This is a genomic window from Desulfovibrio sp. MES5 (assembly GCF_002237645.1).
Taxonomy (GTDB): domain Bacteria; phylum Desulfobacterota; class Desulfovibrionia; order Desulfovibrionales; family Desulfovibrionaceae; genus Desulfovibrio.
On the sequence record NZ_MJUZ01000018.1, the window covers coordinates 1 to 57,671 of the forward strand.

Below are 57,671 nucleotides of genomic sequence, written 5' to 3' on the forward strand. Positions count from 1 at the left end.
GGGGGAGGGACCCTTTTGCAAAAGGGTCCCTCCCCCACAAAGTATTTCAAAGCGTAAGTGGCATTCCGCGTGCAGAGAACGCAGGGCTCAGGCGTGCAGGCTCTGGCTGCCCCCGTGCACATTGATATGGTGCAGCATGACGCCAAGAACGCCTTCAATGTCCAGAAGCGACGTATCCACAATAAGGGCGTCCGCAGCAGGGCGCAGCGGGGCCACGGCCCGGTTGCGGTCGAGAGCGTCACGTTGGCGGATCTGTTCTGTGAGGCTTGTCAGCTCTGCGGTTTCCCCCCTTTCTTCAAGGTCGCGCAGACGCCGCATGGCGCGCACTTCCGGGGCCGCATCCAGAAAGAATTTGAAGCGCGCGTCAGGGAACACCACTGTGCCCATGTCGCGGCCCTCGGCCACCAGAGGCGACATCTCGCCAATGGCTCTTTGGGTCTGGCGCAGGATGTCGCGCACCACCGGCACCGTGGCGATGCGGGCCGCCAGCATGCCCACTTGCTCGGTGCGGACTTCGCCGCGCACGGCCACGCCATTGCAGAACAGGGTAGACTGCTGCCCCATGCCGCTGAGGGTAAAGGTCCATTGCCCGCAGCGGCTGCGCAGTTCGTCTTCAGGGAGTTTTTCCGCGCCGGGCCCCAGCTTGAGGGCCATACAGCGAAACATGGCGCCGGTATCCAGATAGGCCAGCCCCAGGCTTTCGGCCATGCGGCGGGCCAGGGTGGTTTTGCCGACCCCGGCGGGGCCGTCCAGCGTTACGACAGGCAGACGGGCGCTCATTTGTGTTCCTTAAGCGCGGCATCAGTCCCGGCATGGCGGCTTTCCAGAAGGATTTCGTCCATGGCCAGCAGAAAGGCCCTGTTTTCCTGCTCATTACCGACGCTGACGCGCAGATGGTCAGGCAGGTTATAGCTCTTGAGCGGGCGGATAATAATGCCCCGGCGGAGCAGGGCCTCAAAGCAGTCCTCGGCCCCCAGCGTGTTTTCCGGCAGCCTGAAAAGAACAAAATTCGCCGCGCTGGGCCAGACGTAGCAGCCCAGGGCCGTGAGGCCAACCGTAAGGGCATTGCGCCCCTGCCGCACGGTCTGCATGGTAAGCGCGTAGAAGGTGGTGTCTTTCAATGCTGCCAGGGCGGCTTCTTCCGCCAGAATATTGACGGAGAAGGGCAAACGGGCCCGCCAGCAGTAATCGGCTATGGCTTGAGGCAGAATGCCGTACCCCACGCGCAGGCCCGCAAGGCCGAAGCTCTTGGAAAATGTGCGCATAAAGGCCGTGTTTTCGGGCAGGCGGCCGCTGGCCAGCAGGGAAGATTCCGGCTCGTTTTCCGCAAAGTCCATATAGGCTTCGTCCACCACAAGCAGGCAGGCGGGCGCAATTTCGGCCAGTTTGGCGGCCAGCTGCGCCACGTCTTCGCGCGGCGGGCAGTAGCCGGAAGGATTGTCGGGCGTGGTGACGAACACAAGGCGGGTATTGGCGTCCACCCGTGAAAGCAGGGCATCAAAGTTGAAAGAAAAATCGTCATTGAGCGGCTGGCGGCGCACTTCAACGCCGCAGACGCGCCCCTGAATGGGGTAGATGCTGAAACAGGGTTCAAAACAGACCAGATTGTGCACGCCGGGTTCTGCCAGAATGCGGATGAGCAGGTCTATGATTTCATCGGAGCCGTTGCCGACCACTATGCGGCGGGCATCAACGCCGTGGAGCTGCGCCAGCGCCGCCGCAAGCCGGGGATTGCCCCCCTGGGGATAACGAAAGCCCATGGCCGCGTAGCGCTTTACGGCTTCACACGCCATGGGCGACATGCCCAGCGGGTTTTCGTTGCTGGCCATCTTGATGACCTTGGCAAGATTGTACTTCTGCTGAATTTCGGCAATGGACAGACCAGGAACATAGGCCTTCAGGGCAAGAATTTCCTGCCGCGCGCTGATCTCAAACATGTCTTCTCCACAGCCGGGCATGGGGGCGCTCTCGGCAACAAGAGGATTGTTGACGGGCCGCGCCTCTATTATGGAGACGCGGCCCTGATGTGACGTCATGCCGGGGGTATATTCAGCTTATCCAGCTGGAGCCCCAGCAATTTCAGGCGTTTTTGCCAGTGGCCGCAATGGCGGCGTGGCGTACGCTTTGCATCTGTATGCCCTCGAGGGCGCCTGGCACTAGCTGGGACGTACGGTCAGCACGGGCATGTCGGCGTTTTTGACCACCTTTTCGGCAACGGAGCCAAAGAGGATTCTGTCAATGCCCTTGCGGCCATGGGTACCCATAACAATAATGTCCACCTCTTCTTCCTTGGCGTGGGCCAGGATCTCTTCGGCCGCGTAGCCGATGAGCACCTTGCCCGTGGCCGTTACGCCAGCAAAGTTTTCAGCCACAAAAGATTCCATGGACTTTTCAGCGCCGGAGACGATTTCGCCCACAAAATTTTCTATGGTGTTGGGGGGCACATGAAAGCCCACATACTGGCTCAGCGAAGGAGCGGTGTATACAACCACAACGCTTGCGTTCAATCCCTTTGCAAGCAGCACGGCGTATTCAGCCACATCCTTGCTGTGTTCGGAGAGGTCTACCGCGCAAAGAATCTTTTTGATTTCCTTCATGGCAAGCTCCTGTTCCCCGTGGGATGATAAGGTTATAAAAGGCGTAGCCTGCATACGTTCAATGTGTTCGCCATGCGGGCGGGTTCAAGACTGTTTTTCGTAATCTTTGTTAAATTTTAGTTTTTTTTGCAGCAATAGACAAGGTCTTTTGGAGAGCATATGCTTGGCCCTGGGGAAAATTTTTCCCTTCCATAAATTCGGTATGTTATAAAATCAGCTAGTTGAGCCATCCTGCGAATTGGCAGACTTCTTGCACAAATGGCGCAAATGCGGAACGCCAACCCTGGAGGCGACATGAAGATCAAGAATGAGCAACTGGAAGCCCTGCTTCGTCAGCAGGAGCAATCCTCCGGCACAATCCGCAAGTCTGGCGGTCAGGGGGCGGGCTTTGAAGCCGCTCTGGCCGAACAGTTGGGGCTTGTGGACGAGGGGGCGTCTTCCACCGCCGGGGGCACGCTCCCGGTGGGCGGCATGCAGACGGCCCAGGCGTCGCAGGCGTCCATGATAAGCCAGATGCTGCTGGGCGCAACAGAGCAGGCCGACGAAGCCAATCCTACTGAAGACGTGCTGCAGGAAGCCTTTAACCAGGCTTCCGGTACGCTGGACATGTGGGATTCTTACGTCAGCACTCTTGGCGATGCCGGCAAAAACGGCTCCCTGCGTCAGGCCTATGCGCTCTTGCAGGGCATCGACGGACAGGTTGCCTCGCTGAAGGAAAATACCGCGGGTCTGCGCGGGCAGAACCCCGGCCTGGATACCCTGGTGAACAATCTTGAGGTGCTCGCCACCACAGAAAAGTTCAAATTCAACCGCGGGGACTATAACGTCTGATTTTTTCCTCAGCAGCAGATTGCAAAAAAAAGCCGTGAACATCAGGGGTTCACGGCTTTTTTGTGTTCGTGGGAGTGTCGTTGAAGGGATTGTGCGTGTCGGGGAAGCGTGTCAGGGATGGACTTGTGATCCCCCGGGGCGCTGTAGGGCTGGTGCGCCCCGGAGGATCTGTTCAGGGAACTTATATATCAAGAGAGTGGCATTCTCGAAGTCTACGGGCTTACCGTCATGAACGTGCGCAGGCAAATTGCGAGTGTTCTGTTGCTGGGCGGTCGCCTGAGGCAGCCGCCCGTGAGTGGCGTTAGCCAAAAAACTTAGTTGGTCTTGGCGTCGGGGGCGTTGCCAGTGGACTGGTCCATCATGCCCATGCCGTAGCCGCCGTGCATGCCGGGGCCGCCGTGCATGCCGTAGCCGCCGTGGTTACCGGGACCGCCATGGCCGCCGCGCGGGCCCATCATGCCCCTGCCGCCCATGCCGGGGCAGTCGCCCGTGCCGCCCATCATGCCGCGGCCCATACCGCCGTGACCGCCCATGTAGGGAACGCCCTTGTCCTGCATCTGCTTGCGCATGGAGCTGTCAAGCTGGTACAGCTTGTTGTCCACGTCCTTCACATCCTTCTGCAGGGCCACGATGCGCGGATCGTCAGCCTTCACTCCCTGATAGAGCAGGGCGTTGATTTCAGCCTGCTTGCCGTACTTCTGCTGGAAGAGCGGCTGCATCTTGGGGCCGAATTCCTTGTGGATGTCCTGCAGGGCGTTCATCTGCTCAGTGGTCATGTTCATATGGGGGCCCATATGGGGGCCCATCTGGCCAGCCGCAGGAGCAGCGGCGACTTCGGCCGGGGCGCTGCTGGCGATGCCAGCGGTGCCAAGCAGGGCTACAAGAGCGAGCGCCGCAGTGGTAGAAGCAAGTCTGGATGTTTTCATGGTAGTATCCTTTATGATGTTCGGTTGAGGCCGAAGTTTTTTTGTCTCTGTGCGGGCTTTTTGGCCCCACAGGGCGTCATTACCGTGTGTGCGAGAGGGAAATTCTGGGGGCCGTATATGCCATTTCTGCCTTGCCAGCCCGGCCCCCTATGGCCGCCGCAGCCGGACAGTGACGCCGCTGTTGTAAGAGTCTGCCAAGAACATTGTGGAGATGTCTCATGCGGTGTCCTTGGGTTTTCAGGGCGTCTGTGGCCGGGGCTTACCGGCCCATGTGGTTGCCGCCATGGGGACCGTGGGGGCCGTAGCCGCCGTTGCCGCTGCCGCCGTTGCCGCACCAGGGAGAGGCTGTTCCGGTGCTTGTGGCATTTTGGGCCTGCGCGGGCAGGGCGGTGATGGCCATGGCGAACACAAGGGCCAGGGATGCAAAAATAAACGAGGGTTTGATGGTTGAAGTTTTCATGATGGTCTCCTTGACGTTATATATATCGTGCTCTTGATTATTTCCCTTAAAGGAGCATCAGATCACGTTTTTGAGCTTTTCGTATTCTTCCGGCGTTATTTCTCCGGAAGCAAGGCGTCGTTTCAAAATGTTCAGCGTGTCGCGGCGGTCAAAATTGCAAGGTTTGCGTCCAATAAGGCGGAAGATAAAGTAGACCGCCAGAACCAGTGCCGTAATCGCCAGAAGCATTCCTATCCAACCGCCACCCCAGCCGAAATAATTCAAATAGCTACAAGCATGCATTATGTGTCCTCCCGGTGAGACCGGGCGCGCCCTGCATTGGGGCGGGGTTGCGCTGTCACCTGTTTGCGCGTTTTCACGCGCTCTTGCCCCCTATAAGGCAAAGGCCGTGCCAAACATGTGCAGTTTTTTATAACAGTAAAAAATAATTGAATGTATTGTTTTACGCCCGTTTTTTGGCTGCACCATGGTCAGATGGATGTTGTCCATTTTTTACCCACATTGGCTCGGCTGTGTCCAATTTTTACCAGCGCCCTTGACCAGATGGGTAAAAAATACATAATAGGGACATTCAGCCACACAAGGACAGGCCATGAAGAGCAGATTTTCAAGATTATTTTCCGTCAGAGGAGTGCGTGCCCTGCATTTGGGGCTTTCTCCCTGGATGATCGTGGGCATGGCCATCATTCTTGGTCTGACCATTTCGGCCCTAGCCGTGCGCAGCAACCAGCGCGGCAAAACATATATGATACAGAACCTTCTGGACCGGGCCGAGGCCCTCATATGGGCCCTGGAGGCGGGCGCGCGCACGGGTTTGTGCACCCCCCTGGGCAATTCTGACGGCCTGCAATCCCTGCTGGCGGAAACGGCCAAGCAGCCCGGCATTGTTTTTATGGCTGTGGCCAACAATGCGGGAGAAATGCTGGCCTACAGCGTGCCGGTGCGCACCCGCGACAAAAGCCGGGGCAATGAAGACAGATATTCAGCGACGCCGGGATCAGGCGGCGACAGCAGGTCAACCGCGCAGGCGCAACAGGGCGAAAAGGCTTTGGCCCTTATCATGCCCACGGCGGTGCAGGTGACGGAAAAGCCCGCATGGCGTCTGCGCCAGTGGGGCGACAGAAAAGTCTTTGAAGTGTACCGCGCCTTTGTGCCGCTGGAAGATGACCGCCCAATGCCTTTGCCCATGCGTGGGCACGGGCAGCACGGCATGGGGCGCAGCAGGGGCATGATGGGCACGGATATGCCCCATGGCCCCATGTCGCCAAGAAGGATGGAGCCGCTGCCTCAGGCCGCAGTGCCAGGCATGCCGGGCACTGCGGGCGGACCGCAGCCGGACATGAGGTCACAGCCGCCCAATGCCGGAATGTGGGGCGATGGCAGCACCTGGCCAGCGGCCCAGCTGCATCCCGGTCAGCCTCGGCAGCCGCAGGGCGTGGTTGTGGTGGGGCTTGATCTCAAACCTTTTGAGGCGGCCCTGGCGGCGGACTTGCGCTATAACGCCATGTCGGCGGCTCTGGTGGCGGCTTTGGGCCTTGCGGGCTTTGTTTCACTGTTCTGGGCGCAGAATTACCGTCACTCACGCAAGATGCTGCGCGATTCGCGGGCCATGGCTTCGGAGGTGGTGGCCAATCTGCCTCTGGGCCTTCTGACCAGTGACCCTTCGGGCCGGGTGGCCATGGTCAACGACACCGCCCTGCGCATGTTTGACCTTGACCGGGCCACGGCCGTGTACGCTCCCCTGACGGGGCTGCCGGGTCTGGACTGGAAGGCTCTGGTGTCGGAACTGGCCGGGGGCCGCAAGGTGCTTGAGCGTGAATGCGTCCTGACCACAGGGCGCACGGGCGCGGTCATCAGCCTCAGCGCTGCCTCCATGCGCAATCAGGACGGCGTTTTTCTGGGCAATGTGTTTATTCTGCGCGACATTACCGAGGTCAAGCGCCTGCAGGCGGACGCGCAGCGCAACGACCGCCTGTCGGCCCTTGGGCATCTGGCTGCCGGTGTGGCGCATGAGGTGCGCAATCCTCTGAGCACCATCAAGGGCGTGGCCCTCTATATCGCCAAACGCATGCTGCCCGGAGGCCGTGAAGAGGAAGCCGCGCAGCGCATGATCGATGAAGTGGACAGGCTGGACAGGGTCGTCTCCGAACTGCTGGAATTCGCCCGGCCCGGAGCCATCAGCACCACGGACGCCGACCTTGCTGAAATCGTCAATCGGGCCCTGCGTCTGACCGAAGCCGATGTGCGCGCCAGAAACATCCAGGTCACCCTTGACGTGGCTTCTGACCTGCCGCCGGTGCGGGTCAATGCCGAACGCCTCACCCAGGCGCTGCTCAACCTCTTTCTCAATGCCGTACAGGCCATGGGCGAGGGCGGGCAGTTGCACGTGGGCGCGCGCCTGTCGCCTGACGGAGAGACCTTCAGCCTTACTGTCCGCGACAATGGCCCCGGCATTCCCAGAGACATTCAGGCAGCCATCTTTACGCCCTATTTTACCACCAAGCCTTCGGGCACGGGCCTTGGGCTGGCCATTGTCTACCAGATTGTCGAAGGCCACGGCGGCAGCGTGAGCGTCAATTCCGAGCCGGGGCACGGCACGGAATTCATCCTTGTGCTGCCTGTTCGCGGCAGGGATGAAGCCTTTTCGGCGGGACAGCGGCAGAAATAATTTCAGGGTGTCGGGCCGAAAAGGTCCGGCGTCCCTTGAGCAGTTACATTTTGAAATTGCTCTGGCGACCGCAGGAGATGAAGCGCGCCGTAACGGACGCGCCATAAGTTATGGCAATGCGGATTCTCACAGTTACCCTGCGCCAGCTATCAACCAGGATGATCAAGGAATATTGTTATGAGTGCGACTTCAGCTGTCAGACTGATGGTGGTGGACGACGACCGCAACCACCGCGAAATGTTACGGGCCCTGCTGGAAGAATGGGGCTACGATCCCGTCACTGTGGACAATGGGGAAGAGGCCGTGGCCATGTGTCAGGAAAACCCCTTTGATCTCATTCTTATGGACGTGAGGATGGGGGGCATGAGCGGCATTGAGGCCACCCGCGCCATCAAGAGTTACAATCCCGCCATCCCCGTGCTGATCATGACGGCGTACTCCGATGTGGCCAATGCGGTGGAAGCCCTCAAGGCCGGTGCTTACGACTACCTTACCAAGCCTTTGGCCTTTGACGCCCTCAAGCTGGCGCTGGAGCGCGCGCTGGACCACGCCAACCTGCGCGACGAGGTGCGCGCCTTGCGCCACGAACTGGCCGCCAATGTCGATTCCCGCAATGTCATTGGCCAGAGTCCGGCCATGCGGCAGGTGCTTGGACTGGTTTCAGCCATTGCCGCCTCCGAGGCCACGGTGCTCATCACCGGTGAATCCGGCACGGGCAAGGAGGTCATCGCCAAGCTGATCCACGCCAACAGCAACAGGGCCAAGGGGCCTTACGTGGCCGTCAATTGTGCGGCTCTTACGGAAACCCTGCTGGAATCCGAACTGTTCGGCCATGAAAAAGGGGCCTTTACCGGAGCGGAAAAACGCCGCGAGGGGCGCTTTCTGGCGGCGAACAAGGGCACCATTTTTCTGGATGAAATTGGCGAGATTCCTTTATCCATGCAGGTCAAGCTGTTGCGCGTCATTCAGGAGCGCGAACTGCAACGTGTGGGCGGCGATCAGACCATCAAGGTGGATGTGCGCATTCTGGCCGCCACCAATAAAGACCTGGCTCTTGAAGTGGAGGAGGGGCGCTTTCGGCAGGACCTTTACTACAGGCTCAACGTGGTTTCATTGCAGTTGCCGCCCCTGCGCGACCGGCATGAGGACATCCCCCTGCTGGCCATGCACTTCATGAAGATTTTTGCCGACCGCAACGGCAAGATGGTCAAGGGCTTCACCCCTGCGGCTATGGACAGGCTCGTCAAGCACGCATGGCCCGGCAACGTGCGCGAACTGGAAAACGCGGTGGAACGCGCCGTTGTGCTGCTGGTGGGGGAATACATCAGCGAGCGCGAACTGCCGCCCACCATTGCCGAAGCTGAAGAGGACAGCCCGCGTTCGTCCCGGCTGGATTTTGCCAACATGACTCTGGAAGAAATCGAGCGCCTGGCCGTGCAGGACACCCTTGAGCAGGTCGGCGGCAATAAAAGCGAAGCCGCGCGGCGTCTGGGCATCAACCGCAAGACGCTGCTGTCCAAACTGGGCGACGGCAAGTAGGCAAGGTCAGCAGGGAATACCGTTGAGGGGAAGTATCCTCAAGGGGTGAAGCGCGGTCACGGCGCGCGCCTGCGTGCGCAACTATTTGTATTTAACTGCTTATTTTTGATTGCGGGGCGCGTGAACAGGGGCAAGTGCCGTTTCAGCCTGCAACCGCAGACACGCCAGAACTGAAACTACTACGGTTCGATGGACGGAATTTACGCATAATAAAGCAGAGCAGCTTTGAGAATATACATTTTCAACGCGCAAACCACGGCTGCACGGCGGGCGTCAGCGTGCAGCCGCCAGATGCATCTCAAAGTTACCATGCTCCACGAATAAAGGTTTTAGGGGGTGGGGGCGTGGGGGAGGAGACCCTTTTGCAAAAGGGTCCCTCCCCCACAAAACATGGAACCCTGACGCTATTTCTCTTTATGCGGCGGCAGGGTGTTACCTGCGCAAAGCCAGCAGGCCGTCCAGTATGGTCCAGGGACTGGGGGGGCAGCCGGGCACAAAAAGGTCCACTGGCAGCATGTCGGTAATGCCGTTATTGCACTGCGGCCCATTGCGAAAAAGCCCGCCGGATATGGCGCAGGCCCCCACCGCCGCCACAAGGCGCGGTTCGGGTATGGCGTCATAGGTATCAATGACGGCCAGACGCATGTTTTCAGAAACAGGCCCTGTTACCAGAATACCATCTGCATGGCGTGGGGAGGCCACAAAGTCAATGCCAAAGCGCGGCAGGTCAAAGACCAGGGTGCCAAGCACATTGCAGTCCGCCTCGCAGGCGTTGCAGCCTGCGGCGCTGACCTGGCGCAGCTTGAGCGAACGCCGGAAGAGGGAAAATTTGCCGGGGATGGAGGGTGTGGCCGCCTGCGGGGCCGGTTGGCCGGGAACCACCAGCAGATCTTCACGCTTGAAAACCGCCATGCGGTGCTCGCCGGTGAAGGCTATGGCCTGCCGGGGGCAGGCATCGCGGCAGGCTCCGCAGAAGGTGCAGCGCCCCATATCCAGGGTGGGCGTGCCGTCGGGCGCGCCTTCGGTGGGCAGCAGGGCTCCTGTGGGGCAGGCCGCGTAACAGGCCGTGCAGCCGTCGCAGTTCACGGGCGTGAGGCTGGGCCTGCCCATAAACCTGGGAGAAAGCACGGGCTGCTGGCGGGGATAGTCCAGCGTGCGGTATTTCTGACGGATGCGTTCCTTGATTATGTGCAGCATGTCATAGCCTTACAGGTCGTGTCCGCAATAAGAGAGGTTGAAGCTCTTGTTGCAGAGGGGAAAGTCTGAAATCTGGTTGCCGCGCAGGGCCACGGCCAGCCCGGTCCAGTTGTGGAAGGAGGGGTCTATTACCTTGTACACAAAGATGTGGCCCCGCGAATCGGTGAGCGCCACATGGCAGACTTCGCCGCGCCAGCCTTCCACCTGGGCCACGGCGAGGGTATGCGGCGGCAGGGCCGCAAAGTCGGTGGCCGGGGTGTCGGGCTTGCGCCCGGCTCGTGCAGGGGCCGTATGGCCTGCGGACGCGGCGCAGGCGGCGGGCGTTTCGACTTCCTGATTGGGCTGACCGGGCAGGGCCGCCAGACGGGTGAGGTCAAGCTCAAGCAGCCGCAGGCTGTCGTCCAGCTCGCGGCTGCGCACACGGGTGCGCGCCATGACGTCCCCCGTGATTTCCAGTCGGGGGGCGCAGTTTTCGCAGGAAAGGTCGCTGAGGGGCATGTGAAAGCGCGCGTCCACGTCAAGACCGCAGGCGCGGGCGGCAACCCCCACCAGCCCCAGTTCGCGGGCCACGGCAGGCTCCACCGAGCCGGTCTCCGCAAGGCGGTCGCGCACGGTCACGGCATCCAGCATGACGTCCACAGAGCCGCGCGCGTCTTGCCAGGCCGACCGCACACGGTTGAGCAGATCCGCGCATTCTTGCGGGTTGAGGTCATAGGCCACGCCGCCGGGCCGCAGCAGGCCGCGCCCAAAGCGGTTGCCGCACAGGCTGGCGGTCATGTTCAGAAAATCTCCGCGGATGCGGCCGTTCCAGGAGGCTGTGGGCAGAAAGCCCGTGTCCCCGGCAATGGCCCCAAGGTCGCCCGTATGGTTGGCCAGACGCTCCAGCTCAAGGCCGATACGGCGCACAAGCTGGGCGCGCTCGTCCGGCTGAAGTCCTTTCATGCGCTCAAGCATAACGCAGTACGCCGTGGCGTGGGCCACCGTGGAGTCTCCGGCTGCGCATTCCAGCAGGGGAAGACGGCGGGCGGCAGGGCCGTGAACAAGCATGCTCTCCAGCCCCCGGTGCTGGTAGCCCAGGGCAATTTCCAGATGCAGCACATTTTCGCCATAGCACTGAAAACGAAAATGCCCCGGCTCGATGATTCCCGCATGAACAGGGCCAACGGCCACCTCGTGCACGTCCACGCCCTCAACCCGGTAAAAGGGGTAGGGCTGGGCGGGAGGCGTCGGGGCCGCCTGCTCAGGCATGGTCGCCACAGCCGCCGCTCCGGGCGATGTGACGGACTCCGCGTCAGAAACATTAGCGGCCCCATCATGCATGCCTGAAGCGTCCGCCGCGTTGCGCGTCCGGGCCTCGAAGCTGTCGGGAGTGCGCCGCACGCTTTTGAGCCAGGGGTGTCCCACGGGCTCCACGCCCCACTGTTCGTAAATTTCGCGCTCGAAGTAGTGCAGCTGGGGCAGGTCGGGCGTCATTGACACAAAGGCCGTCACCGGCGGCGTGCGGCGGGCCATGAGGCGGCGTGTGCCGTCATGGGCCAGCACGCAGCACAGGCTTACGGGTATGGGCTGCCCGGGCACGGCTTCTGTTACGTCTTCGTCGGGAATGCCGAAAAAGGCCAGCACGCGCCAGCCGCCAGCTATGGCGTGGCGCAGATGGTCACGCAGTTCGGCCACGGAGAAGCTCGCCAGACTTTTCAGATCAACCGCCTCGCGGTAGTCGAACGACATGATATCCTCCCGGACCAGATTACCTTTGAAATGCTTCACATTCCAGCCTTGTCATTTTGCCGGAAAATGTGATTTGCGGTAGCCGTTAACGGGGCTTTGCCGCTTACGGGTAGCGACGGCCATTTCGCGCAGCGGCAGAGCATGCCCCTTTTTCAAGGCGATATGCGCTAGCCGCCGATGAGGGCAGCGCCCTGACGTAAGAAATTCCAAAGCCAGTCGGGTATCCACAAGCCAAGGGTGAGCACGGCCAGCCCCAGAACCAGGGGCGGCAGCACGCTCAGCAGCGGTTCCCGCGGGGTCTGGGGCATGTCTATGGGGCGGTTGCCCTGCACCATGCGCAGAACCGCGACGGAAAGACCGACAAAAATCACGGCAAGAGCCAGCAGATAGGCTGCGGCCAGCAAGGGCGAGTTTGCCGCCAGCATGCCCTTGAAAATGATGAATTCACTGATGAAGATGCCGAACGGCGGCGACCCGGCCACGGCCAGAAAACCGGCCATCCACAATGTCCCGGTTACGGGCATGGTCCAGCGCATGCCCCGGATGTCATAGCTGGAAAAGGTGTGGTAGCGGGCCAGAATATTGCCGGAAAGCAGAAAGAGCATGCACTTGGTCAGCGAATGGCAGACGGCGTGCAGCATGGCTCCGGATACGGCCAGGCCGCCCACGCCTATGCCCAGGGCCAGAATGCCCATATGTTCCACGCTGGAATACGCCAGCATGCGCTTGTAGTGCCCCTGTCCCACAATGAAGATGGCCGCCGTGACAAGCGAGATCAGGCCGAAAAAGCTGAGCAGCCCGCCGCTGAAGCCGCCAAGACCGGCGGCCAGCATGATCTGGTGCCCGCGCAGAATGCCAAGCAGGGCGCAGTTGAGCAGCGCGCCGGAGAGCAGGGCAGACACCAGCGAAGGAGCCTGGCTGTGAGCGTCGGGCAGCCAGTTGTGCAGGGGGGCCAGGCCCATCTTGGTGCCATAACCCACCAGCAGAAAGATATAGGCCGCCTTGAGCCACGTTTCTTCACCGGCACGGGCGTGACTGACAAACCAGCCAAGCTGGTCCATGCCTTCCACCATGGCTGCCATGCCTTCGGGCGTATAGAACGCCACGGAAAGCAGAATGTTGCCCACCATGGCCAGGGCAATGCCCACGGAGCAGATGATAAGGTACTTCCACGTGGCTTCAAGGGAACGCTGATGCCTGTGAAAATAGATAAGCGGCGCGCTGGAAAGGGTGGTGCCTTCGATGCCCACCCACAGGGCTCCCAGATGGGGCGTGGTGGTTACAAGCGTCATGGATGAAAGAAAAAAGCACAGGCAGGCGGCAAGGCGGCGCTGGGGCGCATTGGTAAAGCCGGGGCCGCCGTGGATGTCCGTGTGAACTTCCAGCCGGTCTTCTTCACGCAGGTAGTAGACCGCATATATGGAGGCCGCCAGAAAGAGCAGGCTGGCCAGCATGAGAAAAAGCGCGCCAAGGGGGTCGGGGGCCAGCAGGCCGTTCAAGGCTCTGGGTTCGGCTCCCGTGCCGACGGCATACGTCGTCCAGGCGGCCAGAGCCGTGTGGCAGAGGGCGGTCAGGGGCAGAAGAACCCGGCACATGGCCTTGGTGCCAAGCAGGATGATACAGCCCGCCCCGAGCGGGAGAAAAAGCAAGGCTTCCAGCATGGCGGTCAATCCCTGAGGCTGCGAAAGCGGCCAACGTCAATGGACTCAAAAGTGTTGCCAATATGGTTGATGGCAATGCCCATAACGAAAACAGCCACAAAGACGTCCAGCAGCAGGGCAAGCTCAAACCATGTGGTGCCTGCGGTCATGAGCGGCATGCCCAGCAGAAAGATGCCGTTTTCCGCCACCAGATACCCGATGACCTGGGCCAGGGCCGTGGTGCGCCCCACCACCAGGATGAGGCCGCAAAAAAGCGTGGTCAGGGCCGTGGGCAGCACCAGCGGCGGAAAAAGAGCCGGTAAAGTGAGCAGCCGCGCTTCAAGCCACAAGGAGAGCACAAGCCCCCCCATGCCGGCCAGTACGCCGACGGCCACATGCAGGCGAGGTCTCATGCGTTGGTGGGAGTGCAGGCGGTTACGGGTGCGCCAGAGCAGACCGGGCAGAAGCGCCCCCTTGATGAGCAGCACGGCGGCGGCCAGCAGGGCGTGTTCCATAGTCAGCAGCATGCCCGCCAGCAGAATGCCCTGAAAGGCCGTGAAGCGTATGAGCCACATGAGCCGTGTTGTGCTCAGCATGAGCAGGTTGTTCAGCATGAGCAAGAACAGGCAGCTTTGCAGTGCGGATTCCACGCTTTTACCTCGCCTGGGTCAGGATGAGGGCCAGGGCCGCCATGGCCGATGCGCCGCCCAGCAGAAAGGGCACGCGGTCCATGCGCAGACGGGCCATGACAGATTCCACAATGCCCACAATAACGGCCAGCAGCAGCACAATGACAAGGCGCAGTCCGGCCTGTTGCCACAGGGGCAGGGCCGGGGTCATGAGGCCGGCAATAAGCGCGGCGAAAAACCACAGCTTGAGGGCAGCCCCGTAGACGACCATGGCCAGGTTGGGACCGGAGTGATCAAGCACCATGACCTCGTGGATCATTGTCAGTTCCAGGTGCGTGTTGGGGTCATCCACGGGAATGCGGCAGTTTTCCACCAGCAGCAGAATAAAGAAGATGCAGGGCAGAAGCAGCAGTTCGCCCCGCCCCATGGCCCATGCCCCGGCGATCTGCCCGCCAAAGAGGGATGAGAGCGAAAAGGCCGTATGCGGGCCGCGCCCCATATCCAGCGTCACACTGGTGAGCACCAGAAGCGCCAGAAAGAAAAGCGGTTCGGCCAGGGCAGCAAAGGTGGCCTCGCGGCTGGCGCCCATGCCTTCAAAAGCCGAGCCTGTGTCCAGGGCAGACAGCATGATGGCAAAACGTCCCATGCCCAGCAGATAGGCCGCAAGAATAAAGTCGCCGCTGAAGGCCAGGGGCGAGGTGCCCCCGCCAAGGGGCAGCAGAGCCATGGCGCACAAGGTCGCGGCCAGGGCTACGGCGGAGCCGCTGGAGAAAACCCATGTGGTGGTGCGGCTGACGACCTCGCCCTTGCGCATGAGTTTGGCAAGGTCGTAGTAGGTTTGCAAAATGGGCTTGCCGTGCCTGCCCGCAAACTTGGCCTTTACCCGGTTGATGATGCCGGGCAGCAGGGGGGCCAGAACAAGCGCCAGAACAAACTGCGCAAAATAAACGACCAAGTCCTGTTTCATGCGCTCAGCCCCCATATAAGCAGGCCCACCACAGTGGCAAGAATATACAGGATGTAGAGGTGGATTTTGCCGTGCTGTATGATTTTACAGGCATTGCACAGGCGCTCCACTGCCTCGAACAGGGGCGTGTAAAATCCGTTGCGCAGGCGGTCCGGCGCAGAGACGCTCAGGGAGCCGCTTTTGGGAAACAGACGGGAATCAAGGTTCATGCGCACATTAAGCCCCATGCCCGGCGCAAAGATTTTGGCCAGCGGTTCGGAGAATCCGGCGTCCGTATACTGAATGCGGGCCGAACCGCCCTGGTAGCCGCAGCCCCATGTGGGCATGGAACGCACGCTGCGCCGCCGGAGCATCCTTTTGCGCAGGATGATGCCCGCGAGGGCAAGGCCGAGGGCAATGGAACACACAAGCGATACCATGGCGAGACTGGCGCGCGCCTGATCCTGCCCTGCTGCGGCTGCGCCCTGCATGTCGTTGGGCATGGGCAGCGCGGCAAGGCCCGTCATGGAGGCGAGGTCAAAAAAGGCCGGAGCCGCCAGCCCGCCAGCCACGCAGACGGCGGCGGGCAGCGCCAGGGGCCACAGCGTCTTCCAGCCCAGGGGGCGCGCACTGGCCGCAAAGCCGGTGCGGGGTTCGCCAAGAAAGGTGATGCCGTAAGCCTTGGTGTAGAGGGCGGCGGCGAGCCCGCTGATGAGAGCAAGGCCCACCAGCGCCAGCAGAAGCCCCACCTGCCGTTCCAGCCCAGGAAGACTGGGGCCGTCCAGAAGGGAGAGGGTCAGCACAAGTTCGCCCGCAAAACCATTGAGGGGCGGCAGGCAGGCAATGGCGGCCGCGCCAAGGGCAAAGGCCGCGCCAAGCAGCGGCAGACTCTTCTGCAGTCCGCCGAGCAGCTCCATACGCACGGTGCCCGTGGCGTGCAGCACTTCGCCCGCGCACAGAAAAAGCAGGCCCTTGAAGCCCGCATGATTCAGCATATGCATGAGGCAGCCTGCCATACCGAGGGTCGCAATCCAGGCGTTGCCGCAGGACAGGCCGATAAGGCTCGCGCCTGCGCCCATAAGCATGAGGCCCATATTTTCAACGCTGGAATAGGCCAGCAGGCGTTTGAGGTTGCTCTGCCCCAGAGCTTTTAAAATACCCATAAGGCCCGTGCCCAGGCCCACAAGCAGCAGGGCCCAGCCCCACCATTCGGGGGCAGCGCCCGGAGCGGCCAGCATGCCCAGGCTGCGAATGATGCCGTAAAGACCAGCGTTGATCATGGCCCCAGAAAGCAGGGCAGACACGTGGCTTGGGGCTGCTGGGTGCGCTTCTGGAAGCCAGACGTGCATGGGCGCAAGGCCCATCTTGGCTCCAAAGCCCAGAACGGCCAGCACAAAAAGGGCCGTCAGCACGTGGGGGCCTGCGTCGCGCACAACTCCCAGCATGACCGCGCCGCCCTGCAGGGCCTCAAAGGACGTGGCGCCCGTGCTTTGCCAGAGCAGGACGAAGAAGGCCATGAGCGCCACAGCGCCAAGATGGGCCGCCACAAGGTAGACCCATGAAGCGTCGCGCACCTTACGGTCGCCGTCGTTGAAGTCGATGAGAAAAAAGGGCGCGAGGGACATGAGCTCCCACGACAGCATGAAGAGCACGGCATCGCGTGCGGCCATGACGAGCGCCAGGCCCAGAAGCAGCAGCAGGTAGAAGAACCAGTGGGCTGCCAGGTTGTGTTCCTGCGGCTGCTCATGGCGCAGGGCAATGCCGCCGGAAATGGCGCACACAAGACCCAGCCCGAAGACCGGCAGCAAGAAGATCCTGCTCAGGGGGTCAAGCCCCAGAGTGCAGGCTCCTATGGGCAGTCCCCAGGGCAGACTTAATGAGACAGCCTCGGCCCAGGGAGAAAATGCCAGGGCGCACAGGCCAGCCACGCAACCCGCTGCGGCTCCGCAGGAGCCCAGCAGGTTGGCGGCCCGGCCAGTGCCCGCCGTTGGCGGCAAAAAAGCCAGCAGTGCCGTTCCGGCGGCTGTGGCCGCCAGGATGAGCAGGGTTATGATAAAGAGCGTCATGGCATTCAGAGGTTACGGACGGCGCTTAGGCCATGCCCTGTTTCAGCATATCCTCAAAATGTGCAATGGTTTTTTTCAGGCCGTCTTCAAGCTTGACCTGAGGCTCCCAGCCCAGTTTTTCACGGGCAAGGGTGATGTCGGGCTTGCGCTGCTTGGGGTCGTCGCAGGGCAGCGGTTCGCAGGTGATGACCGATCTGCTGCCCGTCATTTCCACAACCTTTTCAGCCAGTTCGCGGATGGTGAACTCACCGGGATTGCCCATGTTCATTGGGCCGATGAAGTCCTCCGGCGAGGCCATGAAGCGCACCATGCATTCGATGAGATCATCCACATAGCAGAAGGAGCGTGTCTGGCTGCCATCGCCGTAAATGGTGATGGGCTCGCCCTTGAGCGCCTGGATAATGAAGTTGGACACCACGCGCCCGTCGTTGGGATGCATCTTGGGACCATAGGTGTTGAAGATGCGCCCCACCTTGATGGGCAGGCCGCCCTGACGCCAGTAGGCGAAGAACAGGGCTTCGGCGCAGCGCTTGCCTTCATCGTAGCAGGAGCGGATGCCGTTGGGGTTCACGTGGCCCCAGTAGTCCTCGGGCTGCGGATGGATTTCGGGGTCGCCGTACACTTCGCTGGTGGACGCCTGATAGATGCGCGCCTTGAGCCTTTTGGCCAGGCCCAGCATGTTGATGGCCCCGTGAACGCAGGTCTTGATGGTCTGCACGGGGTCGTGCTGGTAGTGTATGGGCGAGGCCGGGCAGGCCAGATTATAGATTTCGTCCACTTCCACGTAGAGGGGAAAGGTCACATCATGGCGGATGAGTTCAAACCTTCTGTTGTCGAGAAATTCTTCAACATTGGCGCGGGCGCTGGAAAAAAAGTTGTCCAGGCAGAGAACTTCGTGGCCTTCGTTGAGCAGTCTTTCACAGAGGTGGGAACCCAGAAAGCCTGAACCGCCTGTAACGAGTATACGTTTGCGGAGATGCATATTTCCCCCGGGAAGGTATTGTTAAATCATGCGTTGGTGCAACAAAAACGCTTAAGCATAGTCCTATTGTTCAGGCTTTGCAATGGCATTCACGGCCGCCTGGGCATACGCGCGGCATGGGCAGCGGCTTGCCCTTGCCCGTCCTCGTTGCTATGTATCGGCGCGAGGTACACATGTCCAAGAAATCCGTTGAACGTATTGATCCCGTTACCGTGGCGCTGCCGCCTGAAGGCGTGGACAGCCACGCCCATCTGGACGGCGAGGAATTTGATCAGGACCGCGAGGCCGTGCTCGCGCGCGCCAGCGCCTGCGGCGTGGCCCATGTGGGCAACGTCTTTCTGGGGCCGGAAGACTTCGCCGCCAGGCGGCAGTATTTTGAGGCCCACCCCCAGGTGTTTTTCCTGCTGGGCATCCACCCCTGCCACGGGCAGGACTGCACGCCGCAAGCGCTTGAGGCCATGCGCCGGGCCTTTGATGAAGACCCGCGCTTGAAAGCGGTGGGTGAGATAGGACTGGATTTTCACTGGGACGACTGCCCCCGCGAGGTGCAGTACGAGGCCTTTGCCGCCCAGTTGCAGCTGGCGCGCCAAGTGGGGCGGCCTGTGGTGATCCATTGCCGCGAGGCTGAAGAAGAAACCCTTATGGTTCTGGAATCGAAGGGGTTTAAAGACTATCCCCTGCTGTGGCACTGCTTTGGTCAGGGGCCGGATATGGCCGCGCGCATCCTTGCCAACGGCTGGCATATCTCCGTTCCCGGCCCTGTCACCTATAAGGCCAACGAAGACCTGCGGCAGGCTGTGGCCCGTATTCCGGCCGACCGCCTCATGCTGGAGACCGACGCTCCCTATCTCGCGCCCCTGCCCTGGCGCGGCAAGCGCAACGAGCCCGCGTTCACGGTGTTTACGGCCAGGGCCGTGGCCGAGGCGCGCGGGCAGGCAGTGGAAGAGGTCTGGCGCGTGTGCGGGAACAACGCCCGCCGCTTTTTCGGCCTGTAGACAAGCGCCGCGCGGGCCGGTCAGGAGGCGTCCCGTTTTTCTGCGCTGGCAAACTTGCCGTCCCGTATGCCAGTGGCGGCCTCACGCATCAGTGGGCCGAACAGCGTTTGGACATAGTTGGCCCGCATACCAGTGGCGACTGCGCATGCAGTGGCGGCTGCGCGCGAGGGGCGGCTGAAGGCGTGGCGGTGCTGGAGGCGTGGCGGCGCTGGAGGGACGGGCAAGTCTGCCGCCCGCGCCGCAAGTGGCAGCCTTCGGCATCTTTCGTTGAAACAGCGCGAAAAGGCGGATTGTTGCCTCGCTTGACCAGATAAAGACCCTCGGATACTGTTTCTGCCATGGTTGACTTTTGCAACACTTCGGCTCCCCCTCTGTGGAGGCAGTGTCGGCGCGATACCCTGGTTTTTGTGGAATCCGCGACCGCAAAAGCATCTCTGTTCTGTTTTTTCGGCGTCACCTGACCGTTTGTCAGGTGGGGCTGGATGTCTCCCGCGCTCCATTAGTGGACAGCCTTTATGCTGTCCGCGAGGGCGGCTTCTTCCTTACACCTGACTCCCGGCGGCGTGGTCACGCCATCTTGTTGTGTTGTGCGGCGCATGCGCGCCACCCGTTCACGCTAACCGTAGGAGACAGTCATGAAACGTGGAATCCTCGCGGCTCTTTTGCTTTTGTGCGGCATGGGCACGGCCCTGGCCGCCGCTCCGGCAGCGCCCCTGGACGCCTTTAAGGGCCAGAAGGGCGCTATAGACATCGCGGGCGGCACTGCCCACATCCCTGTTATGAAAGAGGCCGCCAGGCAGATTATGGAGGCCAATCCCGACGTGCGCATCACCGTGGCTGGCGGCGGTTCCGGCGTGGGCGTGCAGAAGGTGGGCGAGGGCATTGTGCAGATCGGCAATACAGGCCGCGCCCTCAAGCCTGCCGAAGTGGAAAAGTACGGCCTCGTGTCCTTTCCCTTCGCCATCGACGGCGTGGCCGTGGCCGTCAATCCGGCCAACAAGGTGGCGGGGCTGACCAAGGCCCAGATCAAGGATATCTTCTCCGGCAAGATCGCCAACTGGAAGGAAGTGGGCGGCGCTGACGCCGCCATATCCCTCTATGTGCGTGAAGACGGCAGCGGCACCCGCGAGACCTTTGAAGAACGCGCTCTGGACAAGGGCGCATCCTCCGCCGGGGCCAATGTGGTCAACTCCAACGGAGCCATGAAGACCGCCATAAGCCAGGACCCCAACGCCGTCGGCTATGTGGGAATCGGCCATCTGGACAAGAGCATCAAGGGCGTGAGTGTGGACGGCATGGCCCCCAGCCAGGAAAACGCCGCTTCCGGGCAGTACACCGTTACCCGTCTGCTCTACATGAACACCAAGGGCGAACCTCAGGGCATCACCAAGGGCTTTGTGGACTACATCTTTACTCCTGCCGGGCAGGAGATTGTGTCCAAGGCCGGCTACATCCCCTATGTCAAAAAATAGGGAATCGGCTGTCCGTCAGGGCGGGGGCGCTGCGGCGCTTCCGCCTGCGGGCCTGCAGGCGGCGGACCATACCGACAGTCCGGGCCTGGCCCTGCGTCTGTCGGTATGGGTGGCGGTGCTGGCCGTGGTGCTGCTTTTTGCCATGGTCGTCATGGCAGCCCTGCCCGCCATAAGACTTCCCGGCCCCGGCGGCCCCCTTGACTGGGTCTGGCAGCCCGCGCAGGGAAGATTCGGCATCCTGCCCATGTGCGTGGGGTCTCTGGCCCTTGCCGCGGTAGCCCTGCTGCTGGGCTGGCCTCTGGCCGTGGGCCTGTGCTGCTGGCTGCTTACCGAAGAGAGCCCAGCCCTGCAGCCCCTGGTTCGCTTTGTCGAGGGGTTTGTGCGCTTCATGACCACGGTGCCCACGGTTGTGTACGGCTTTGCCGCCGTATTCTTGCTGACGCCCTTTGCCCGGGCGCTGCTGGGCGGCACGGGCATGTGTCTGGCCGCTGCGGGCGTGATGCTGGTTCTGCTGATTTTACCCACTATGACGCTGATTCTGATGGCGGGCCTGCGGCCCCGGCTTGAGCGGCTTTGCCCCTGGGGCCTGGCCATGGGCTTCAGCCGTTTTGACCTGACGCGCCTTTTTGTGCTGCCCCGGTCTGGCCGCAATCTGGCCAGCGCCGCTGTGCTGGGTTTTGGCAGGGCCGTGGGCGACACGCTCATTCCGCTCATGCTGGCGGGCAATGCCACGCACGTTCCCGGCGGTCTGGCCGAAAGCATGCGCAGCCTCACGGCGCACATGGCGCTGGTCACGGCCAATGAGGTGGGCGGGGCGGCGTACAATTCCCTTTTTGTGGCCGGGCTCATTCTGCTGGCTGTCAATACGGCGGCAAGCCTGGCCTTGCGCCGCCTTGTCAGGCAGAAAGACGCCACGGAGCAGCGGGAGGCGTCGGCATGAGGCGCGGCGTTCTTGTGCAGATCTCCATGCGCTGGCTGCTGCGCGCCTGCGCCCTGATCCCGTGTGCGGCCGTGCTTTTTTTACTGGGCTTTCTGACCGTCAAGGGCGCTCCACAGTTGGGCAGCCATCTGCTTTTTGGCGACGTGCCGTCTCTGGACGCCCTGCTGGGACGCCGTCCTGTATGGGATGGTTTGTGGCCAGCCTGTGCGGGAACCCTGTATCTTGTGGGCCTGACCATGGCGCTGGCCCTTTTTCCCGGCGTGGGCTGCGGCCTGTATCTGGCGGAATTCGCCCCGGCGCGTCAGGCCGGGCGCATCCGTCTGGCCATGGATGTGCTGGCGGGCACGCCGTCCATCGTTATGGGGCTCTTCGGCTTTACGCTCATACTTTTTCTGCGCCACTCCGTCTGGCCCGGAGCCAACACGTCCCTGCTGCTCTCGGCCTGCTGTCTGGCCCTTCTGGTGTTGCCGGTCATTGTGACCGCCACCTGTGAAGCTCTGGAGGCTGTGCCCGACAGCCTGCGCCTCACTGGGGCCGCGCTGGGCTTTACCCGGCGGCAGCTTGCCCGCCGGATTCTGCTGCCAGCCGCCGGGCCGGGCATATGGGGAGGCGTGCTGCTGGCCACGGGCAGGGCGGCCGAAGACACGGCGGTGATCATGCTTACGGGCGTTGTGGCCAATGCCGGGTTGCCCGGCGGGCTGGCGGACAAGTTTGAGGCTTTGCCTTTTTCCATTTATTACACTGCGGCGCAGTACCAGAATACGGATGAGCTGCTGCGCGGTTTTGGAGCGGCTCTGGTGCTGCTTTTGCTGTCGTCGGCCCTGCTTTTTTGCGCCCGGCGTATGGAAAAGCGCTTTCGCCAGCGCTGGCAGGGGGTAGCGTGAGTTCTGCGGTTCGCATCAATGACCTGTGCGTGCACTTCGGGCGGCAGCAGGTGCTGCACAATGTCTGCATGGAGGCCCCCAGGCAGGGCATCACCGTGCTTGCCGGGCGTTCCGGTTCGGGCAAGACCACCTTGCTGCGCGCCTTGAACCGCCTGAACGAGACCTTTTTTCACTGCCGCACGTCGGGCGTGGTGGAGCTTGACCTGGGGCGCGGGCTTGAGACCATATCTCCCGCGCCCGGCGTGAACGTGCGCCCGCTGGCGCAGCTTCGCCGTTTGGTGGGCATGGTTTTTCAGACGCCCAACGTCCTGCCCGTCAGTGTGGAGCGCAACCTCGCCCTGCCCCTTGAAGTGGTGGCGGGCCTGCCCGAAAAAGAGCGCGGCCTGAAAACCCGGGAGGCGCTCATGAGCGTGGGCCTGTGGGAGGAGGTGAAGGATCGCCTTGATATGCCTGCGGAACGGCTTTCCGGCGGGCAGCAGCAGCGCCTTTGCCTTGCGCGGGCCTTGGCTCTGGAGCCCGCCATGCTGTTGCTGGACGAGCCCACGGCATCCCTGGACGTTCATGCCACGGCGGAGATTGAAGATTTGCTGTTGCGTCTTGCCAGCCAGTATCCGTTGCTGGTGGTTTCGCACAATCCGGAGCAGGCCGTGCGCCTGGGAGAGCGACTGATCATCATGGCGGACGGCCGTGTGCGGCAGGTTTTTGAGCGCGGGCAGGTGGACGGCGAGGCCGTGGCCCGAGCCCTTGCGGACGCGGGGTAGGGCAAAGCCGCCCTGCATTGGCGCTGGCACGGTGTTCTTGCGCTGACGCAGGCGCAAGCGAGGCTTGCACGCGCTGGTCTGCGCTGGCCTGCGCTGATCTGCGCGTTTGTGCCGTTGCGGGCCGTAACGCTTCAGCCGCGTGACCCTCCCAAGTCACCCGCAAGCTCGCGAAAAAAACGCCGTGCTCCGCGCCTGCCCACCTTGCCGCAGTGGGGCGAAATCCTGTATTTCCTGATAAATTTGTCAACAATCTTGGAAATATCCTCTCACTCCCTTGACCTTGCCGCCTGAAGCACGGCATTCTCTTTTTTGAAGGAGGAAGCATGGAGCATCTGACTTTTTCGACCCTTGATCCAGCCTTCAACTTGGCGCTTGAAGAAGTTCTGTTTCAGTCCCTGCCTGCTGGCCATCCCGGCTGGTTTCTGCTTTGGCAGAATGGCCCCTCAGTCATTGTGGGCCGCCATCAATGCACAGCTGATGAAGTGAACGCAGACTTCATCCGTCGCGAAAATCTGCCTGTGGTGCGCCGCATAACCGGCGGCGGAGCCGTGTACCACGATACGGGCAACCTCAACTTTTCCTTTATTGAACATGCCAATGGCCGCGAAAAGGTGGATTTCAGGCGCTACCTGGAACCTGTGTGCGCTGCGCTGGCCGATCTTGGCGTGCAGGCCGAGATATCGGGCCGCAATGACATTGAGGCCCAAGGGCGCAAAATTTCCGGCAGCGGGCAGATGCTGCGGCGGGGCAAGGTGCTGCACCACGGCACCCTGCTTATTGACGTGAATTTTGAGCGGCTTGTAGAAGCTTTGAATGTTGATCCTGAAAAGATGCGCTCCAAGGGCGTTGCCTCGGTGCGGTCGCGGGTGGGCAATATTTCGGAATACTGGCGTCCCGGCAGTGATGTCGCGGCCTTGACGGCGGCCCTGATTCGCCGTTGCGCCGACGCTCCCGGCACGGTAGACGAGGCCCTTGTGGCCGAAGCCCAAAGGCTGGCTGATGAAAAATACCGGCAGTGGAGCTGGAACTACGGGGCCATGCCCAATTTTACCGAGCGCAAGCGGCAGCGCTTTGATTGGGGCACAGTTGAACTGCGCATTGATGTAAAAAGCGGGCACATAGCCGCCTGTAAAATATTGGGCGATTTTTTCTGCAATGCCGGAGAGGGCATTCAAGAGTTGGAGCAGCGCCTTATTGGTGTTTCACGAGAGCCGGAACACCTGGAACAAGTTTTGGAACAGGTCGATTTATCCCGCTATTTCAGTAACTGCGAACCATCTGTTATGACAAGGTTTTTTGCTCGAGCGTAAAAGGATGAACGCCAAAAGACGGGTGTGGAAAATAATTTGGTTAATACTTGAAGCATGTTATGTATGCAGAATGCGAAACCGCAATGCATATGGAATGCTGATATTTTTTTCACACTTCTTGTGTCTATCCTTTGCAAGTGGTATCCTTTGTGTATAAGTGCGTTGTTGGTTTTCTTTGGGGGCTGCGCCCAGTGCCTGGCATGACGCAGCTATTTTGTAACCACACCCAGACCAAGGAGAAAACATGTCGGATTTGCGTACTCCGCTTACTTCCTGGCATGAAGCCCAGGGCGCCAAGATGGCTCCTTTCGCCGGCTGGCTCATGCCCATCCAGTATGAAGGAATTCTTGCGGAACACCTGCATACCAGAAAGCATGCCGGTATTTTTGATATCTGCCACATGGGCGAGTTCCGCATTGAAGGGCCCGGCGCGGCTGAGGCCCTGTCGCTTGCCGTAAGCCACAATCTTGAAACTCTTGCTCCCGGAAAGTGCCGCTACGGCTTTTTGCTCAATGCCAAGGGCGGCGTGCTTGACGACGGCATCATTTATCGCTTTGGGCCGGAATCCTTCATGGCGGTGGTCAATGCCGCCTGCGCGGCCAACGATCTGGCCACCCTGCGTGCCCGCCTGCCGGAAAGCGTAAGAATTACCGATATTTCAGACGGAACTGGCAAGGTGGACCTGCAAGGCCCGGATTCGCTGGACGTGCTCGAAAAGCTCATGGGTCAGAACTTTCATGACCTTGGCTACTTCTCTTTCCGCGAATCGCAGTGGCAGGGCGTGCCCGTGCTGGTGAGCCGCACCGGCTATACCGGCGAACTGGGCTATGAGCTCTATCTGCCCGCCAACAAGACTGAGGACTTCTGGAAGGCCCTGCTGGCCGACGAGCGCGTGAAGCCCGTGGGCCTTGGCGCGCGCGACACCCTGCGCCTTGAGGCGGGCCTGCCCCTGTACGGGCATGACCTTGATGAAGAGCACAGTCCTGCCGAGGCAGGCATGGGCCGCATGATGACGAGTCAGGCGGACTATGTGGGCAAGGAAGGTGCGCAGGTCATCCGCGAGGTTCTGGTGCCCCTGAAGATCGAAGGCCGCCGCGCCGCCCGTCATGGCGATGTTGTGGCCCTGCCCGGCGGCGACGCCGTGGGCCGGGTTACCAGCGGGTCTTTTGCGCCGTCTCTCGGCTATGTCATTGCCTTTGCCTGGGTGGACGCCGCCCATGCCGATAAGGAAAACTTTGTGGTGCGCGCCTCAAGGACGGAACTGCCCGCTGTGAAAGTGGACGTTCCTTTCTACAAAGAGGGCACGGCCCGCAAAAAACTGGCCTGAAGCCCGCGTGTGGCGGCCAGCGGTCAGTAAGGCCGTGCGCCGCTTGCGGGGCTGAGTCTGTGATGGTTTGCGTGCCGCCACGGCGCGCACTTTGCTCCCAACAACTTTCAGGAGAACGCATATGGCTACCAATCCCACGAACCTGTTGTACAGCAAAAGCCACGAATGGGTGCGCATGGAGGGCGACGAGGCTGTGGTGGGCATTACCCACTTTGCCCAGGAATCCCTCGGCGACATCACCTATGTGGAACTGCCCCTGGTGGGCGACGAAGTGAGCGAGGATGGGGAGTTCGGCTCCGTTGAGTCCGTCAAGGCGGCCAGTGACCTGATTTCGCCGGTCAGCGGCGACGTTGTCGGCGTCAACACCGCTCTGGAAGACGCCCCCGAAAAATGCAACAGCGACCCCTATGGCGAGGGCTGGCTTATCAAGGTCAATGTTTCCCGCAAGCCTGAAGGCCTTATGGACGCGGCTGCATACGAAGCTTTTTGCGCCACCGAAGGGCATTAGACATATACCCTTTGAAAAGGGTTAGGTGCTCTAATGCTGCACAAAAGTGCAGCGTGCCGCAACATGGCGTAGATTCTGCCGGAAATACGATTTCCGGCAGAATGACAAATTGAAATGTGAAGCATTTCAAAGTTAATCTGATACAGAGGCTGCCGCCACGGGGAGTTTGTTTTTCGGCTGAAATCCTCGCCATCCCGCGCGATCCGCAGACGCGGCGTCAGGGTGGCAGGGGCCTGCCGCACAAGGCGCGGACTGTTGGTTCCCGCCTTGCAGGTTGGAGTTCATGCCGGAGCGGGACAAATTCCCCGGTATTGCGCTTTGAGTCTGGTTTGGATTCTGGAGCAGGGTTCCTTTGCGAATATGCATTCACAAAGGTAACGGCGCGTGACAGCGCGGATACGCCGCACCTGGCCTTCATATGGCCAGCCCCTGCTCACGCTGCCGCCAGGGCGCTTTCAACGTGAAACTGCCCTGCATGGCGGTGCTGTCTTCATCCGCAAGCCCTGTGGGCTCGGTTGGAGTTGCGTTTCGTTTTACGGGGGCGTCTGCCACGCAGATGCCTGGGCATTTCAAGGTGAAATGCCCCAAGCCAGCCCCCCAATGCCTTGGGACCGGTAACGGCGCCCGGGGTTGCGGCCCGGAATATGGCGACGCGGTTTACAGGCCCGCCAGCTCAACGTGAGCGGCGGGCGCAGCCGCCGCCTATTCCAACGGATACCCCTTACCTTCCAGGCATCCGTCACGCGTAACATGTTCAAGGAGCAGATATGCCATACATCCCCCACACACCGGAAGAGTTGCATGAAATGCTCTCCGTGGTTGGTGTGCGCGATCTGGACGGCCTTTTTGCCGATATTCCTCCGGAAATGCGCCCCAAACAGTTCAATCTGCCCAAAGGTCAGTCTGAAGCCGCCGTTTGCGCCTACTTTGAAGGCCTGGCCGCCAAAAACTGCCCGGATATAATATCCTTCCTTGGCGCGGGCTATTATGCCCACGACATCCCCAAGGCAGTGGACGCGCTTTCAGGGCGCAGCGAGTTCTACACGTCCTACACGCCCTATCAGCCCGAGTGCTCGCAGGGTACCCTTCAGGCCATTTTTGAGTTCCAGACGGCCATAAGCCGCCTCATGGGCATGGATTGCGCCAACGCCTCTGTGTACGACGGCGGCTCCGCCATTTTCGAGGCCGCCATGATGGCTGTGCGGGCCACCCGCCGCCGCGTGCTCGTGGTGGACGAGGCCGTCAACCCCATCTGGCGCGTCATGCTGGCATCCTATATTTCCAGCCTTGACCTTGAACTCAAGACCGTCAAACAGGAAAAGGGCGTGAGCCGTCTTGACGCGCTCATGGCTGCCATCGACGACACCACTGCCGCCGTCATTGTGCAGAACCCCAACTTCTTCGGCGCGGTGGCCGACTACACCCAGGTGTTCGCCAAAGCGCGCGAGCACAAGGCTTTCGGCGTCATTTCCGTGTACCCGGTCATGCAGTCGGTGCTGAAGACGCCCGGCGAAATGGGCGCGGATGTGGCCGTTGCCGAAGGGCAGAGCCTCGGCATGCCCCTTTCGTTCGGTGGCCCCTACCTTGGCATAATGACCTGCCGCAAAGAGCATATCCGCCAGTTCCCCGGCCGCATTGTGGGCCGCACAAACGATCTCGACGGCAAAACGGGCTACGTGTTGACCCTCCAGGCCCGCGAGCAGCATATCCGCAGGGCCAAGGCCACGTCCAACATCTGCTCCAACCAGGCGCTGTGCGCCTTGAGATCGCTTATCTACATGTCGCTGCTCGGCCCCTGCGGCCTCACGCGGCTGGCTGAAAACAACATGGCCCTTGCCCGGTACGCCGTGGAACGCCTCACTGCCATCAAGGGGGTTGAGCTGCTCAACGACGCCCCTTACGGCAATGAAGTGGCCCTGCGTCTGCCCATACCCGCTCAGTCGCTGGTGGACGCCCTGGCCGGACACGGCTGCGTGCCCGGGTATCCTCTTGGCCGGTACTATCCCGGTATGGAAAACGTCTTGCTGCTGGCCTGCACTGAACGCAACAGCCGTCAGCAGATCGGTATGCTGGCCGAAACCGTGGGAGGTCTGTTGTGAAAACCATATTCGCAAAATCCGTGCCCGGTCGCAGCGCCTTTTGTTTAGAATCCGACGCCCCCAAGGCTGCGGATATGCTGCCCGCAGGCTTGCTGCGCAAGGAAGAGCCCCGTTTGCCCCAATGCTCCGAACTGGACGTGGTGCGCCATTTTACCGGCCTTTCCAAGCTCAATTATTGTGTGGACGGCAATTTCTATCCTCTTGGCTCCTGCACAATGAAGTATAACCCCAAGTTCACGGAGTATGTGGCCTCGCTGCCCGGCTTTACGCGTCTGCACCCCATGCTCGCCCAACTGGGCAGCGGCGTCGGCTGCACCCAGGGCGCGCTTGAGTGCGTGTATCAGGCCGAAAACCTGCTCTGCGAACTCACCGGCATGAAGGCCTTTACCCTGCAGCCCATGGCAGGGGCCAACGGCGAATTTGTGGGCGTCAAGCTCATTGCCGCCTACCACAAGGCCAAGGGCCGTAACCGCAAAAAAATGCTCATCCCCGACGCCGCCCACGGCACCAATCCCGCTTCGGCGGCTCTGGCGGGCTTTGAGACCATCAATATAGAATCCCGCGACGGCATGGTGGACCCCGACGCCATCGTGGCCGCCATCCAGAAGCACGGCGAAGATGTGGCGGGCCTCATGATGACCTGCCCCAACACGCTGGGACTTATGGAAGTGCATCTGCCCCGCATCGTGGCGGAACTGCGCAAGATCGACGCCCTGCTGTACTACGACGGCGCCAACATGAACGCCATCATGGGCAAGATGCGCGTGGGCGACGTGGGCTTTGACGTGGTGCACCTCAACGTGCACAAGACCCTGTCCACCCCGCACGGCGGCGGCGGCCCCGGCGCCGGTCCCGTGGGCGTGGGCGAGCGCCTCATCCCCTTCCTGCCAGCCCCGCGCGTGCGCAAGGGGCCGGACGGCATGTACAGCCTTGATTACAATGTGCCGCAGTCCATCGGCTATATGGGGCCCTTCTACGGCAGCTTCGGCATACTGATACGCGCGCTTGCCTACATGATGCGCCTCGGAGCCGAAGGGCTCACCAGGGCTTCGGAATACGCGGTGCTCAATGCCAACTACCTGAAAAAGCGTCTGGAAAAAGTCCTGGATATTCCCTATGCCGCACGGCTGTGCGCCCACGAGTTCGTGGCCTCCGCGCCTCAGGGAACCCGCGCCCTGGATATAGCCAAAGCCCTGCTGGACCGTGGTTTCCACGCGCCCACCATCTACTTCCCGCTGATCGTGCATGAGTGCATCATGGCCGAACCTACGGAAACGGAAAGCAAGGAAACGCTGGACTCCTTTGTGCAAGCCCTGGAAGACATCATGCTCGTGGCCAAGAGCGATCCGCAAGCCCTGCTGGACGCTCCCGTGACCCTGCCCGCACGCCGTATGGACGAAACGGCGGCGGCCCGAAACATGATTCTTACGGAAGACATGGCCTAAGGTTTTCTTTTTGTGACCTTTATGGGGGAGGGACCTTTTTCAAAAGGGTCCCTCCCCATGCCCCCACCCCCTGGACAGTGTCGTCACGAGCGCCTTTCCTGGTATTTCTGCGTCGAACTTCGCCTTTTATTCCGGTCGAGTACCAGCAGAGTGCATTCCCCGCATAAAAGGCTTGTTCTCCGTGATATAACAGGAAATTCATCTCATGACGAAACTGTCTGAAACTTTTACTTTTGTTTCAGTTTTTGCAGAGAGCCTCCTGATCTGAAACAGGGTTTCCAGAGGCGAGGCTTTTGAGAGCACTTCAAAGAGCCAGATGCAGATAGAGGGGGCCGCGCAAAGCGCGGCCCCCTCTATCTGTCGGTTCATTGTATTGTTGTGCTGCCGGGTATCGTGCCCGGCGAGGCGCGGCTGTTATTTATCCACGCCGCAGCACTTCTTGTACTTTTTGCCGCTGCCGCAAGGGCAGGGATCGTTGCGGCCTATGCGGGGCGCGGCCTTGGCCGGAGTGTTGGAGGCTTCTGCATCGCCGCCGCCGGAGTAGGACAGGCTACTGGCCCGCTCCTTATGGCGGAATTCACGCGCAAGCGGCTGGCCTTGGGGCTCGACCTCTTCGGGGGCCACCTCAATGGCGTCCACAACGGGTTCGGCGGGGGCCACGCGGATTCTGGTCAGGGCGCGGAACACGCTTTCGCGAATCTGGAAGAGCATGGACTGGAACAGTTCAAAGCCTTCACGCTTGTATTCCAGCTTGGGGTCGCGCTGGCCGTAGCCGCGCAGGCCGATGCCGTCACGCAGGGCGTCCATGTTGCGCAAATGTTCCTTCCAGCTGCGGTCAAGCTCTTCAAGCATGAAGTAGCGCTGGATGTCGCGGTAGCTGTCGCCGGTTTCGGCCCTGAGACTGCCAAGAATCTTGTGCACCAGGGGGCCGCACTCTTCCCTTTCGGGCAGGCGGGCGTTTTCAGGCAGCACGCGGTCAAGGTTGAACACGTCGCGCAGGCGGGCAAAGGCCGCCTGACGGAGGCCGTCCTGATCGTCCACGGGCACGTTTTCAATGGAGCCGTACACGTCGTCCAGCACGTCGTTCATGAACTCGTCCATGACCGGGTCAAGGTCTTCTTCCACCATGAGTTCACGGCGCAACGCGTAGATGACTTCGCGCTGCTGGTTCATGACGTTGTCATAATCCAGCAGGGTTTTACGAATTTCAAAGTGATGCGCTTCAACGCGTTTTTGCGCGCCTTCAACCGCACGGGTGACCATGGCGTTTTCAATGGCTTCGCCATCACGCAGGCCCAGTTTTTCCATAAGGCCCTTGATGCGGTCAGAGCCGAAAAGGCGCATGAGGTCGTCCTCAAGCGACAGGTAAAAACGGGATGAGCCGGGGTCGCCCTGACGGCCGGAACGGCCGCGCAACTGGTTGTCGATGCGGCGGCTTTCGTGCCGTTCAGTGCCGAGAATGTGCAGACCGCCGAGATCCACCACGCCTTCGCCCAGCACGATGTCCGTGCCGCGTCCGGCCATGTTGGTGGCGATGGTGACCTTGCCTGCCTGACCGGCCTGAGCGACGATTTCGGCTTCTTTTTCATGCTGCTTGGCGTTGAGCACGTTGTGGGGAATGCCCAGCTTGCTCAGGCGGTGCGAAAGCATTTCGGACGTTTCAATGGAAATGGTGCCCACAAGCACGGGCTGCCCTTTTTTGTGCAGATCGGTGATGGCTTCCACAATGGCGTCGAACTTTTCCTGACGGCTGCGGTAGATGAGGTCGGGGTAGTCCTTACGCACCATGGGCCGGTTGGGCGGAATGGAGATAACCTCCAGATTGTAGATCTGGTGGAATTCCACGGCTTCGGTGTCGGCCGTGCCCGTCATGCCCGAAAGTTTTTCGTACAGGCGAAAGTAGTTCTGGAAGGTGATGGAGGCCAGCGTCTGGTTTTCGGCGGCGATGGTCACGCCTTCCTTGGCTTCCAGAGCCTGGTGCAGGCCGTCGGAATAGCGGCGGCCCGCCATGAGGCGGCCCGTAAATTCGTCAACAATGACAACCTGATCTTCCTGCACGATATAGTCCACATCGCGCTTGAAAATCTGGTGCGCCTTGAGCGACTGCATGACGTGGTGCTGCGCCGTGATATTGGCGGGGTCGAAGAGGTTGTCGAGCTTGAGCATCTCTTCGCAGTAGGCCACGCCCTCGTCGGTAAGCATGGCGGTGCGGCCTTTTTCGTCAATGGTGTAATGCTCGGGGCGGAGTTTGCGGACGATTTCGTCCACAGTGCGGTAAAAGCCCACGGATTCGTCGGAAGCGCCGGAAATGATGAGGGGCGTTCTGGCTTCGTCAATGAGGATGGAGTCCACTTCGTCCACAATGGCGTAATTGTGGCCGCGCTGCACCAGCTGGTGGCCGTAGAACTTCATGTTGTCGCGCAGGTAGTCGAAGCCGAACTCGTTGTTGGTGCCGTAGGTAATGTCGGCGGCGTACTGCTGTTTGCGCTCCTCATCGTCAAGACCGTGAACGATGACGCCCGTGGTCAGACCCAAAAAGCTGTACAACTGGCCCATCCAGGCCGAGTCGCGCTTGGCCAGGTAGTCGTTGACCGTGACCACGTGCACGCCCTTGCCAGACAGCGCGTTGAGCACCACCGGCAGGGTGGCCACGAGGGTTTTACCTTCACCTGTCTTCATTTCGGCGATTTTGCCCTTGTGCAGCACCATGCCGCCTATGAGCTGCACGTCGTAGTGACGCATGCCCAGCACGCGGCGCGAGGCCTCGCGCACCAGGGCGAACACTTCGGGAAGGAGGGCGTCCAGGGTCTGGCCTTCTTGCTGAACGGCATTTTTGTACTGGAGGATACGGGCGGCGAAGTCCTCGTCCGCCAGTTCCTGCGTCTGTGGTTCCAAGGCATTGATACGCTGCACTAGGGGGCGCAGACGGCGCAAATAACGTTCGTTCTTGCTGCCGAATATTTTTTTGAAAAGAAAGCCGAACATGAAGTCTCCTCTGTTGGGCACGGGCAAGCCGCCTTTGGCCCGGATGCTCGCGCCTTTACGGCGCGTCGGCGCAAGCTCAGGGCCCACGGTCCTGAGCAGCCTGGGGGGCTGGCGGCATCTCCTTAAAATAAGACATAAATGCCGGGTTGGCAATGCGGGCGGGCGCGGCCTTCGCCGGAAAAGGTGAAATTCGGAGCCGCAGCGCCGTGGCGGCGGGACGGTGAAGCTCGCTGCTTGCGGGTGTTGCCGAAGCTCTTTTGCGCGGGTTCACCGGCTGCCGTCAGGCAAGAAGAAAAACCGCCGCAGGACTTATTCTCGCCACAGGACTTATTCTTCTGTTATCGCTGCCGATACAATACAAAGAGCGCCGCTCGTAAAATCATCTTTTAGGCGTTGGACGGTGCCGCGGCGGGTTGCGGTCAGTCTTTCAGTCAATTCGGGCGGCCAGTTTGGACGGTCAGTTTGGGCGCTCAGTCTTGCAGATGTTCCTGCTTTATGACGGCTTCGGCCTTGATTCTGTCCAGCAGTTCTGCAAAGACGGCCTTGACGTTTTCACGTATGTCGCCGGCCACAACAAGAAAGAGCACGTCGTCGCCGGGTTTGAGCAGGCCCTCCTCGGCATCGGCCACAATGGCGAAAATGCCGGGGCGTTGCTCCATTTCGGCCACAATGGCGGCCATCTTTTCACGGTCGGGCCTGATGTCTACTGAAGTGACCGTGGCGTGGTCGCCGCGTGACCATCCCCGTACCACGCCGTTGTGAACGAGCACCATGCCCACGTGGTCGGTGAAGCCGGGGCGGGCTTTGAGTTCCTGAAGAGTTTTGTTAATATCCATAGGGAACCGCCTTGGTTTGATCCACATCCGATTGTGGCGCTGGGCAGTATATACCAGGCCCGTGCCTTCATAAAGGATTTTGTTCATGGCCCAGCTATCGCAGTTATTGTCCCGTCTTCCTGAGACCCAAGACATGAGCATGAGCACCATGGGCCATGTTCTGTGGGTCTGCTGGCATGGCAAACTGGCCCCTGCCGTCGGGCAGACGCTGCTCAACTATGGCGGCATGCTGGTGGGCGAGGAAGAAGAGCAGGCCCTGTGGTTCTTTTTTACCGATGATGTCTTTCTGGCATTGGCCCGGCTTATGGTCTGGGGCAATTTCAACGAACTGCCGGTAAGCATAGAGCTTTTTCCCGGGCGCTTGCAGTTTGGCCGCAAGCGTGACGTGAGCCTGTTGCTGGACGGCGCCCTGCAGTCGCAGGAAATGCTTGTGCGCGACGGCCTTGAAGTATGGGTGCATCCCAAGAGTCGCGAAGGCAAAAAGAACCTTCCCGGTATTGATTTTGAGCGCAGTTCTGGCCGCCAGGGCATGAGCCCGGTAGACTGGGCCACCATGCTGGTGGACGTGCGCATGCCCTATGCCTCCACCCAGGCATGGTTCGCCATCCTGCACCCCCTGGGCAGCCCTTTGGACAAAGCCTACCAGAGCGGCTGGAGCGCCATGTTCAAAAAGATCGAAGGGCTGTTGCAGCGGCTCAAGATAAAGTCCATCGTCAGCGGCTCCTTTGTGATGCTGGCCATGGACAATCTGCTCATGCTGCGCACCTTTCTGCGCGACTATCTGCACAGCTGCGATAAGGAAAACGGCGAAGGCGGGGCGTGCTGGCCCTGCGTCTGCGTGGTTGCCGACCGCAACAATCTCAATTTCAACAGCGACCTGCCCAAGAAGATCGGCCTGCAGTGGGACAACCTCATGCCGGACTTCCCCTACCTGAGCTATCGCAACGCCTATCTGCTGGGCGAGGGCTTTACGGTTCGCGACCTGCGGTATACCGGCGAGCAGATGAGCATGGACAGCTGGTGCAACGTGCTGCTGGACGAAAACAGCCTCAGCGAGCGTTCCATCCCCCTGCTCATGCCCGCCCAGCTGACAGCGGGCGACGCGGCGGAAACCGGGTGTTTTTATTGCGGCATCCACAGCCACACGGCGGCCCAGTGCCCCACACGCCAGATCCCGCCCAGCGGGCAGGACTTGTGGGACAAGGTGGCGAATCTGGACCTGGACGCCATCAATGAGGGCTTCCGCCGTATCGAACAGGTGCTTACCGAGCAGCATATGGCTGGCTATGACGTGGTGCTGGCGGAAGGCGGCGACGCGGCGCTTGTGCTGCAGGGCGTGCTGGACATCAACGGCATGTGCCAGTTGCGCAATGTGCCCCGGTACTGGCTGTACCGCATGCGCGACCCCGAACCGGGCGAGACGCCCCCCGCCCGTGACGACAGCCCCGCCTGGGACATGCTGAACAAGCTTGTGGCCGCCTCGCCCGAAGGGCTGGCGGACATTGACAAAAAGACAAGCCTGAGCATCGCGCGGCACCCGCGCGATTGGCGCTTGCGGATGGTTCTGGGCTTCTGCCATGTGCAGCGGCAGGATTTCCCCCGTGCCGCCGCAGCCTTTGGCGAAGCGGCCATGCTCGCCCCATCGCCCATGCTTCAGGCCTGGAACGAATTTTTACAGGCAAGGCTTGAGGAAGAGCAGGGGCATTATGGCGCGGCCATTGAGCAATACGCCCAGGTATGGCGCGTCATGCCCCAGTGGCGCGAAGTCCGCTACCGTGAAATGGCCTGCAAGGTCAAAATGGGCTTTGCCGAAGCGGTGCAGGATATGCTGATAAAGCTTATCCGCGAAGACCCCACCTACTTCAACCGCGTGCTGGTGGACCCTGCCCTGGAGCGGGGGCGTCTGCTCATTCTTTCTTCCCTGTACGATTTGTGGGCCGAGGCCAAGAAAAAGGCCGAGGCGGACGGCGGGGCCATCAATGCCCTGCATGCCCGGCTTGACGACTGGTTTCCGCCGGAGCATCTCGTGCAGCTGCAGCTTGGGGCAAAGGTGCGGCAACTGGAAAAACTCGGCAATACCACCAACTATATTGCCTATCTCAAGGTTGTGGAAGAACTGCCGGCTCTGGAAAAAGAGCTTGAGGCCTGCATCAGTCACGAAGTGGAAGATTTACGCAATAAGTATAAATATTATCTTGATATTATTCAAGAAATTCGTGACGAAGCTTCATGGTTCCCCTTTCCCGCAGCCCTGCGTCAGTTCAGCCGCGACTTCAATGAAAGCGCGGGCATCATCAACCGCGCCTTTTCCTGCAACTTCAAGGAAGCGGAATCATTCAAGCGCACGCAGGGCGATACGCCGCGCCTGGCAGAGCTGCTGCGCAACCTGCGCAAGCGCCTGCAATTCTTGCGCATGGTGCGTGACGGTACGCTTTTCGGCCTCACCATGGGCAAAACATTTTTGTGGCTGGAGCTCCTCGGGCTGCTGATCTGCTTTATTGGCGTGCCCGTTGTGGTCTTTTGGGGCGACAGCCTGCGCCTGGGCTGGTTGCGTGAAATCCTTGGCGACGACCAGTGGTCCATACAAAAGGTGCTTATTCTCATCGTGTCCGTTGTGGCCCTTGGCATTGCGGCCCTGCGTTCCACCCTTGTTTTTGACAGCAAGCGCGAAAAGCTGTTGGAACAGGCACGACAGCAGCGCGAACAGGCACAGCAGGAGCGGCTCGAACGTGTCCGCAAGCAGCGCCGCGCGGAAGAGGAAAAAGCCCGAAAGTCGCGTGAGGCCATGGCCGTCCGTGAGGCGCAACGCAAGTATAAGGAAAAGAGTGGGTAATGCTTTGTGAGGGCGAGAATGCTTTGTGGGGGAGGGACCCTTTTGCAAAAGGGTTATACTGCCCCCCACGCCCCACCCCCTAAAACTCTTGGTGTGATGTACTGTCGCTCAGCGAGTTTTTGATCTGCAGGGCTGAGGCAGCCCTTTCAGGCAGCATACCATTTCAAAACGCGCCTGCTCCAGTGACAGAAACCGGATCGGATGCAAAAGTTCAAACGCCCGCCAACTGCAATGAAATGCAGAGATTGGCGGGCTTTTGCGTGCAGAATGCCTGTACGCAGTCCAAGGTGCTGCCGCAAACGGCGCTTGCGCCTTCACCATGAGCGGCTGTTCACGCGGTTATCGAGCAACTCCAGCGTAAAAAATGCGTTGAAAACCAGCGCGCCCCGGCGTCAAACGGCGTTACGTCAGCCAGATAAAGCCGCCCATGGTGAGCACGGACAGTATGGTGCTCCAGAACAGGGTTGAAGCCATTTCCTGTTGCCCGGTTCCATATTCCACAGCAAAGATGACGGCGATGGAGGCCGTGGGGATGGCCAGCGTTACGGCAACCAGCCCGCGTTCTGCACCCGGAACCGCCAGCCAGATCATGGCCAGAAGTATCATGCCCGGCAGCACGATGTTTTTGGCAATGACGTTGACAACCACGGGCAATGACACGCTCACCCTTTGCGCATAAAGCACCGCTCCCACCGCAAACAGGGCCACGCCGCCGGTTGCCTGCCCCAGCAGCAGAAAGGAGCCCTTGAGAACCCTGGGCATGTCCAGCCCCAGCAGCAACAGCACGAAAGCAAGCACCGGCGCCCATACGACAGGTTGCCGCACCGCACTGACGATGCTTGCAGCCACAATGCGCACGACGCTCTTTTTCTGCCCGCCTCTGGCGCTCTGCGCTGCACCCACAAGAAAGACAAGGGCCAGGGGAACCAGAACAAGGTTCAGAAGAATACTGCCTGCGGCTATGGAAAGATCGGCCTCCACCGGAAACAGCAGGCCCAGTACCGGGGTGCCCACAAAGGGCACGGCGGGCCCGGCAATGGCCAGGCCGCGCAGAGCCGCCAGCCTGACGTCCGACCCGCATACAAAACGGGAAATCAGGAATGCCAGTATAAAGCCGCCAGCCATTCCTACAGCCAGCCACAAAAAGACCTGGACGTTTTTCAGCACTTCAGCGAGGGGCGTGCCCAGTATGCCCGCGAAAAGAAGCATGGGCAAAGCATAGCCCATAACCATGCGGTTGAGCACAGAAGCCTGATCCTGGGTGAAGTCATGCCGCCACCCGGCCAAAAGGCCCAGCAGCAGGGTGACCACAATGGGGAGCAGAGCCGTGATGATTGTTTCAAGCATAGAGGATTCCTTTATTGCCGTGTGGTCTGTCGCTCACGATGCGGGCGCGTCTGACGGGAATGGCATGGCCGCTCACATGCGCCACGGATGTCAGCCGCTTTTGTTGACAGAAAAACCCGAACGCCACGGGCGCGGTACCGCACTGTTACGGATCGTGCGCAGGCTTGCGGCTGCTGGCGGATGAACAAACGCTGCCCGGTCTTTTATGGGGCCGGGCAGCGTTTGTTGCTAAAGCAAGGAAGGAATGGCGGGAATGATGGGCACTTCAAGCAGGGTCGGGCCAGAACGTTTGAAAGCCTGAGCGCAGGCCTTGCGCACGCCTTCTGCGGTTTCGACGCGCAGGGCTTCGCAGCCGTAGCCCCTGGCAAGGGAGACGATGTCAAGGCCGGGCAGGTCAAGACCGGGGACGCCAGCGGTTTCTTCAAGGGCGGCAAAGGATTTCAGGATGGCGTATGCGCCGTTCTTGGGTATGACAAAGAGAATGGGCAGTTCCTGCTGTGCCGCCGTCCAGAGCCCCTGAACAGAATATTGCATGGAGCCGTCGCCGATAATGGACAGAACCGGGCGGTTTCGACCACTGTCGCGCTCAGCCAGGGCAAAGCCCACGCTGGCGGGCAGGGTCCAGCCAAGACTGCCGCTGGCAAAGGTATAGAAGGTGTCGGGCAGCTTCACAGGCCAGGCCGCGTGCAGTTCGCCGAGGTTGGAGGGCGATTCTTCCACCAGAACAGTCTCGGCAGGGGTGGCTTCACGTAGAGTTTTAAAAAGTTCAAGCGCTGTCAGCATGTTGCATTGGCAAGGTTCGGGCGCGGCTGGGTGCGGGGCCATGCGTTGGGCCTGCTTTTTGACCTTGGGAACAGTGGAGCGCGCTTTGACGCGGGCTTCCAATGCTTCCAGCGCCAGCACGGCGTCGCAGAGCATGCTGTCGCCCACCGGGGCGCGTCCGGTTTCTTCCGGGTCGTCAGAAATGTGCAGCAGTTGCAGTTTTTCAGGAATATAGGGGCCTGCCACATAGGGATAGTAGCGAAAAACCGGCGCGCCGATGACAATGGCCACATCATGCCCTTCAAGTTTTTTGGCCAGCGGGCCTATGGCAAAGGGCAGGCCTCCGGCATAAAGGGGGTGGTCTTCGGGGAAGGGGGGTCGCTCCGAGGCGGGAGCCGCCCAAACGGGGGCGTTGAGCTTTTCGGCAAGGGCAATGGCCTGCTTCCAGCCATTGCCCCTGGCAATGGCAGCGCCATAAATAAGCGCGGGGTTTTTAGCTTTTGAGAGCAGGTCGGCAAATCTGGCTATGCGTTCGGGATCAGGTCCGATGCGGGTCGCCACGCACCGCGCCACAGGCTCGCCGATGGCGGGTTTGTCCCAGTCGTCAAGCGGGATGGACAGAAAAACAGGCCCGGCCGGGGGCTGCAATGCCATGGCATACGCCCGCATGATCGCTGCTGGCACATCTTCCGCACGCACCGGTTCGTAACTCCACTTGACCCAGGGTTTGGGCAGTTCCGCTGGCTGCACATTGGTCAGCCACGGTTCCAGAAGGAGCATCTCGCGGGTCTGGTTGCCTGCCGTGATGATCAGAGGCGTCTGGTTCATCCTGGCTGAAAGAATGTTGCTCATGGCATTGCACAGCCCGGCCGAGGTGTGCACATTCACCAGCGCCGGTCTGCGGGTGGCCTGGGCGTAGCCGTCGGCGGCCCCAACGGCAGAAGACTCGTGAAGTGCATGTATGTAGCGAAAGTCTTTGGGAAAATCCTTAAGAAAGGTTTCTTCGGTGGAACCGGGATTGCCAAAAATGGTGGTAAGGCCCAGTTGGCGTAAAAGCTTGAAGGTTGCCTCTCGGATGGTCATAGCCATAAGTATCTCCGCAATTGACGGTTAACGTTACTATTACTCTTAATTGGGTAGCATAGCCGGAGTCGCCGAGCAACAGAGCCTGTGCCCTGCTGGTATGCGTTACACAAAGAGGCGGGCTTGGCCGAATGCTGGGGCCGCTGGGAAAGCGAATTTTGTGGATATGTGCTTTCAATAATTGAAATTTATTGAGCATTTGGCATAGCGAAAAGGCTGCGCGTGCGCTGCCAGCCGCTCTTGCGTTCACCGCCAGCCGCGTGACGTGTAGGGGAGCGGCCCGAGATGTTTTTGCCATGTGGGCGTTGCCGTAATGCGCCCTTTGGTTACGCGCAGAAGCGGAATGCGTTGCCATGATGGCGCGAGGCCTCCGGGAAAGCGGCTGCGGATTCATCCACGGCCGTGCCCATGCAGCGTGTTTGCGGTCTGCGCGTGGCGGCATAGAAGTTTCACCCGTGCGCGGGGCTTGGCAAAGCATCAGGCTTTGTGAGCAGTGAGACAGCGTAAAAAGACAGCACGCGTTACAGTTCAGTCCGTTCCCAGCAGGTCCTGTGGCGTGGCAAGGTTTGTGAGCGTGCCGACAGCTGCCGCCAAGACGCGCTGCCTGTTTCGGAAAAAGCGGGTGCAGGCGTGATTGGGGCTTGAAAATAGAAGGACGCTGTGAGCAGGCTTCATCTGATCATCCGCGAGAAACCTTTAACGCCTGAAATGCTCGCTTACGGCAGGCAAAGCCCGCCTACTCGTATTTTGAGGCAAGGGTTTTGCTAAAATCCTTGCAGAGCAGCCAGCTCGTTTTATCCGTAAGCTGCTCTAACGTACTCTTTTAATAGTAAATATTCATTTGAATTTATTAACGTTTTCAGCAGGTTGAGGCTTTTTTGAGTCCACACGTCTTGCCAATATTTTCAAGAATGATTATTATTAAAACAAGACCAATGAGGAGGACGCCATGTCGCAACTTAAGGACTTTGCACTTTACGATATAGACTGGAATCTGACCCCGGAGCATGCGGTAACCATGTATCTTGAATGGGGCAATAACGACTGGCATTCGGAGTATCCTCCGGTTCGCTCCAAGGACGATGTGGCCCACTATTTTGTTGTGGACAGCTGGCAGAGTCCCCCGATGGTGCGGCTGGTTCGGCGCAACTCCGAAAGGGCAGACGATCTTATCAGCCTGCCCCTGCCCAAGAATCTTATGGATGATTTTCGCAAGGAGCATGGCGACTGGCGAGGCATCAGCGCGCCGACCCCTGAAGTGAAGTCCTGGCTCAAGCATGAGCTTGAGCAGGATTAGTCCCTCCGGGCGCAGCAATCTTGCGCTCTCGCAGCATATCTGGCCGCAACAGCCCATAGAGGCTGCGCGGCTTGGGCAAACGTACATGTACTGAAGTGAAACGCGTGAGGGGCCGCATTGCGGCCCCTTTTCAGTTTTGGCCCGGTAATTCCATTGAGAAATTGCCGGGCTTTTTGATTGATGCGCGTAGCGGGCGTTTGCTGCGGGGGCTGCAGATCTACGTTACGATGGCGTAACACCTGAAAGACGCTGCCTCTCAAGCCCCGCTTCAGAGCAGAAAGCGCCTTGTAACATTATAACTTCAATAAGAGTTTTAGGGGGAGGGGGCATGGGGGAGGAGACCCTTTTGCAAAAGGGTCCCTCCCCCACAAAGCGTTTCAAAATAACAGTAGCCTAGTACCAGCGGCCAAACTTGCGGATGTACACCACCTTCATGGCCTGCGCCACAACGCAGTAGCACAGCAGCGTGGCCGCCAGCCAGGGAAAGTAGCTCCAGGGCAGGGGTTCAAGGCCTACCAGATTGCCAAGCCCGGAGAAGGGCAGGTACATGCCGAGCGCCATGACGGTTCCTGTCAGCAGCAACACCGGAAGCGCGGCGGTGCTTTGCACAAAGGGGATTTTTCTTGTGCGCAGCATGTGCACCACGAGGGTCTGGGAAAGAAGGCCTTCAACAAACCAGCCGGACTGGAAGAGCGACTGCATCTCAACGCTGGTTGCGCCAAAGACAAACCACATGAGCGCATAGGTGGTTATGTCAAAGATGGATGAGGTGGGGCCTATCCAGACCATGAAGCGGCCGATGTTCTTTGCGTCCCATTTGCGGGGTTTTTGCAGAAACTCCTTGTCCACCCTGTCCCAGGGCAGGGAAAGCTGCGAAAAGTCATACAAAAGGTTCTGCAGCAGCAACTGGATGGGCAGCATGGGCAAAAAGGGAATGAATGCGCTGGCCACCAGCACCGAAAAGACGTTGCCGAAGTTGGAACTCGCCGTCATGTTAAGATATTTCATTATGTTGCCAAAGGTTTCCCTGCCTTTGACAACCCCTTCTTCCAGCACCATCAGGCTTTTTTCAAGCAGAATGATGTCTGCGGATTCCTTGGCGATATCCGCGGCGGAATCTACAGAAATGCCCACGTCCGCATCCCGCAGGCCGGGAGCGTCATTTATGCCGTCGCCAAGAAAGCCCACAGTGTGGCCGCCCTGTTGCAGCGTCTTGATGATGCGCGACTTCTGCAGGGGGGTGAGCCTTGCGAACACGTCGTGTTCCCGCGCGGCTGCAAGCAGCTCCTGTTCGTTCATGGCGTCCAGCTGGTCGCCGGTGAGCACGGTTCCCGGTTCCAGGCCGACTTCACGGCAGATTTTGGCCGTGATGACCGGCGTGTCGCCCGTAAGCACCTTGACGCCCACGCCGTGTTCGCGCAGAGCGGCAATGGCGGATTCGGCGCTGTCTTTGGGCGGATCAAGAAAAGTGAGAAAACCTCTGATGATCAGGTCTTTTTCCGCTTCAGTGGTGTACTGCTGGCGGATATCGTCGCCCTTGATGGCTTTTGCGCCCAGGGCCAGCACCCGGAAGCCGTCACGGTTGTATGCCTCGGACAGATCAATGATCTTTTGCCGCCACTGGGCGTCCATAGGCACGACCTTGCCGTGCACGTAGACGCCCGACGCGATGGAGAGCATCTCTTCCACTGCGCCCTTGCAAACCAGAAGGTGTTCGCCGGAAGTATCGGACACGATGACCGAAAGGCGGCGGCGCACAAAGTCGAAGGGGAGTTCATCCACCTTGTGCATGTGGCGGGGCAGGCCGTTTTCTGGGTGCTGCTCGCCAAAATGGACAATGGCCTTGTCCATAAGGTTTTTTATGCCGCTCTGGTGGTAGCTGTTGACCCAGGCAAGGCGCAGCACGTCGTCGTCCCTGTTTCCCAGCGCGTCCACATGGCGTTCGAGAATGATCTTGTCCTGCGTCAGGGTGCCGGTTTTGTCTGTGCACAGGATGTCCATTGCGCCGAAGTTCTGGATGGAATTGAGGCGCTTGACCACCACCTTGCTGCGCGACATGGCCACCGCGCCCTTGGCCAGGTTGGCGCTGACGATCATCGGCAGCATTTCGGGCGTCAGGCCCACGGCAATGGCCAGGGAGAACATGAAGGCGTCGCTCCAGTCGCCCTTTGTGAAGCCGTTGATAAAAAAGACAATGGGCACCATGCAGAGCATGAAGCGGATGAGCAGCCAGCTTACGCTGTTGACGCCCCTGTCAAAGGCCGTCTGGGAGCGGGTGCCCACAATGCTCTTGGCCAGCGAACCGAAATAGGTATTGGCCCCGGTAGCCACAACAAGGGCCGTGGCGGTGCCAATGACCACGTTGCTTCCCATAAAGCACATATTGCCCGCATCAAGGGCGCGACCCGAGGGAACGGCTTGCCCGGCTGTTCCGGCGGATTTTTCCGCCACAGCGGCAAGGGTGTCGTATTTTTCCACAGGCAGGGACTCGCCGGTAAGGGCAGCCTGGCTGACAAAAAGGTCGCGTGACTCGATCAGGCGGACGTCAGCGGGGATCATGTCTCCGGCGGTAAGCCGCACAATATCGCCTGAAACCAGCTCTGCCAGCGGGATTTCTCTGGTTTCGGACTGCCCGTCCTCATTGCGCCGGGTGACTGTGGCCGTTGTGTGCACCATGGCCTGCAAGGCCTCGGCGGCCTTGTTTGAGCGGTATTCCTGCCAGAAGCGCATAAAGCCGCTCACGAGCACCATTACCAGCACAATGGCGGCGCTGGTGCCGTCGGTTTCTTCGCCAGCGCCCAGCGGAAGCCAGTAGTCGCTGTAAAAACTGACGGCGCTGATAATAAGCAGCACGTAGATGAAGGGATTATTAAAAGCCCCGGCAAGCTGCACCAATGGATTGGGCACACGCTCGCGCGCGACGTCGTTGCGGCCTTCAGTCTCAAGCCGGGCCACCGCCTGGGATTCCTGCAGGCCTTCGCTGCACGAATCAAGGCTGGTGAAAAGCTCGTTAAGGCTTTTTTGTGCGGCCTCTGCGGCCCGAAGGGAGGTGTGGGCATGCGCGGGGCGCGCCGCCTTACGGAAATCAAAAAACATTGGCATAGCCTCCTGCCGCTTCAGGCGCGCGGCGGAAGCATGTCCTGCCTATGCGATATAGGAGAGGAAATGCAGCCTTGCGACCGGGGCGGCGGTAAAAATGTTGATGCGCATCGTGTCCGCAGCGAACACTGTGGGGGCATTCGCTGCGAAGCTACTAGGGGGATGGTCCATGACTCAGGAACTCCTTTTTTGCGGGTCGCCTGTGGGGCGACGGTTTTTGCGCGGCGTGCGCGTCAGGGTTGGTTCACGGTGGGCCTGCTCTGGCGGTTGCGTGAGCAGGGCTCGCCGTGAAGGCGTAAGCGCAGCCTGTCTGCGCTGGTGTATGCCGCGAGGGCGGCTTCAGGCTTTGAGATGCATATTCTCAAAACCGGTTTGCGCCAGTGGGCAGGCCGCTACACAAATACCTGCCTGGTGCGGCTACCTTGCGGGTGTGACGCAAGAGGCCGCAGGCGCGGGAAAATATGCTCGAAAATTCCGGGGTGACGTGGTCAGCACCAGAAAGAGATTGATGGCGAAAAACGCCACAGCCAGCATAATGCAGAGAAAGAGAGAGAATTTCATGGCTCGCCTCCGATGCCCGAAACAGGCTGCGGCGAGCGGGAAGGAACCGTTACAGGCCGTAGCGTGCTATTTCAGGCAAACCGATCGCACAGGTTTGACTACTACTGGGTAAACTGTCCATAACGGGTCTTGATTTAGGGTTAAGGGTTACGGGGTAAGGGTGCATAAGACAGAAAAAGCTCTAGGTAATTTTGCCTGAAGAGTCAAGCATGCCCGGCAATCTTTTGGGCTGCCCTGTGAGGAACACGCGCAAATTGCATAGAAAGGCGCGCGGATTGCGCAGGCGGCAGCAGGGCAACCGGCTGCGCACACGGCGCGCCAGGGCAGGCGGTGCTGACTTTTGGCTTTACCGGCCGAGCAGATCCCGGGTTTGCGGCGTAAGGCCTTTCAGGCTGTCGAAGACGGCCAGGGCTCCCTGGTTTTCCGGATCCTGAATAATGGCAATAAGCACCATGTCAGATGTGGCGTGAACCCTTGTCAGGGCAGAAGACTTGAATGCCTGGCTGCGCGGTTCGCCGCTGAATGACCAGAAGTGGCCGTCCTGCTGCGGTTCTGTGGCCTCGGCCTGAAACTGGCGCAGGTCTTCGGCGATGCTTTGGCTTGTGGCGTTTTTTTCGTTGGGCAGAACAAAAACGCTCACCAGCGCCTTGTAGTTGTCGCCCGACGGGTCCTTGAGGCCAAGTATCAGCATGCATTCTTCATCGTTGCCGGAACGAAAGCCGGTGCGCTCTTCGCCATCCCATCCCTCGGGCAGTTTTGCGCTGAAGCGGGCAAAGTCCCTGGTTGCGGCTGACGAGGCTTCAGAAGCCGCGTTCGCGGCAAGGACGCCGGAACCCAAAACCAGCACGCAGGCCAGAAGAAGGGGGAAAAAAACGGAAATGCGCATGCGAACCTCGCTGTATGCTGAATTTGTGCGGCACGTTCTGGCCGCGTGGAGCACCTGGATCAGGACGCGCTTCGCAGCAGGTACATGATGAAGGGCAGGCTCTGGCGCACAACCAGCAGCGCCAGGGCCAGCCAGTTGAGCCACAGCATCCGCAGCCGGGAGCGCGCGGTAAACAGTATGGCCCAGCAGATCACAGCCAGCGTCAGGGGCACGAGGCCGGCAACCTGCGGCGTGAGCCAGTCCGGCAGACTCTGGCCGCTGAATGAAAATCCGATGAACAGGCCCCATCTGTCAATGCAGCGGGGTATGTATCCTATCAGGGCCCACAGGGCGCACCAGCGGACTGCCTTTTCAAGGTCAACAACGGCGGGAAAAGGTGCGCCCTTCCGGTGGAAGAAGGACAGGGTCAGCAGGGCAAAGGCGCCCGCAGGGGCAAAGCAGGTGAAGTAATTGTGCGTGGCCGCGCCAAGCACGGCAGAAACCATGCGGCCCCATTCCATACCCTGCGGCGGCCCGGAGAAAGACCAGTTGGGCAGAACCTGCGCGCAAAAAAAGCAGATGGCGGCCATCAGGTACAGGCACAGCCTGCCGCGCATGGCTTCGCCCGCCAGCTGGTCGCTTTTGCCGGAACCTTCCACAGGGGCCGGGGCGCGGCGCGCCTTGCAGGTTGATCGGCCTTTGGAGGCTGTGCCCGCGCTGTTTTTCGCCGCAGGCATATCTTCGTCAGGCAGCCCCGCGGCAAGGGGAGAGCGACCATCCAGATAGGCCACAATCCACAGGCAGCACAGGCCGCCAATCCAGGCCAGCACCGTGGTGGTGTAGGGCAGCACCGCGTCGTCCCACAGGGAAAGGCTGTTCAGGAGGCTGGACGAACCGCCCAGGCTTATGAGCGTGGCTGCCAGGTCGGCGGCGGTCAGCAGCGGGCCGAGCAGGCCGAGCCCCAAGGCCAGCCGTGTGAGCCGCTGTGTTCCTAAAATGCAGAGGCGGGCATTGCCGCGTCTTCCTGCCAGCAGGGTCAAAGCCATAATGACCGGCAAGGCGGCAGCGGCGCTCATGCCGATGTTCAGTATATTGGAGGCCCATTGCCAGTAAAAAAGCCCTTCAGGTATGTTTTGCATGCCGTCTTGTAGCCCGTGACGCCCAACGTAGCAAGATGCCCACAGGGCTGGCGGCTCGAAAAAATGTGGGCGGGGCCTCACGGTGTGTGGCTGTCAGGCAGGCTTTCGCGGAATTTTATCGGCGCTGTGACACTTCAGTCATTCTGATTTTGTATCACAGCACAGGTACGCTTGTTCGTCGGCAAGGCATGGTTTATAGTGCCGAACCCGACAAACCATAACCCTGATACGTGGCCTGCCCACGCACGAGACGCAATCCATGACGTTTTTCGCCGTATTTCTGCTTGCCGTTGCCCTGTCCATGGATGCTTTTGCCGTTGCCGTAGTCTCTGGCTGCGCCCTGCAAAAGCCCAGCCCGCGCCATTATGTGCGCCTTTCAGCCGCCTTTGGTTTTTTTCAGTTCGCCATGCCCGTTATCGGCTGGTACCTCGGCGTGTCCATACGGGAATATATGGAAGCCTGGGACCATTGGATAGCGTTTGTCCTGCTGGCCTGGATAGGCGGCAAGATGGCCCTGTCAGGACTGCGCGCTCTCAGGCATCGGGAGTCCTGCGCCTGTCCCGCCGTGGACCCCACAGCTGGCAGCAATCTTTTGGTGCTGAGCGTCGCCACCAGTATTGACGCCCTGGCAGTGGGGCTGTCGCTGGCTATTCTTGGAACGCCCATCTGGGGCGAAGCCGCGCTGATAGGGATTATCTGCGCGGGCATCACGGCTGGGGGGGTGCGTATTGGCAAAACGTTGGCCAATCTCTGCGCGTTCAATGGGTGGGCGGAGCTGGCGGGAGGCTTGACGCTGCTCGCCATTGCCTGCAACATCCTGCGAGAGCATCAGGTTTTTTAAGGAAACGCTGATTTATTTCGTTTGGCGGCGTTGTTTCACTTTTTTGAAACAGTCGAGGACGGAAGAGTCCACTCCTGCTTCAAAAAAAGATAGCGCCTTGCCAAACAAAATAACTGCTTGTTTCCTGGAAGCTCTTTAATCAGTACTTCCATAACCTCAACCAGACCTGTCCGCCGTGCTTGCAAGCGCACTATGCCGGCCCGCGAAGCCGCGCGGAAAAAGGAGTATTCATGGCTACTATCAGCGCCAAATATCTTGGCGACCTGCGTATGGAATGCGTGCATAACCAGAGCGGAGCCAGAATTCTTACCGATGCCCCCAGCGACAACCAGGGCAAGGGAGAGGCCTTTTCGCCCACAGACCTTTGCGCCACGGCCCTCGGAACCTGCGCCATGACCATTATAGGCATGTACGGCAAAACCCACGGGGTGGACGTGACCGGCACGGAAGTGGAAATCACCAAGACGATGAGTGCTGACCCGCGCCGCATCGGCAAGATTGAGGTTGTGTTCAAGATGCCTCCGCGCGCTTACTCCGCCAAGGAAAAAACCATCATTGAACGCTGCACCGCGTCCTGCCCCGTGCATCTGACGCTGCACCCCGAAGTAGAGCAGATTTTTACCTTTATCTGGCAGGATTAAGGCGCGCAGCACGGCAAAACGGCTGTATGTCGGCGCGACTGTTTCCATTGACCCTGATATGGAAACACGGCTGCGCGAAAGCAATTTTGTTGGCGCAAATGGCCTGTGGCGGAAGGCAGGTTTTTTTGTCCGCCTGGTATGTGCATTGCGGCGGCTTCCCAGGCGGGAGGCCGCCGCAATGCTTGAGAGGGCCAGGCAGTGTCGTCACGAGCGCCCTTCCAGTTATTTCTGCGTCGAACTTCGCCTTTTATTCCGGCCTGGTACCACCACGTACACTCCCTGCATAACAGGCTCATTCTCCTTGATATGACTGGAAATTCATCTCGTGACGGCACTGTCCGAAGCAGTTAACGAATGAAAGGAGTTAACTGATCTGCAAGGATTTTCAGGAAAGTCCTTGCCACGGAATGCGAGCCGGCAGGCTTGTGCCTGCCGTACGCGCGCATTTCAAGCGTTGCATGCTCTATTGTTATGGGATCCTGCCACTGCCGTCAGCAGCGCAATCCCGCTTTATGGAGCCAACGTTACGGAAAACTTTTTCCGGACTTGCGTATATGGGGCCCCAATTCCCACGAGCAAGCCGGAATGGCAAACGCATGCGTCAAGAAGAGAGCAGCAACAGGCGCGCAGAAGACTGTTTTTTCTCAAGAGGCGAAAAAGTCCTGTTCTGTTGTGCGTGGGTATTGTTGTGGTGGCTTATCAGCGCCAATCGTTATGTCTTTGCACTGCCCTGGCATGAAAAATGGCAGTTTGAGCCGGAGCGACCCTTTCAAAGCTCCTGTCAGGCGCGATATGAGATCAGGAATGGGCGTATCTCCCCGTATGGACTTCTGATGATGGAGTATGCAATATATCAAAGGGGCAGTCTTGCTCCACCGACGGCTCACTTTTGCAGGTGCAGCTTTATCCACTCGCGATTCCTCTGGAGGCCGGATGTCTGAAATTGAATCCTCTGTCATTATTCCTGTTTTCAATCAGTGGGAATTGACGCGCGCCTGCCTCAAGGCTCTGGCTGCCACCACGGCGGGCAAGGCCGTGGAAGTTATTGTGGTTGACAATGCTTCTTCAGATGCAACGCCTGAAGCGTGCCCTTTTTTGGGCGAACGGCTTTTTGGCAAGTTTTTTCGCTATCATCGCTGCCCTGAGAACCGTAATTTCGGGCCTGCCTCCAACCTCGGCGCACAACTGGCTGCAGGGGAATTTCTCATTTTTCTCAATAACGATACCGTTCCCCTTCCTGGTTGGTATCAGCCGCTCATCGACGATTTTTCGCAATGGCCCGACCTTGCCGCCACTGGCCCACTTTTGCTGTATCCTGAATCTGAACCATTTGGCTTCACGGTACAGCATCTGGGGGTGTTTGTTTCTCCCCTCATGAAGGTTGGCCACCTTTACGAGGGCATCTCGGCGGAGTGCCCCCTGGCGAAAAAACGCCGCTTTTTTCAGATCATTACCGCTGCCTGCATGGTGATGCGCCGGGCGCTCTTTATGGAAACAGGCATGTTTGACGAAAACTACGTCAACGGATTCGAAGATGCGGATCTCTGTGCCCGGCTTATAGGCAAAGGCTACCGCCTGACTGTGAACCCGGAGGCCAGGGTCGTTCATCACACAAGCCAGACGTCGGGCAGGCACCAGCATGAGGACGAGAACTTCGAGTATTTCGCATCACGCAGGCTGCCCTCGCTGGTTCCAGATTGGCACCTGCATTTAAAAAACGACGGCATGGCTTTGCGCTTGGGGGAGTGGCAGACGTTGCAGGGAACGCTGCCTCCAGAAGAATGCGGGCATCTGGACAAAATAGCCGCCAAGTCCTCGCGCGAGGAACTGACGGAGCTTCTCGCGCGCCATCCCTTTTGGGAGAATGGATGGCGTCTTCTGGCCGCAGACAATGAAAAAAAGCCCGGTCAGATGGATATGGAGCTCGCCAGGTTCAAGCTCTACCCCTCGGCAGACGGAGCCATGAACCTCTATAAAGCCGCGTGCGCGGCGCACGATCAAAAAGCCGTTACAAGCGCGCTTGGCCTTTTGACGTCATTTTGCAAGCCTTTTGAAGAATACGTGTCCTCGGCAGAAACTGTGAGCAAGTGGTGCCCCAAGATGGGCCTTGATGAGCTGGCGGATCAATATGTGGCCTGGCTTGCCGGAGCAGAGCGGTTTAAGACACAAGTGTATCAACCCTTCCTCGAAGACTTCTGGAAGGTAGCCAGCCAGTTTATCCTCCATCCTCACGCAAACTGGGCCTACACCTTGTGGCGGCGCGTTGTGGACCTTCCCCGGCGCGAGGCGGAGTCTGCGCTAGCAGTCCCGAGTAGCGGCGACATAGGTTTTTCTGTGCTTATGCCGGTGTATAATCCCGAGGTGGAACATCTCGTCGCGGCGCTGGAATCCCTTATGGCGCAGGATTGCCCGCATTGGGAACTTTGCGCTGCAGACGATGCCTCCACCAATCCTGTCATCAAGGTTATTCTCGACCGCTATGCCAGGAAGGACTCAAGGATACGCGTCGTCTGGCGGGAGAAGAATGGCCACATCGCCGCCGCTACCAATACGGCGCTGGAAATGGCGCGTTACCCGTATGCGGTGTTGATGGATCAGGATGACCTGCTTACTCCCGATGCGCTGCGCGTGGTGGCAGAAACCATTGCAAAACACCCGGACGGCCTGCTGTTTTACTCGGATGAAGACAAGATTCATGACGAAGGGTATGTCTTTTACCCCTATTTCAAGAACGGCAAGTGGGATTGGGAACTGCTGCACGGGCAGAACTATGTCAGCCACCTTGGCGTATACCGCACGGACCGGATGCGGCAGATCGGCGGCTTTCGCGAGGGATTTCGCGGATCGCAAGATTTTGACATGCTGTTGCGCTACATTGCGGGGGCAGATGCCAGGGATCTTGTACATATCCCGCGAGTACTCTACCACTGGCGCGCGCATGCGGGCAGCACGGCTTTGGATGTGGGGGTAAAGAGCGAGGCTGTGGACAGCGCGCGCAGAGCGGTTCAAGAGCGTCTGGACGCTTTTTCTCCTGGCGCCGAGTCGTGCATATTGCCCAATTCACAATTTTTGCGCGTGAAATTTCCACTGCCTGAAAAACGCCCCCTGGTGAGCCTGCTCTGTGATGTGGGAGATAATCTTTCTCTACTGAAAGAATGTTTGCCTGCTTTGACGGCAAAAACCGCATATACGAAATACGAAATACTCCTGCTGTGCAACGAGGCCGTGGGCGAAGGGCATATTGCAGCGGCACGACGGTTTGCCGCTCTTCATAAAAATGTCCGGCTGCTGCCCTATGCTGCGGAACTGTCACCGCCAGAACGGCTCATGGGGGGGGTAGAGCTGGCATGCGGCCAGGTTCTGGGTTTTCTTGCCGGGGGTATTGCTCCTCTGACTGAAGACTGGCTTGAAGAAATGGTCTCGTGCCTCTGGCGGGACGGTGTGGGGGCCGTGGGGGGCAAGGTGTTGCGCCGGAACGGAAACATGTTGCACGGCGGCTATCTCACGGATGCAAGCGGCAAGCTTGGCGCGGTGCTTCAGGGGCTTTCCTGCAATGAACCGGGTTGGTTCAACTGGGGTAAATTGGCCAGAACCGTGGACGCCCTGGATGATATGTGTCTTTTTACGCGCGTTGAAACGCTTACTGGCATGGGGGGCCTTGATGCCTCACTGCAGCATGCTTCTTTGCCGGATTATTGCCTGCGACTTGGCGAAAAAGGGCAACGCACCGTATGGTGGCCCTTTGCGGAATTTACGCAGCTTGATGACAGAAAGGCGCGCACATGCAGTACCTGGCCTGGCGACAAGGCTTTTACAGCTCGCTGGGCCGACCGCCTTGCGCCCTTTAATGAAAATCTTATGGCTGCGGGAGCAGGCTGGTCGCTGTGCGTCAGTGCGCCGGATACGTCGGGAAATGCCTTGCCGTTGAAGCGGAATCACGGCCAGACCGGCCCGGAAGACTTTTGCGTTGAAGACTACCTTGCCCTTTATCCGGACGTTGGCGCCAGCGGCATGGACCCACTTGAGCATTATCTGGCGTTTGGTCGCGGGGAGGGCCGTAAGCCCTGCCGCTCAAACGTGGACTACAGCCGCCTTACGCCGGAACGGCTGGCCGCGTTCCATGCTGCTCCTGCCGGGAATGTTGTCGTATGCACCGCCATTGCGGGCGGGTATGAGCGGCTTTTGCCCCCAGCCTTTCTGAACGACGGTTGGCGCTACGTCTGTTATGCCGATACTCCCGTGGAATCTTATGGTATTTGGGAGGTGCGGCCCTTCCCGTTCGAGAATGCCGACCCCACGCGCAAAGCTCGATGGGTCAAGCTGCATTTGCCGGAACTTTTTCCTGAAGTCCAATGGGTGTTGTGGCTGGATGCCAATATCATTATCGCGGATGATCTTTCACCAATAATAGCTTCCTGCAGCGGACAGTTGCCGCTGTATACCGTGCCGCATCCTTTTCGAGATTGCCTGTACGATGAGGCTCTGGCCTGCATTGATGCCCGCAAGGACGATCCGGAAGTGATCCGCAGGCAAATTGCGGCGTACAGGGCAGAGGGCATACCGCCGCACTACGGCTTGACTGAAACCGGCACAATACTGCTGAACCCCCGCCATCCGCAAACTCGGCCTTTCTTTTCTCTTTGGTGGTCAGAGCTTGAATCCCGCAGTAAACGTGACCAACTCAGTTTTTCTTACGCGCTGGCCAAACTGAATATCCCATTGGCGCATCTGCTCCCCAACGGCGGTACGCCGCGTTGGCATCCTGCGTTTTATTTTTTGATGCATTCAGAAACAGAATGGGTGCCTGTGCCGGAATTTCTGCTATCAGCGTGAGGTGTTTTGCTGTAGGCAGCTTTGCGCTCAACATGGAGAAAAACATATTATGAATCCAGAATATCCCCTAGATGCCATATTTAAAAAGCTGTTCAAAATCCGGGAAGATGTGTTTGAGTTGCTGCAAAAAAGAAGTTCGCCGCTGGATACTCTATGCTTTTTCCATTGGCTGATTAAAATGAATAATGTTCAGGATGCAATAGAAATTGGCACGTTCAGGGGGCTTTCAGCCTGCTTTATGGCAACTGCAATAAAAGGCACTCTGTTTACCATCAATATTTCAAAAGAAGAAGAAAGAGACGCGAAAGAACTGGCCAAGTACTTGGGCGTCAAAAACATAAGGTTCATTTTGGGGGACTCGCTCGAGGCGCTGGATATTCTTCTGCCTGGCGTGCCTGCCCTGGATTTTGTGTATATTGATGGAAACCACAGTTATGAATATGCGGCGGGCGAATATTACAAGGTGGAGCCTTTTTTGAAGCAGCGTCCGGCTGCGGCGGCAGTTTTTGATGATGCCGATTATGTACATCCCGATGGCAAGGAAGACGGAGGCGTGCCCCGTATTGTTTCCGAACTGGGCATCGGACATCTGCCTGGCAATCTTCGGTCATGCGCCATAAAGCCTTTCAATGCGTGGCGTACTGGCCTGATCTAGGCAAACAGCGCTTCAGATACGGCAGTAATTCAGGGGCCATAATGAAAATACTGATTATAGTTCATAACGATACGGGAATCGGCAACATTGTAATGATGACGCCCGCCCTTGCAGCCCTGCAACAGGTGCAGCCTCAGGCGGAAATTTTCATTGCGGGCAATCGGGCTTGCCCGGAACTATTGTCGGGCATGGGGATCCATTATCTGGAAAACATCCCCGCCAGCATGGTTTTTGATCATACTTTCATAGCCAATGTGCCCTTTTCTTTGCTCACGGCCTGGCTTGATCCCATCATGCAGGCCACCAAGGGCTATATGACGGCTATTCACTATGATGCCGTGGATATACAGCATGAATCTCTGATGCACATGAAAATCCCGGAAATTTTTGGCTTTCGGGGAACCCCTCCGGGGCCCTGGTGCAACGTGGAAGATGTCTCCGTGCCGTGGCCAGCCTCGCAGAAGGCCGTCGTGCTTGCAGATACTTCAAAGCAGGGAGCATGGCAAAGAAAGCGCTGGCCGTATTTTAAGGAGCTCGCCTGGGTGCTGGCAAAGAGGGGATATGCCATTGTTTTGGTTGGAGGCAGGGCCGAAGCGGAAATGTTTGATGCCTCCGGATGGCCTGCACATTTCAATTTGATGGGCCAGCTCCGTCTTCCGCAGTTGGCTGGCGTGATAAAAAAAGCGGCTTTTTTCGTGGGCAATGATTCAGGCCCGGCACACATCAGCGGCGCAGTTGGAACAAAAACATATGTGCTGTTTGGATCTACTTCGGTTGTAAAAAATCGTCCACTTGGCCCGTGCGTGCAGGTTATTTCTTCTCCCGCTCATTGCGCCCCATGTCAGTTCACCCCGCAATGGGAAGAGTGCTCCAAGGTGGTCTGCATGCAGGAGTTAACGCCGGAGATGGTGTTGAAGGCTATATTTGAAACTCCGGAATGCACGGTGTCCGCTCCTCCTCGCAGTGTTGTTTCTGACGCTGCAGCTTCTGAACAGGGTCTGACACGTAAAGACATGTTGAAAAAGTACTATGAAGGCTATGAAAAGCATTATCTGAAAACAAACAATAGCAGAAGAATAAAAGAAGATTCATTATATTATGACTCAATCTATGCCAGTTATCTTCCTGTAAATAAAAATGGGCTCGCATTGGATTGTGGTTCTGGCTCCGGCATGTTTTTGTATTTTTTGCAGCGGCATGGTTTTGCTAAAGTATACGGGGTTGATCTTTCACCACGGCTGATTGCTCTGCAAAAATCGGCACTGGGCATCACTTCGCTTTATGAAGACGCGCTCCAGCACCTGCGAAACAGTAGTGCAAGTTTTGAACTCATTGCCGCTCTTGATTTTCTGGAACACCTTACGAGAGAAGAGGCCTTTGAATTTTTGTCTCTCGCAGCACAAAAAATCACACCTTCAGGGCGGCTTTTTTTGCAGGTGCCCAATGTGGCAAATCCTTTTAACAATAGAATACAGTTTGGCGATTTTTCACATATTGTTGCATATACAGAAAGAAGCTTGAGTTCACTCGCAAAAATCTGTGGATTTTCGCATGTTCATGTTGCTTCCAGTTTTGCGGATAATGAAGAGCCAGCCAGTTTTGAGCAACTGCGCGCCATGTACCGTGTTTTTGGGCAATGTGAACCTCCGGAAATCCTTTCACCCAATATTGTGGCCATTTGCGGGCACGAACCGATAGTACCTTTTTCGGCGAGGCCTACGGAAGAATAACGAAACAGGCTGATCGCGGGCAAATCTGTTTTCTGTATTGGCGTGTACTGGGTATATTTGCCTATACGAATAGTGGTAATAACATCGGTATGCTCATAAGGTGGCACGCCAAAAAATGATAGTCTGCCAGTGTCTCTTTACCTGGCGTTGCCTGCGCTGCCACGGGCGAGCAGGTGCGTAGACATTCTCTTCCGCGGCATCTTGACAGTTGCTTATTAGGTTAAAGTTTTATCCTGATATTGCTTCGTCTGGCGATGGCGCGATATGTGCGAATAGCAGCCGCATGAGGGCATGTAGACGTGTTGAGGGACTGCATGCGCAGTTCCTTCAGAAAAAGCGGCATGAAGCACTACTACTGTAGTGTATTCATTTCTATTGCATGCCCGAAATATTGTCTGCCATTTTATCTTTTTCTCGCGCTATTTCGGCAGTATGCGGGAGATTATGAACTGTCCGCTCGGCTGCAGGAGCAGCAGGGGCATGCCCCTTGCCGTTTTTCACGCAAGAGGCTATTGCCCTGCGTGAAGTTTTCCGTTTTTACGTGGAGATAAGGAGACAGTAATGCCAAAAAACGCGGCACTCATTCTGGCGGCAGGCAAGGGCACCCGCATGCATTCCGACAAGCCGAAGGTTTTGCAGACCATGCTGGGCGAGCCCATGCTGGCCAGTGTGCTTGCAGCCTTGCGGCCCGTATTTGCCGAGGACGTCTGGATTGTGACAGGCCACAAGGCCGAAATGGTGCAAGCCGCCTTTCCGGACGCATCCTTTGTGCTTCAAAAACAGCAGCTCGGCACCGGGCATGCTCTTATACAGGCTCTGCCCGCGCTGGTCGCGGCGGGCTGCACCCACCTGCTGGTGGTCAACGGCGATGCGCCCCTGCTCTCGGAATCGCTCGTGCGCCAGTTTCTGGCCGAAGCCGTGGGCGCTGACCTGGCCTTCGCCACCATCGAACTGAACAACCCCGGGGCTTATGGCCGTGTGGTGCGGCAGGGCGACGAGGTGCGCGCCATTGTGGAGGCCAAGGACTATGATCCCGCGCTGTACGGGCCGCCAACCAATGAAGTCAACGCGGGCATGTACTACTGCGCGCTGGACGCGGTGGAAAGCCTGCTGCCCCGTATCGGCAATGCCAACAAGAGCGGCGAATATTATATCACCGATCTGGTCGGTCTGGCTGTGGCGGAAAAATACAATGTCCTCGGCGTGCGCTGCGGACGTGATGACGGTCTCATGGGGGTGAACTCGCCCCAGGAACTGGAGCGGATGGAAGAAACCCTGCGCGAGCGCCGGGTGCGTGATCTGCTTGCCTCGGGCGTCATCATTCACGCGGCCTCCAGTGTGCGTGTGGGGCTTCTGGCCGAGGTGGAGCCCGGAGCGGAGCTTACCGGCCCTTGCGAAATTTACGGGCGTTCGCGCATCCTGCGCGGCGCTTCGGTGGCCTCGCACTGCGTGATCCGCGACAGCGTCGTCAGCAACGGGGCGCAGATACGCTCTTTTTCGCACCTTGAAGGCGCCCATGTGGGCGACGACGCCCTTGTGGGGCCCTATGCACGGCTGCGCCCGGGCGCTGTGCTTGAGTCCCAGTCGCATGTGGGCAATTTTGTCGAGCTGAAAAAGGCGCGCCTGGGGCGGGGGGCCAAAGCCAACCACCTGAGTTATCTTGGCGATGCGGATATCGGCGCGGGCAGCAATATCGGCGCGGGCACCATCACCTGCAATTATGACGGCAAAAACAAGCATGTCACCAAGATAGGCCAGCGCGCCTTCATTGGCAGCAATACCGCCCTGGTGGCCCCGGTGAGCGTAGGCGACGATGCGCTTGTGGGGGCAGGGTCGGTCATCACCGTGGACGTGCCTGCCGGTGAACTTGGCATTGCCAGGGCAAAGCAGAAAAATCTGCCACGCAGAAAAAGCTGAAGCGCATCCTGGGGCGTCTGCACGGGGCATGAGCCCTGGCTTGTGCTGTGTGCGGGCAGCGCAGGGCGAAGCGTGGGTTCTTCAGCGCCCGGATTTTTTATCCTGAGCCGCACCCGTTTGTAACGGAATTGCCGCAAACCCGCTGCCATGGCGCATAAAGAGGGGCTACGCCGCCAAGCCATGCGTGGCGCGGGTTTTTTTCGAATTTAGCGCATCCATTCTTGCCAAGGCGCTGGTGCGATGCTATCTATGAACCATGGAACTTCTGGGACAGCTTGAAACACAAGTTGCGGCTCT

General features: G+C 59.3%; 43 protein-coding genes (1 of these 43 running past the window's edge). 22 read left to right on the top strand and 21 right to left on the bottom strand.

What is annotated here, in order from left to right:
• Positions 1 to 87: 87 nt before the first annotated feature.
• The 3 genes from cmk to BCS36_RS06185 form a co-directional block, all read right to left on the bottom strand.
• Positions 88 to 780, bottom strand: coding sequence for a (d)CMP kinase (cmk, locus tag BCS36_RS06175; protein WP_291302032.1), 693 nt, complete (start codon positions 778 to 780; stop codon positions 88 to 90).
• Positions 777 to 1,937 carry a histidinol-phosphate transaminase gene (gene hisC, locus BCS36_RS06180; RefSeq protein WP_291302075.1) on the bottom strand — a complete coding sequence of 387 codons (1,161 nt, stop codon included), beginning with the start codon at positions 1,935 to 1,937 and terminating at the stop codon, positions 777 to 779. The genes cmk and hisC overlap by 4 nt, the downstream gene beginning before the upstream one ends.
• Before the next feature lie 219 nt (positions 1,938 to 2,156).
• The gene (locus BCS36_RS06185) at positions 2,157 to 2,597 is read right to left on the bottom strand and encodes a universal stress protein (RefSeq protein ID WP_179980993.1); all 441 of its coding nucleotides are present in this window, start codon (positions 2,595 to 2,597) and stop codon (positions 2,157 to 2,159) included.
• Positions 2,598 to 2,891: 294 nt separating this feature from the next.
• Between BCS36_RS06185 and BCS36_RS06190 the strand changes: the two genes are divergently transcribed.
• Complete coding sequence (locus tag BCS36_RS06190) at positions 2,892 to 3,428, top strand: hypothetical protein (RefSeq protein WP_291302033.1); 537 nt, start codon at positions 2,892 to 2,894, stop codon at positions 3,426 to 3,428.
• Between the two features lie 314 nt (positions 3,429 to 3,742).
• On the opposite strand, the gene BCS36_RS06195 is transcribed toward BCS36_RS06190, so the two are convergent.
• The 3 genes from BCS36_RS06195 to BCS36_RS06205 all read right to left on the bottom strand — a co-directional run bounded on the left by BCS36_RS06195 (position 3,743) and on the right by BCS36_RS06205 (position 5,096).
• Complete coding sequence (locus BCS36_RS06195) at positions 3,743 to 4,354, bottom strand: hypothetical protein (protein WP_291302034.1); 612 nt, start codon at positions 4,352 to 4,354, stop codon at positions 3,743 to 3,745.
• 259 nt (positions 4,355 to 4,613) lie between these two features.
• Positions 4,614 to 4,814 (bottom strand): hypothetical protein, encoded by a 201-nt coding sequence (locus tag BCS36_RS06200; protein ID WP_291302035.1) that lies wholly within the window; start codon positions 4,812 to 4,814, stop codon positions 4,614 to 4,616.
• Positions 4,815 to 4,871: 57 nt separating this feature from the next.
• Positions 4,872 to 5,096, bottom strand: coding sequence for an SHOCT domain-containing protein (locus tag BCS36_RS06205; protein ID WP_291302036.1), 225 nt, complete (start codon positions 5,094 to 5,096; stop codon positions 4,872 to 4,874).
• Positions 5,097 to 5,406: 310 nt separating this feature from the next.
• Between BCS36_RS06205 and BCS36_RS06210 the strand changes: the two genes are divergently transcribed.
• Both BCS36_RS06210 and BCS36_RS06215 read left to right on the top strand, forming a co-directional pair.
• Positions 5,407 to 7,482 (top strand): ATP-binding protein, encoded by a 2,076-nt coding sequence (locus BCS36_RS06210; protein WP_291302037.1) that lies wholly within the window; start codon positions 5,407 to 5,409, stop codon positions 7,480 to 7,482.
• A 177-nt stretch (positions 7,483 to 7,659) separates the two neighbouring features.
• Positions 7,660 to 9,021, top strand: coding sequence for a sigma-54 dependent transcriptional regulator (locus tag BCS36_RS06215; protein ID WP_291302038.1), 1,362 nt, complete (start codon positions 7,660 to 7,662; stop codon positions 9,019 to 9,021).
• A gap of 432 nt (positions 9,022 to 9,453) precedes the next feature.
• Here BCS36_RS06215 and BCS36_RS06220 read toward each other — a convergent pair whose 3' ends face one another.
• From BCS36_RS06220 to BCS36_RS06250, 7 genes are all read right to left on the bottom strand, one after another.
• Positions 9,454 to 10,218 (bottom strand): 4Fe-4S dicluster domain-containing protein, encoded by a 765-nt coding sequence (locus BCS36_RS06220; protein ID WP_291302039.1) that lies wholly within the window; start codon positions 10,216 to 10,218, stop codon positions 9,454 to 9,456.
• 9 nt (positions 10,219 to 10,227) lie between these two features.
• Positions 10,228 to 11,946 (bottom strand): hydrogenase, encoded by a 1,719-nt coding sequence (locus BCS36_RS06225; RefSeq protein ID WP_291302040.1) that lies wholly within the window; start codon positions 11,944 to 11,946, stop codon positions 10,228 to 10,230.
• 167 nt (positions 11,947 to 12,113) lie between these two features.
• The gene (locus tag BCS36_RS06230; RefSeq protein WP_291302041.1) at positions 12,114 to 13,607 is read right to left on the bottom strand and encodes a proton-conducting transporter membrane subunit; all 1,494 of its coding nucleotides are present in this window, start codon (positions 13,605 to 13,607) and stop codon (positions 12,114 to 12,116) included.
• Between the two features lie 5 nt (positions 13,608 to 13,612).
• Complete coding sequence (locus tag BCS36_RS06235; RefSeq protein WP_291302042.1) at positions 13,613 to 14,236, bottom strand: hydrogenase-4 component E; 624 nt, start codon at positions 14,234 to 14,236, stop codon at positions 13,613 to 13,615.
• A gap of 4 nt (positions 14,237 to 14,240) precedes the next feature.
• Positions 14,241 to 15,182, bottom strand: coding sequence for an NADH-quinone oxidoreductase subunit H (locus BCS36_RS06240; protein ID WP_291302043.1), 942 nt, complete (start codon positions 15,180 to 15,182; stop codon positions 14,241 to 14,243).
• Entirely contained in the window at positions 15,179 to 17,227 is a 2,049-nt protein-coding gene (locus BCS36_RS06245) for a proton-conducting transporter membrane subunit (RefSeq protein WP_291302044.1), read from the bottom strand. The genes BCS36_RS06240 and BCS36_RS06245 overlap by 4 nt, the downstream gene beginning before the upstream one ends.
• Positions 17,228 to 17,252: 25 nt before the next feature.
• Positions 17,253 to 18,209, bottom strand: a complete 957-nt coding sequence (locus BCS36_RS06250) for a UDP-glucuronic acid decarboxylase family protein (protein WP_291302045.1) — start codon at positions 18,207 to 18,209, stop codon at positions 17,253 to 17,255.
• A gap of 173 nt (positions 18,210 to 18,382) precedes the next feature.
• On the opposite strand from BCS36_RS06250, the gene BCS36_RS06255 reads away from it, so the two are divergent.
• The 10 genes from BCS36_RS06255 to gcvPB all read left to right on the top strand — a co-directional run bounded on the left by BCS36_RS06255 (position 18,383) and on the right by gcvPB (position 29,950).
• Positions 18,383 to 19,204, top strand: a complete 822-nt coding sequence (locus BCS36_RS06255; protein ID WP_291302046.1) for a TatD family hydrolase — start codon at positions 18,383 to 18,385, stop codon at positions 19,202 to 19,204.
• Between the two features lie 635 nt (positions 19,205 to 19,839).
• Positions 19,840 to 20,676 carry a phosphate ABC transporter substrate-binding protein gene (locus BCS36_RS06260; protein WP_291302047.1) on the top strand — a complete coding sequence of 279 codons (837 nt, stop codon included), beginning with the start codon at positions 19,840 to 19,842 and terminating at the stop codon, positions 20,674 to 20,676.
• The gene (locus tag BCS36_RS06265; protein ID WP_291302048.1) at positions 20,663 to 21,616 is read left to right on the top strand and encodes a PstC family ABC transporter permease; all 954 of its coding nucleotides are present in this window, start codon (positions 20,663 to 20,665) and stop codon (positions 21,614 to 21,616) included. Before BCS36_RS06260 ends, BCS36_RS06265 begins: the two co-directional genes overlap by 14 nt.
• A complete protein-coding gene (locus BCS36_RS06270; protein WP_291302049.1) occupies positions 21,613 to 22,500 on the top strand; it encodes a PstA family ABC transporter permease in 888 nt (295 codons plus the stop codon). Before BCS36_RS06265 ends, BCS36_RS06270 begins: the two co-directional genes overlap by 4 nt.
• Entirely contained in the window at positions 22,497 to 23,261 is a 765-nt protein-coding gene (locus tag BCS36_RS06275) for a phosphate ABC transporter ATP-binding protein (protein ID WP_291302050.1), read from the top strand. The genes BCS36_RS06270 and BCS36_RS06275 overlap by 4 nt, the downstream gene beginning before the upstream one ends.
• A 323-nt stretch (positions 23,262 to 23,584) precedes the next feature.
• Complete coding sequence (locus BCS36_RS06280) at positions 23,585 to 24,571, top strand: lipoate--protein ligase (RefSeq protein ID WP_291302051.1); 987 nt, start codon at positions 23,585 to 23,587, stop codon at positions 24,569 to 24,571.
• Between the two features lie 244 nt (positions 24,572 to 24,815).
• On the top strand, positions 24,816 to 25,898 hold the full coding sequence (gcvT, locus tag BCS36_RS06285) for a glycine cleavage system aminomethyltransferase GcvT (protein WP_291302052.1): 1,083 nt from the start codon (positions 24,816 to 24,818) through the stop codon (positions 25,896 to 25,898).
• Between the two features lie 121 nt (positions 25,899 to 26,019).
• A complete protein-coding gene (gene gcvH / locus BCS36_RS06290; RefSeq protein ID WP_291302053.1) occupies positions 26,020 to 26,406 on the top strand; it encodes a glycine cleavage system protein GcvH in 387 nt (128 codons plus the stop codon).
• Between the two features lie 767 nt (positions 26,407 to 27,173).
• On the top strand, positions 27,174 to 28,505 hold the full coding sequence (gene gcvPA / locus BCS36_RS06295; protein ID WP_291302054.1) for an aminomethyl-transferring glycine dehydrogenase subunit GcvPA: 1,332 nt from the start codon (positions 27,174 to 27,176) through the stop codon (positions 28,503 to 28,505).
• A complete protein-coding gene (gene gcvPB / locus BCS36_RS06300; protein WP_291302055.1) occupies positions 28,502 to 29,950 on the top strand; it encodes an aminomethyl-transferring glycine dehydrogenase subunit GcvPB in 1,449 nt (482 codons plus the stop codon). Before gcvPA ends, gcvPB begins: the two co-directional genes overlap by 4 nt.
• A gap of 414 nt (positions 29,951 to 30,364) precedes the next feature.
• Here gcvPB and secA read toward each other — a convergent pair whose 3' ends face one another.
• Positions 30,365 to 32,935 (bottom strand): preprotein translocase subunit SecA, encoded by a 2,571-nt coding sequence (secA, locus tag BCS36_RS06305; protein WP_291302056.1) that lies wholly within the window; start codon positions 32,933 to 32,935, stop codon positions 30,365 to 30,367.
• Positions 32,936 to 33,405: 470 nt separating this feature from the next.
• The gene (locus BCS36_RS06310; protein ID WP_291302057.1) at positions 33,406 to 33,771 is read right to left on the bottom strand and encodes a molybdenum cofactor biosynthesis protein MoaE; all 366 of its coding nucleotides are present in this window, start codon (positions 33,769 to 33,771) and stop codon (positions 33,406 to 33,408) included.
• 133 nt (positions 33,772 to 33,904) lie between these two features.
• Between BCS36_RS06310 and BCS36_RS06315 the strand changes: the two genes are divergently transcribed.
• Positions 33,905 to 36,604 (top strand): hypothetical protein, encoded by a 2,700-nt coding sequence (locus BCS36_RS06315; protein WP_291302058.1) that lies wholly within the window; start codon positions 33,905 to 33,907, stop codon positions 36,602 to 36,604.
• A 402-nt stretch (positions 36,605 to 37,006) separates the two neighbouring features.
• On the opposite strand, the gene BCS36_RS06320 is transcribed toward BCS36_RS06315, so the two are convergent.
• Positions 37,007 to 37,951, bottom strand: coding sequence for an AEC family transporter (locus tag BCS36_RS06320; RefSeq protein ID WP_291302059.1), 945 nt, complete (start codon positions 37,949 to 37,951; stop codon positions 37,007 to 37,009).
• 228 nt (positions 37,952 to 38,179) lie between these two features.
• Positions 38,180 to 39,802, bottom strand: a complete 1,623-nt coding sequence (gene mdlC, locus BCS36_RS06325) for a benzoylformate decarboxylase (RefSeq protein ID WP_291302060.1) — start codon at positions 39,800 to 39,802, stop codon at positions 38,180 to 38,182.
• Between the two features lie 943 nt (positions 39,803 to 40,745).
• Here mdlC and BCS36_RS06330 point away from each other — a divergent pair.
• Entirely contained in the window at positions 40,746 to 41,093 is a 348-nt protein-coding gene (locus tag BCS36_RS06330) for a DVU0772 family protein (protein WP_291302061.1), read from the top strand.
• A gap of 393 nt (positions 41,094 to 41,486) precedes the next feature.
• Here the strand turns inward: BCS36_RS06330 and mgtA are convergent, their stop codons facing one another.
• The 4 genes from mgtA to BCS36_RS06350 all read right to left on the bottom strand — a co-directional run bounded on the left by mgtA (position 41,487) and on the right by BCS36_RS06350 (position 46,757).
• Positions 41,487 to 44,189 carry a magnesium-translocating P-type ATPase gene (mgtA, locus tag BCS36_RS06335; RefSeq protein WP_291302062.1) on the bottom strand — a complete coding sequence of 901 codons (2,703 nt, stop codon included), beginning with the start codon at positions 44,187 to 44,189 and terminating at the stop codon, positions 41,487 to 41,489.
• Between the two features lie 420 nt (positions 44,190 to 44,609).
• Positions 44,610 to 44,753: a hypothetical protein gene (locus BCS36_RS06340; RefSeq protein ID WP_291302063.1), complete on the bottom strand. Its 144-nt coding sequence runs from the start codon at positions 44,751 to 44,753 to the stop codon at positions 44,610 to 44,612.
• 346 nt (positions 44,754 to 45,099) lie between these two features.
• Positions 45,100 to 45,639 (bottom strand): protoporphyrinogen oxidase, encoded by a 540-nt coding sequence (locus BCS36_RS06345; protein WP_291302064.1) that lies wholly within the window; start codon positions 45,637 to 45,639, stop codon positions 45,100 to 45,102.
• Between the two features lie 59 nt (positions 45,640 to 45,698).
• Positions 45,699 to 46,757: a hypothetical protein gene (locus tag BCS36_RS06350; protein ID WP_291302065.1), complete on the bottom strand. Its 1,059-nt coding sequence runs from the start codon at positions 46,755 to 46,757 to the stop codon at positions 45,699 to 45,701.
• A 259-nt stretch (positions 46,758 to 47,016) separates the two neighbouring features.
• Here BCS36_RS06350 and BCS36_RS06355 point away from each other — a divergent pair, with 259 nt between their 5' ends.
• The 7 genes from BCS36_RS06355 to zapB all read left to right on the top strand — a co-directional run.
• Positions 47,017 to 47,598, top strand: a complete 582-nt coding sequence (locus tag BCS36_RS06355; protein ID WP_291302066.1) for a manganese efflux pump MntP family protein — start codon at positions 47,017 to 47,019, stop codon at positions 47,596 to 47,598.
• Between the two features lie 230 nt (positions 47,599 to 47,828).
• Complete coding sequence (locus tag BCS36_RS06360; protein ID WP_291302067.1) at positions 47,829 to 48,239, top strand: OsmC family protein; 411 nt, start codon at positions 47,829 to 47,831, stop codon at positions 48,237 to 48,239.
• A gap of 933 nt (positions 48,240 to 49,172) precedes the next feature.
• Positions 49,173 to 53,072, top strand: a complete 3,900-nt coding sequence (locus BCS36_RS06365; RefSeq protein ID WP_291302068.1) for a glycosyltransferase — start codon at positions 49,173 to 49,175, stop codon at positions 53,070 to 53,072.
• Between the two features lie 49 nt (positions 53,073 to 53,121).
• Positions 53,122 to 53,727, top strand: a complete 606-nt coding sequence (locus BCS36_RS06370) for an O-methyltransferase (RefSeq protein ID WP_291302069.1) — start codon at positions 53,122 to 53,124, stop codon at positions 53,725 to 53,727.
• Positions 53,728 to 53,768: 41 nt separating this feature from the next.
• The gene (locus tag BCS36_RS06375) at positions 53,769 to 55,457 is read left to right on the top strand and encodes a glycosyltransferase family 9 protein (RefSeq protein ID WP_291302070.1); all 1,689 of its coding nucleotides are present in this window, start codon (positions 53,769 to 53,771) and stop codon (positions 55,455 to 55,457) included.
• Positions 55,458 to 56,018: 561 nt separating this feature from the next.
• Positions 56,019 to 57,374 carry a bifunctional UDP-N-acetylglucosamine diphosphorylase/glucosamine-1-phosphate N-acetyltransferase GlmU gene (gene glmU / locus BCS36_RS06380; RefSeq protein ID WP_291302071.1) on the top strand — a complete coding sequence of 452 codons (1,356 nt, stop codon included), beginning with the start codon at positions 56,019 to 56,021 and terminating at the stop codon, positions 57,372 to 57,374.
• Positions 57,375 to 57,630: 256 nt separating this feature from the next.
• Positions 57,631 to 57,671, top strand: the beginning of a protein-coding gene (gene zapB, locus BCS36_RS06385) for a cell division protein ZapB (RefSeq protein ID WP_291302072.1). Its footprint extends 205 nt past the window's final position; the window shows 41 of its 246 coding nt (coding positions 1-41); its start codon is at positions 57,631 to 57,633; its stop codon lies off the right edge, out of view.

Bases quoted from the DNA above. Each gene is read 5' to 3' on its own strand.
- cmk (WP_291302032.1), bottom strand. From the start codon at position 780: ATGAGCGCCCGTCTGCCTGTCGTAACGCTGGACGGCCCCGCCGGGGTC.
- hisC (WP_291302075.1), bottom strand. From the start codon at position 1,937: ATGTTTGAGATCAGCGCGCGGCAGGAAATTCTTGCCCTGAAGGCCTAT.
- BCS36_RS06185 (WP_179980993.1), bottom strand. From the start codon at position 2,597: ATGAAGGAAATCAAAAAGATTCTTTGCGCGGTAGACCTCTCCGAACAC.
- BCS36_RS06190 (WP_291302033.1), top strand. From the start codon at position 2,892: ATGAAGATCAAGAATGAGCAACTGGAAGCCCTGCTTCGTCAGCAGGAG.
- BCS36_RS06195 (WP_291302034.1), bottom strand. From the start codon at position 4,354: ATGAAAACATCCAGACTTGCTTCTACCACTGCGGCGCTCGCTCTTGTA.
- BCS36_RS06200 (WP_291302035.1), bottom strand. From the start codon at position 4,814: ATGAAAACTTCAACCATCAAACCCTCGTTTATTTTTGCATCCCTGGCC.
- BCS36_RS06205 (WP_291302036.1), bottom strand. From the start codon at position 5,096: ATGCATGCTTGTAGCTATTTGAATTATTTCGGCTGGGGTGGCGGTTGG.
- BCS36_RS06210 (WP_291302037.1), top strand. From the start codon at position 5,407: ATGAAGAGCAGATTTTCAAGATTATTTTCCGTCAGAGGAGTGCGTGCC.
- BCS36_RS06215 (WP_291302038.1), top strand. From the start codon at position 7,660: ATGAGTGCGACTTCAGCTGTCAGACTGATGGTGGTGGACGACGACCGC.
- BCS36_RS06220 (WP_291302039.1), bottom strand. From the start codon at position 10,218: ATGCTGCACATAATCAAGGAACGCATCCGTCAGAAATACCGCACGCTG.
- BCS36_RS06225 (WP_291302040.1), bottom strand. From the start codon at position 11,946: ATGTCGTTCGACTACCGCGAGGCGGTTGATCTGAAAAGTCTGGCGAGC.
- BCS36_RS06230 (WP_291302041.1), bottom strand. From the start codon at position 13,607: ATGCTGGAAGCCTTGCTTTTTCTCCCGCTCGGGGCGGGCTGTATCATC.
- BCS36_RS06240 (WP_291302043.1), bottom strand. From the start codon at position 15,182: ATGAAACAGGACTTGGTCGTTTATTTTGCGCAGTTTGTTCTGGCGCTT.
- BCS36_RS06245 (WP_291302044.1), bottom strand. From the start codon at position 17,227: ATGACGCTCTTTATCATAACCCTGCTCATCCTGGCGGCCACAGCCGCC.
- BCS36_RS06250 (WP_291302045.1), bottom strand. From the start codon at position 18,209: ATGCATCTCCGCAAACGTATACTCGTTACAGGCGGTTCAGGCTTTCTG.
- BCS36_RS06255 (WP_291302046.1), top strand. From the start codon at position 18,383: ATGTCCAAGAAATCCGTTGAACGTATTGATCCCGTTACCGTGGCGCTG.
- BCS36_RS06260 (WP_291302047.1), top strand. From the start codon at position 19,840: ATGAAACGTGGAATCCTCGCGGCTCTTTTGCTTTTGTGCGGCATGGGC.
- BCS36_RS06265 (WP_291302048.1), top strand. From the start codon at position 20,663: ATGTCAAAAAATAGGGAATCGGCTGTCCGTCAGGGCGGGGGCGCTGCG.
- BCS36_RS06270 (WP_291302049.1), top strand. From the start codon at position 21,613: ATGAGGCGCGGCGTTCTTGTGCAGATCTCCATGCGCTGGCTGCTGCGC.
- BCS36_RS06280 (WP_291302051.1), top strand. From the start codon at position 23,585: ATGGAGCATCTGACTTTTTCGACCCTTGATCCAGCCTTCAACTTGGCG.
- gcvT (WP_291302052.1), top strand. From the start codon at position 24,816: ATGTCGGATTTGCGTACTCCGCTTACTTCCTGGCATGAAGCCCAGGGC.
- gcvH (WP_291302053.1), top strand. From the start codon at position 26,020: ATGGCTACCAATCCCACGAACCTGTTGTACAGCAAAAGCCACGAATGG.
- gcvPA (WP_291302054.1), top strand. From the start codon at position 27,174: ATGCCATACATCCCCCACACACCGGAAGAGTTGCATGAAATGCTCTCC.
- secA (WP_291302056.1), bottom strand. From the start codon at position 32,935: ATGTTCGGCTTTCTTTTCAAAAAAATATTCGGCAGCAAGAACGAACGT.
- BCS36_RS06310 (WP_291302057.1), bottom strand. From the start codon at position 33,771: ATGGATATTAACAAAACTCTTCAGGAACTCAAAGCCCGCCCCGGCTTC.
- BCS36_RS06315 (WP_291302058.1), top strand. From the start codon at position 33,905: ATGAGCATGAGCACCATGGGCCATGTTCTGTGGGTCTGCTGGCATGGC.
- BCS36_RS06320 (WP_291302059.1), bottom strand. From the start codon at position 37,951: ATGCTTGAAACAATCATCACGGCTCTGCTCCCCATTGTGGTCACCCTG.
- mdlC (WP_291302060.1), bottom strand. From the start codon at position 39,802: ATGGCTATGACCATCCGAGAGGCAACCTTCAAGCTTTTACGCCAACTG.
- BCS36_RS06330 (WP_291302061.1), top strand. From the start codon at position 40,746: ATGTCGCAACTTAAGGACTTTGCACTTTACGATATAGACTGGAATCTG.
- mgtA (WP_291302062.1), bottom strand. From the start codon at position 44,189: ATGTTTTTTGATTTCCGTAAGGCGGCGCGCCCCGCGCATGCCCACACC.
- BCS36_RS06340 (WP_291302063.1), bottom strand. From the start codon at position 44,753: ATGAAATTCTCTCTCTTTCTCTGCATTATGCTGGCTGTGGCGTTTTTC.
- BCS36_RS06345 (WP_291302064.1), bottom strand. From the start codon at position 45,639: ATGCGCATTTCCGTTTTTTTCCCCCTTCTTCTGGCCTGCGTGCTGGTT.
- BCS36_RS06350 (WP_291302065.1), bottom strand. From the start codon at position 46,757: ATGCAAAACATACCTGAAGGGCTTTTTTACTGGCAATGGGCCTCCAAT.
- BCS36_RS06355 (WP_291302066.1), top strand. From the start codon at position 47,017: ATGACGTTTTTCGCCGTATTTCTGCTTGCCGTTGCCCTGTCCATGGAT.
- BCS36_RS06360 (WP_291302067.1), top strand. From the start codon at position 47,829: ATGGCTACTATCAGCGCCAAATATCTTGGCGACCTGCGTATGGAATGC.
- BCS36_RS06365 (WP_291302068.1), top strand. From the start codon at position 49,173: ATGTCTGAAATTGAATCCTCTGTCATTATTCCTGTTTTCAATCAGTGG.
- BCS36_RS06370 (WP_291302069.1), top strand. From the start codon at position 53,122: ATGAATCCAGAATATCCCCTAGATGCCATATTTAAAAAGCTGTTCAAA.
- BCS36_RS06375 (WP_291302070.1), top strand. From the start codon at position 53,769: ATGAAAATACTGATTATAGTTCATAACGATACGGGAATCGGCAACATT.
- glmU (WP_291302071.1), top strand. From the start codon at position 56,019: ATGCCAAAAAACGCGGCACTCATTCTGGCGGCAGGCAAGGGCACCCGC.